Origin of the sequence: Mesorhizobium sp. B2-5-4, from assembly GCF_006441095.1 — a bacterium.
GTDB classification, from domain to species: domain Bacteria; phylum Pseudomonadota; class Alphaproteobacteria; order Rhizobiales; family Rhizobiaceae; genus Mesorhizobium; species Mesorhizobium salmacidum.
The window spans coordinates 1-56,770 of the sequence record NZ_VFUR01000018.1 but is presented as its reverse complement, the minus strand read 5'-3'; the positions used below and the strand labels follow the sequence as shown (position 1 = coordinate 56,770).

Here is a 56,770-nt window from a genome sequence, read left to right as displayed (position 1 = left end):
CCGCTTCAACATGTCGACCAGGTTCTTGGTGTTGCGCAGATTGGCCAGTTCCGGCGTTGCGGTGATGACGACCTCGTCGGCCTTGACCAGCGTGTTCTTGGCCCATCCCGTCCAGACATGGGGAACGTCGAGCACAAGGATCGGCACGCTGCGCTGCGCGGTATCGACAAGCTGCGCGAAGGCATCGGGATCGAAGTCGTAGACGCGTTCCAGCGTCGAGGGCGCCGCGAGTAGCGACAGATGCTCGGCGCATTGGGTCAGCAGCCGGTCGAGATAGACTTCGTCGATACGCTCGGGCGAGAACACGGCCTCGGCGATGCCCTGGGCAGGATCCTGATCGAAATTGATGTTGGCGGTGCCGAAGGCGAGATCGAGGTCAGCGACAACGACCTCGGATTTGAACAGGGAGGACATTGCCCAGGCAACATTGTGGGCGATCGTGGAAGAGCCGACGCCGCCCTTGGCGCCGACGAAGGCGACCGAGCGGCCAAGCGGTTCAGCTTCCGGATCGACGAAGATCGACGACACGACGCTGACGACGTCGGCCATCGACACCGGCGCGATGACATATTCGGAGATGCCGGAACGGATGAGTTCGCGATAGAGGCCAACATCATTGTAGTGACCGATCACCACCACTTTCGAGGATGGATCGCAGTATTCCGAGAGCTGGGCGAGTTGCTCCAGCAGTTGCTTGGGTTCGCTGCGCGATTCCAGCAGGATCAGGTTCGGTGTCGGCGCCGACTGGTAGAACTCGATGGCGGTGGGAACGCCGCCCATATGGACCTTGAGGTGCGCCTTGGTCATGCGGCGGTCCTCGCCGGCGCGCTGGACCGGATTGGCAACGCCCTCCGTCTCGCAGAATGCCTGGATCGAAATACGCGGAACCGGCCGCAACGCCTGCATCGCGGCAACGTCCTGCGGCGAGGTGTCACCGCCCTCCACGGTGGCGTCATAGGCAAGGTTGCTCATGGTCATGCTCTTTCCGTTGCCTGGTCGTGGCGTCGCTTCTTTCCGAGGGCGGCTTAGTAAGTCACTTCCGAGTTGCCGAGTAATTCATCCGAAATGCCCCTGTCTTGGTAGACACCGATGGCTTTGCTGCGATTTGCCGCATCAATAGTGGTAGACTTGCGCGGCCCGAGAAGATCGCCTGGATTGGCCATCTGGGCGGCAAGATTGTTCTGATAGGAGCAGCCGAAATCGGCGTAGTGCTTGTTCTCCGACGTTTCCACCAGGTCGGCGGGCCAACGTCCGCATTTGTCAGTCTGTGCCCTCACCGCGATGTAGGAGACGCGAACCGGGGCTGATGCCTCGCTCGATCCAGCCTGATAGGAGACCACGACGACCCGGTCGCGTTTGATGCCGGCGGCGACCGCGAGCCGGGCGAAATCGCGGCCGGCCGCCGTCGCGGCGACTTCGTTGGCCGATCCGCTTGGAATCTGGATCGTCAATGCCGGAGCGGCACTCTTGTCATAGCCGTCGAGGAAACCCAGGAGCGTGTCGCGCTGCGAGCCGGTCATGCCGCGGTCGCCGGCGCCGACAGGAAGATCGATCTTCTGGTTCTTCTCCGCGATGACGATTGGATGATTGGTGCGATAGTCGTCGGGGATGGCGCCGACGGTAATGCTGTCGCGGTGGGCACAACCGGCCAGCAGAGCCGATACCGCCACCGCCATGATCGGAAGGACCCGCAGGCTTATCCGAGAACGGCCGGAGCGCATCGCCATGGTCCTTGCCTTCAATGCTGACTGAGACATGTCTGCTTTCCCGTTCACTTGTAGATGAAGCCGACAACGCCGTGATAGCGGCCATTGGGCCTGTCGGTCTGCATGGTGCCGTAGACGCGATTGACACGCCCAAGGAACATGCCCGCCCCGTCGCTCGGAGGGTTGAAATTGTCGTCCGGCTTGGCGAGATCGTTGCGTGCCACGGGTTTCACCAGATAGGGCGTGATGATGATGACGAGCTCGGTTTCGTTGCGCACGAAATCCCTGCTGCGGAAGAGCGCGCCGAGCACAGGAATCTTTGTCAGTCCAGGCAAGCCGTTGACGGCCTGCCTGACATCGTCGCGAACCAGGCCGGCGATCATCATGGAGCCGCCCGAGGGCAGTTCGACGGTCGTATCAGCAAGGCGCTTGCGCAGTGACAGGGCATTCATGCCGATACTTTGGTTGTCCGTGGATGCCGAGACGGACCCCTCGGTTGTCGGCTCGGAAACCGAGGTCCTGACTTTCAGGCTTATCCGGCCGGGCGATAAAACCACCGGCTGAAATTCCAATCCGATTCCGTACTCGATCTTATCGACGGAATAGGTCTTCAAGCCGGTCTGGTTGTCTTGCGATACATTCGCGGAGACGTTGGTCACCATGTTGTATTCGCCACCCACCTTGAACGTCGCCTTCTCACCAGATACGGCGGTCAGGGTCGGTTCGGCCAACGTCTTCATGACCCCCGACTGCTCCATGGCGTTTATATATGCCTGGAGTGCGGAGGAGCCGATGCTTAGGCCAGCGTTCGACAACGGCTTTCCGAGACCAGTGAAAGGGTCACTGAGCGCGCCATAGCTGATGCCGTTGCTGCCGCCGCTGCCGACCATATTGACACCGAGCTGCTTCATCACGGAGCGGCTGACTTCGGCCACCGTCACCTTCAGCGTGACCTGATCGTCTCCGATGATCTGCAGCAGATTGACGATTTGGCTGACGCGGCGCTCCTGGTCCGGGTTGTTGATGTCGACACCGCTCTGGGCCGAGCCGCCGGCAGCGGTCTGCGAATATTGTCCCGTCGTTGCTTCACCGCCGGACACAAACATATTTGCCAGCTGTTCGGCGCGCTTAGCATCCAAGGGAGTATCCACGGTGCCGGTCAGAACCACGTTGTCGTTGAGCAGTTCCACCTTGACGGCCGAGGTCGGAATGAAGCGCCTGATATAGTCCTCCAGGCCGGCGACGTCGCGCTCGATGGCCAGGTCCAGGCTGGCGATCTGTTCGCCGTTCGGCCCAAAGACGAAGATGTTGGTTTCGCCGACCGCCTTGCCGAAGAGGTAGATACGCCTTGCGGTGCGGGTCACCGCATCGGCAACGGAGGGATTGGCGACAAGAATGTCGTAGGCATCGCTCGGCAGGTCTATAACCACCGATTTGTTGAGGCCAAGCTTGACGCGCTGGGTGGCTGTCGTGGCCGACACCTTAGTGCTCTTCGCCTCGACGCCCTGCACATTCGCTCCGACGAGCAAAAGGCCGAGTGCCATGGCCACGATTGCCGGCAGTTTAGCGCTTAGCCTCATTTCCTTGCCCCTACTTCGGAGACTTCGCCCGACTTGATCAGCCTCACCGTTCCCCGGCGGCCATTGCCGGAAACGAGATAGTCGGCCTCGTCCACATTCTTTTCCTGGGTGTCCGTGATCGCCCGCAGCGCCAGCGTCAGGCGATCCGCCATCTGTTGGGCGACGGTGATGATCTCGGCCTGTTTGGGTGTCAGCTCCAGCGTGGCGGTCTGGCCCACCCTGGTCTTCTTGCCTTCCTCGTCTTCCTGGATGGTCTGGTCGATTGCCAGGACGCGGATATTCTTCAGGATGGTCTCGGTGCTGAATCCGGCCCCGGTGTTGGCATCGGCCCTGCGGGTCATGATGACGTCGACGAAATCGTTGGGAAGGATGAAGCCGCCGGCCGAAGTGTCCGCCGATATTGTCGTTGCGACCGCCCGCATGCCGGACGGCAGGATGGACGACATGAAGCTTTGTCCCTCGCCGATCAGCTTGGAGCGCCGCACGGGCTCGCCGGCATACATCGGCACACGGGCAATCGACCCTTTCAGCTTCTCCAGGGCATCGGGGGCTGTGGCCTTGGTGATGAAATTCGCGTTGATGCCGTCAGCAGGCCAGGATTGCCAGCCTATGTTGTTCTCGAGCGCGTTGCCCATTGCGACATCGCCCGAGAGCACAAGCACGTCCTGCAGGGCCACCGCGGGGGCCTGGGGGCCAGAATCGACGACGACCTGAGGCGGCGGAGCGACCATGTTTTTCGCGACATAGCCAGCACCGCCCGCCGCGGCCACCGCCACGCTCAGAATAATCAATCGGGATGCTGGCATCTGTCCGAACCCTCGCCCTTGGCAAACCAACCTAGCCAAGCCGGACTTTGCAGCGGCAATCGTCAAAACAAGGTTAATGCAATGCTTACGATCGTGATTAATTTAAGGTTTATATAAATTAGAAAAGATTACGCCGTGAGGCGCGGAAATGCTGGGCCGCCGCTCCGCAAAGCTGGCGTGCAAGGCATATCGGCCGACGAAAATTTAATGAATTCAGCTCGCCAGCCTTGCCAGCGCCCACACCATCAAGGGGGAATCGGGATAGGTCAGCAGGCCACCCAGGCCGAGCGCGATCCCGTAGGGAACACCGGCTGATTCTTCCGCAAAATGACGCAGGAATGGATTGCGTCCGGTGAACATCGCCAGAGGCGATTTCCGGTAAAACAGGATCGCGATTGTCAGAAGGCCGCCGATGATTGTCGAAGCGACAAGATATTCGACGAGGTGGACGTTGAGTCCCATCCACACGGCCGTGGCGGCCAGCAGCTTGGCGTCGCCACCGCCCATGCCACCCAAGGCGAACAGACCGAATGTCACGGCCAGGACAATGGCGCCGGCGGCGAAATGCCAGCCGTAAGCCGCCCATTCCATGCCCGTCAGCGGCGCCACCAGCGCGAAGACGGCGACAAGCAGCACCGGCACGCGATTGGCGATCGTCATCGACAGCATGTCGGAGATCGCTGCAAACAGCATGCAGAACGGAAAGACGACGAAGATCAGGGCTTCAAGCATCGGGGCTATGCCTATTGTCGGATTCCACGGGGCTCAATCTAGGCATGTTCGATTAACGATTGATGAGGCCCGAACGAAAAGACGACTGGTATTGGCAGCGGCATAGAACAAGGGCCGCAACGCGGCGGCCCTTGTTCAGAATGCAGTCCGAGTGTTTAGCAATACGACAGATTAGCTGCCGCTGCCTGCGGTATTCATCGCGGTACCGATAGTGGTAAACTTAGCATTGATTGCATTGCCGAGGGCGCCGGCGCCGGTGATGATGGCGAGCGCGATGAGAGCGGCGATCAGACCATATTCGATAGCGGTCGCGCCGGATTCGTCCTTCACGAAACGTGCGATGAGATTAGACATTCGAGAGCTCCTACTCCACGTGTTACAGCACTTCCGTCAACTTCTGTGATGGTTGATCGGATGCTGGCAATCTAGGGAGAAGCTCTTTCAATCGGCTTAATAAACAGCCTTACCGATTCCTTTCCCGGCTCGAACCGAGTGCGTGGTTAACTCCACACTAAGCGCTGGCAAATATTCCGTTTCGCGGGTCAACGCCGTAAAAGGCAAGGGCTTGGGGAAGCTTGCGAGCCCTGCGCGCATCGGGCCATGCGGTAGCCATGTCGACCGCTACATCCGGCGGCGGCAAGCCGACTTAACCGTTGGTTCACCAATCTCGTTCATGTTCCGTTGAACAGTCCGCTTGCGTGGAGCGCCTTGATGGCCGTGCCGAAATCCTCAATCCTGATTGCCGCGCTTCTTGTCGCCGCCAGCTTGATTACGCCCGCCAGGGCTGGCGCCGACATCGAGGTCACCATGAATCAGGCCAAGATCGTGAAACTGTCGCGCCCCGCCGATACGATCGTCGTGGGCAACCCGGCAATTGCCGACGCTTCCGTCCAGGATGCCTCGACGATCGTGCTCACCGGCAAGGGTTTCGGTGTCACCAATCTCGTCGTTCTCGACCCGGACGGCAGCCCGATCGTCGACGCACAGGTTACCGTGGTCCGCCAGGCAGCCTCGTCGGTTCGCATTTACCGGCGCGCGGATGTCCAGACCATGTCGTGCACACCCTATTGCGAAAGCTCCTACAAGAGCGAGGCGGAGAAATCGTCCGAAGCCGAGATGAACCTCAGCAAATAGGCTGCACGGAGTGCGCCATGGCCCAGGTTACCGCCTGGTTAAAACGCCCGCGCCGACTTTAACGATCATTCAAACCGGACCTCAATTGGTTTGCGCTAGTGGACCTGTCAGCACCGTCCAGGGATGGCAGGAACATCGCATGAGCATGGAATTCAGCTCGACAGGTCAGCACAAGATGGAGCGCACCAGATCTTTCAGGCGCTTCGTGCGCGACCGGCGCGGCAGCACTGCGCTGGAGTTCGCGCTGCTTGCAATGCCGTTCGCACTCCTGGTGTTCGCCATCCTCGAAAGCTGCATCTCGTTTGCCAGCCAGGAGGTGATGGCCAACATCACGGACGATGTCGCACGCCGGCTGCGCACCGGCCAGTTGAGGGCTGCCGACATCGCCGGAGATAGTTTGAAGAACATGATCTGCGACAAGCTGGAAATCATCGTTTCCCAGGATTGTCCCAATCAGTTGAGCGTCGATCTTCGCCAGTACACGGCGTTCGCCGACGCGGCTTTGGCCGGCTTCAGGATTCAGGGCGGTGACATCAAGCTGACGAACAGCGGCGCCGATGTGCCCTTTACCGTCACGGCGGGTGCGGCGGAATCAAAGAACATGCTGCGGGTCTTTTACAAATGGCCGATCATGACCGACCTGATGGCGCAATCGATGGGGGGTAACAAAACCCTGCATTTCGCTTCAGTGACCTGGCAGAACGAGCCGTTCGACAATTGAGACTATCACGCAAGCACCAACAAGAAAAAAGGCAATGAGTATGATGCGTGCGGGGGCACATCTGGGAATTGCAGGGCTCTGGGCCAAATCGGTCAGGTTCTGGTCCAATCGCCGCGGCGTCGCGGCGGTCGAGTTCGCGCTTATCGCGCCTATCCTGCTGGTCATGTATTTCATGACCTTGGAGGCTTCGCAGGCCATCGAGACAAGCAAGAAGGTCAGCCGTGTCGGCAGCATGGTCGCCGACCTCGTGACGCAACAGCCGAGCATCGTCAAGGCGGACCTCGATGCCATCATGAAGATCGGCAGCGTAACCCTTCAACCCTACAACCGTTCCACGCCGAACATCACCATCACGGCCATACAAGTCACCACCGATACACCGCCCAGGGTGAACGTGATGTGGTCGCGCAAGGTGGTCAATGGCGTCTACAGTGTCGCCACCGCCCTGCCCGCGACCACCACGGTTCCGGCAACGCTCAAGGTCGCCGGCACCTTCCTCATCCGCGTCGAGAGCAATCTCAACTATTTGCCGATCATCGGCTGGACGACGGACAGCCAGCAGAAGCTTGGAATGACCCCATCTCTCACAACGGCGATCCCGATGGGCGAAACCTATTATCTGCGCCCCCGCAGGAGCGTCACGATTCCTTGCGGCGACTGCTGAAGACCTTATAGCCGCCCACCAGACACCAGGCGCACGACGGCCTCCGCCGTGGCATAATCTTTTGAAACCACGGGTATAAAGCCGCCGGCATGCTTCGATTCCAGAAGATCGTAGACATCCGGCGTCGTCGATTTGAGGTTTGTGAGGAACACGGTCAGCCGACGCTTGGCTTCCGGATCGAGATCGCTGCGCACCGCATGGGGACCGTATCTCAGCAGACCCGACGTCCACACCACCTGGAGAGCCGACGCCGAAAGGCCTGATGCCTCGAGCCTTGCCTGCGTGCCCCCTGACAGCTGCGGCTGGCCGTCGGCCGCTGCCCTCACCCAGCCGAACATGGCGTCGGTCTCGCCGTCGACGAGCATGGTTTCGGCCGCCGACGCCGAAGGGGCATGGACAAGAAACCGTGCATCTTCGGCGATCTCGACGTGTTCGGCAGCCAACCCCGCCAAGGGCAAAAGAGAACCGCCGACGCTATCCGGCGGCGATATGGCGACCCGGTGGGTCTCCATATCGGCCAAGCCGCGCAGTTTGCCATCCCTGGTCAGCAGTACCGAGCGGATGCCGGCCACACCGTCGGAATCGACCGGAGCCACGAGCGGCTCGATGCATCCGCAGCGTTGCAGCGCCGTGGCGTAGGCGGTCGCCGAATAGATGGCGTATTCGATCCGTGCATTGGCCTGTCCCTCGATCAGTGCCGCATAATCGCGGGCAACGACGAACTCGATCTTCATGCCGAGCGCATTGGTAAAGGCTTGCGTCAACACCGCCAGCCCCGGAACGGTGTTGCCGGCGCCGGGCTCGGCGACGATGCCGATGCGAAATGTGCCTATATCATCGCGCCAGTCTGCCCACGCCGGTCCGCACCAGAACGCGTTCACCGCCACGAAGGCGGTCCATGCGTTGAGCGCAGTCGACAGGACCGTCCCGCCTCTTGTTCCGTCCATGGATCCCTCGTCACAACACCTGATCGTTGTGTGAATCTCGTTGCCAAGACCGCCGGGCACATTGGGGCGACATGGAGTTGACTATCGCGCCAAGCCGTTGCCGTTTGGTTTCCGAATTGCCAAGGCCGCCGCGGAACCCTATGTCTGGGTGTCCACACTGGCAACAAATAACCCGATGGCGCGTGCTTTCCTCTTCGTCCTGGATTCCTTCGGCATCGGCGGCGCGGCCGACGCTGAAAGCTATGGCGATGCCGGCGCCAACACGCTGGCGCACATCGCCGAAGCCTGCGCCGAAGGGCGCGCGGATCGCGAAGGGCTTCGTCAGGGACCGCTGTTCGTCCCCCATATGGCATCGCTGGGACTTGGCAAGGCGGCCGAGACCGCGACAGGACTGGGATTTACGCATTTCGGGACGGACCTGCTCGCCAATGCCTTCCACGGCGCGGCGCAAGAGATTTCGCGCGGCAAGGACACGCCTTCCGGCCATTGGGAGATCGCAGGCCTGCCGGTGCGCTTCGACTGGGGTTATTTCCCGGACACGGTTCCCGCCTTCCCGGCCGACCTGACCGAGGCGATCATCCGCGAGGGCAGGGTGCCCGGCATTCTCGGCAATTGCCATGCGCCGGGTACCGAGATCATCGAGCGGCTCGGCGAGGAACATATCCGCACCGGCAAGCCGATTTGCTACACGTCGGTCGATTCGGTCCTGCAGATCGCCGCGCATGAGGTCCATTTCGGCCTGGAGCGGCTCTATGAATTGTGTCAGGTGGTGCGCCGGCTGGTCGACCCGCTGAGGATCGGACGGGTGATCGCGCGCCCCTTCGTCGGCGAGACATCAGCCACGTTCGAGCGAACCTACAATCGCCACGACTACGCCGTGCCGCCACCCGAGCCGACATTGCTCGACCGGCTGACGGCGCGCGGCAGCCGCGTCGTCGCCGTCGGCAAGATCGGCGACATCTTCGCCCATCGCGGGATCTCGCAAGTCCGCAAGGCCGCGGGCAACATGGCCATGTTCGACCAGGCGCTGGTCGCGATGGACGAGGCCACCGACGGCGACCTCGTCTTCGCCAATTTCGTCGATTTCGATACCGAATTCGGCCATCGCCGCGACGTCGCCGGTTATGCCGCCGCGCTCGAGGCCTTCGACCGGAGACTGCCGGAGGCCTTCGCGAAGCTGAAGCAGGGCGACCTTCTCATCCTGACCGCCGATCACGGCAACGATCCGACCTGGCGCGGCACCGACCATACGCGTGAACGCATTCCGGTCATCGGCACTGGACCCGGCCTCAAAGGCGGCGACATAGGGCTTAGGGCGACATTTGCCGATATCGGCGAGACCGTTGCCGAACATCTCGCGTTGACGCGCGGCCGCAACGGCATATCCTTTTATGCCTCGATTGGCGGCCATGCCTGAATTACCCGAAGTCGAAACGGTCCGGCGCGGTCTGCGGCCGGTCCTGGAAGGTGCCCACCTGGCCGAGGTCCAGATGAGACGGCCCGACCTGCGGTTCCCCTTCCCCGAACGGTTTTCGGAGCGGCTGACCGGCAGGACGATCACGGCGCTTGGACGGCGGGCCAAATATCTGACCATGCATATGCTGGGCGGTCCGGTGCTGATCTGCCATCTCGGCATGTCCGGCTCCTTTCGCATCGAGACCGGCGACGACGACGAGACACCTGGCGTGTTCCACCATGAGCGCTCGAAAAGCGCGGCACACGATCATGTCGTGTTCCATGTCGTTTCCGCGGCCGGCAGGCGGTCACGTGTGATCTTCAACGATCCGCGTCGCTTCGGTTTCATGCTGTTTGCGCAAGAGCCGCCGGAGACGCATCCGATGCTCGCCGGACTGGGCGTCGAACCGACCGGCAATGCACTGGACGGCGTTCTGCTTGCCTCGTTGCTGAAAGGCCGCAGCTCGCCGCTCAAGGCAGCGCTTCTCGACCAGAGGCTGATCGCCGGCTTAGGCAATATATATGTCTCGGAGGCGCTCTGGCGCGCCGGCCTGTCACCGCTACGTGGGGCGGGCACCATCGCCAGGCCAGGCAAGAAGGCCAGGGAACAAAGCGAATGCCTCGCCGGGGCGATCCGCTCGGTCATATCAGATGCCATCGCGGCCGGCGGGTCTTCACTGCGCGACTATATGCACACCGATGGATCGCTGGGTTATTTCCAGCATTCCTTCGCCGTCTACGACCGCGAGGGTGAGCCTTGCCCCAAGCCTGGCTGCGGCGGCCATGTCGAACGTATCGTGCAGAGCGGTCGCTCGACCTTCTATTGCCGGACCTGTCAGACGTGAGCTAGACCGGTGTCGAGCAAAGGAGGAACAGCCATGGCCTATGAGACGATCATCACCGAGAGGCGCGGTAAGGTCGGACTGATCACGCTGAACCGGCCAAAGGCGCTCAACGCATTGAATTCCCAGATTCTCGCCGAACTCGTCGCAGCCGTGAATGTTTTCTGCGCCGATCCTGGCATCGGCGCCATGGTTGTTACCGGCTCCGACAAGGCCTTTGCCGCGGGTGCCGACATCAAGGAGATGCAGGCAATCTCCTATGCGGATGCCTACAGCCAGGACTTCTTCGTCGGCTGGGAAGAGTTCACGCGGGCGCGAAAGCCGATCATAGCGGCGGTGGCCGGCTATGCGCTCGGTGGCGGGTGCGAACTGGCGATGATGTGCGATTTCATCATTGCCGCCGACACGGCCAAATTCGGCCAGCCGGAGATCACGCTCGGTGTCATTCCCGGCATGGGCGGGTCGCAACGCCTGACCCGGTTCGTCGGTAAATCGAAAGCGATGGACATGTGCCTGACCGGACGGATGATGGATGCCGCCGAGGCCGAACGTTCGGGCCTTGTGTCGCGGGTCGTTCCGGCCGGCGAGCTGGTCGAGGAGGCCGTCAAGGCGGCGGCCAAAATCGCCGATTTCTCACTGCCGTCGGTGATGATGGCCAAGGAAGCCGTCAACCGGGCTTATGAGACGACGCTTGCCGAAGGATTGCGCTTCGAACGCCGCCTGTTCCATTCGCTTTTCGCGCTCGAAGACCAGAAGGAAGGCATGGCGGCGTTCGCCGAAAAGCGGAAGCCGAATTTCACCAACCGGTAGGGCGTCGGGGGTCAGCGACCGAAACCCGTGGCATCGGCCAAAAAGAACGCCAGGCGGCGTTGACGCGCCGGAAAAGCTGAACTATAAGCCGCACCAACCGAGGCGGCCCCGTGGCTGCCCGTTTGTTTTTTGCGCCCTGCGGCACGCCGCGTGCGCCGACCAGACCAGAAGAGAGGCATCATGGCCAACACATCCTCGGCCAAAAAGGCAACGCGCAAGATCGCCCGCCGCGCGGCGATCAACAAGAACCGCCGCTCGCGCGTCCGCACCTACGTCCGGCAGGTCGAGGAGGCACTTGCCTCGGGCGACAAGGCCGCAGCACAGGCCGCCTTCAAGGCTGCCGAGCCGGAATTGATGCGCGCCGCGACCAAAGGCGTGATCCACAAGAACACGGCGTCCCGCAAGGTGTCGCGCCTCGCCCAGCGCCTCAAGGTGCTGTCGGCCTGACATCGCCTTCTCAGGACGATCTTCTTCGAACCCGGCCGATCACGCCGGGTTTTTTCGTTTGCCGGCAAGTACTTAAAAAGAATAGCCGGAAACAACTGCAAATGCAGCGTCCACAGTTTGAAATGGTTTGCCGGCACATTCATGCCCGCTGATGATCGGAACGCTTGAAAAGCGTCGACTTTAAAAACCATGTCCATCAGAAATAACCGATACTTTTCAAGTGTTTAGCGACGGTCATCCACAGCTTGTCCACAACGCGCCGAAGGGACGGGAGGACAACTGGCTGTCAAGTGAATTATTTCAGAAAATTTCGCGCCGGTCCGGCTTTTTCATATTCGTCGGAAAAGGGTTTGAATCACAATGGCTTTGTTAAACTACAGCACTGCGGCATGGCGCTCCAACCCGCCCGAGGTAACCAGATTCCTTAAAAATCCGTTAGACGTGGCCTTGCCCTATCCACAGCGATTTCGGTAATGTCCGATCTATCGAAGGAGACGGGCCTCTGGCCCTTAACCCAGCCTGACGCGGCCAGCTTAAATTGGCGGGATTTGCGACGCGGATCAAATCCGCGGACGGGTATGGTTTGCTCTTTTTCGATACGGTAGGGGACTGGCGTAACTAGACATGGCAGGTAGGACGGCGCGCCGGCGCTCTTTCGCCGGACGGTGTTGTATTGCCCTGACATACCCAACGCGGGCTGGCTTCCATGAGCCGGCGCCGGTTCCCTTGGATGGTGGGCGACGTTCATTGCCGGCGGCGGCAACGGGCATCGTAGCGAAGACACGGTCGCTGGAAAAAGGGTGCAGGAGGCGCATCCCCAGCGAAAAACGGGTACAGAAAGGCAAGGAACTCGATCATGCAGAGCGGCATCGAAAGGGAGCTTACGGGCGACCTCCCATTTCCTGGAACTTTGATCGGAGCAAACGAGATGGCGGTCTCCAGCGACGCGGAACAGAAGTTCGACCGGGTCAAGGCCCAGTTGAAGGCGCGCCTGGGAACCGAAGTCTATTCCAGCTGGTTCGGCCGCATGAAGGTCGCGGAAGCTTCCAAGGGCATTGTCCGCATCTCCGTGCCCACCGCGTTCCTGCGCTCGTGGATCAACGGCCACTATCACGATCTCATTTCCGAGCTGTGGAAGCACGAGGATCCCGAGCTTCTCAAGATCGAGATCATCGTGCGCACCGCGACCCGTCAGGGGCGCAGCCAGCCCGAACCGGAATTGGCGCCGGCGCGCAAGATGACGCGGCAGACGCAGACGGCGCTGGCCGCCGGCACGGTCAGCCCAGGCAGGGTGGAGCGGTCTCCCGTGCCGCGTCCGGGTGTGCCGGTCGAGAGCGAGTTCCGCCACAATGTGCTGGGATCACCGCTTGATCCGCGTTACACGTTCGGCTCCTTCATCGAAGGGCCCTCGAACCGCGTCGCCTTCGCCGCCGCCAAGGCCGTGGCGGAATCTCAGTCGAGCGCGGTGCGCTTCAATCCGCTTTTCCTGCATGCCACCGTCGGGCTCGGCAAGACGCACCTCTTGCAAGCCATCGCCGCGGAATCGCTGAAGCAGAACCCGAAGTCGCGCGTCGTCTATCTCACCGCGGAGTATTTCATGTGGCGCTTCGCCACGGCGATCCGCGACAACAACGCATTGACGCTCAAGGAGCAGCTGCGCGACATCGACCTCCTGATCATCGACGACATGCAGTTCCTGCAGGGCAAGTCGATCCAGCATGAATTCTGCCATCTGATCAACATGCTGCTCGACAGCGCCAAGCAGGTCGTCGTCGCGGCCGACCGGCCACCGTCGGAGCTGGAATCGCTCGAGCCGCGGGTCCGTTCGCGCCTCAATGGCGGCGTCGCGCTCGAAATGTCGGCACCCGATTTCGCCATGCGGCTCGGCATGCTCAAACTGCGCCTGGCCACAGCCAGGATCGACGATGCATCGCTCGACATTTCCGAAGAGATCCTCAACCACGTTGCCCGCACCGTGACCGGTAGCGGACGTGAACTGGAAGGCGCCTTCAACCAGCTCTTGTTTCGCCAGTCGTTCGAGCCGCAGATCACCATCGACCGCATCGACGAGATCCTCGGCCATATCTATCGCACGGGCGAGCCGAAGCGGGTCCGCATCGAGGACATCCAGCGCATTGTCGCGCGCCACTACAACGTCTCGAAGACGGAATTGCTGTCCAACCGGCGCACGCGCACCATCGTCAAGCCGCGGCAGGTCGCCATGTACCTGTCGAAGGTGATGACGCCGCGCTCGCTGCCGGAGATCGGGCGGCGTTTCGGCGGCCGCGACCACACGACGGTGCTGCACGCCGTGCGCAAGATCGAGGACCTGTCCGGCAATGACAACACGCTGGCGCAGGAACTGGAATTGCTGAGAAGGCTGATCAACGACCAGGCCTGACCGGCCCAGAACGGCCGGCTTGCAGGGTTGGCCAGCTTTATCCCCAGAAAGCCCGCGTAACCGGCCCGAACCGGTGGCGCGGGCTTGCGCTCACTGGTTTTTTCCTGTCAGTTTGCGTAGATTCTGAAGCCTGTTCAGACCTTTTGCGGGGCGCCGGCAGCCGGAGACCCGTTCATTCATTCAAGCGAGCCTGTTTCGTCATGCGTGTTATCCTGGAACGGTCAAATCTCCTGAAGTCGCTCAACCACGTCCACCGCGTGGTCGAACGGCGCAACACCATACCGATCCTGTCCAACGTGCTGCTCAGCGCCGAAGGCGCCAGTCTCGAAATGAAGGCCACCGACCTCGACCTGGAGGTGACGGAAGCGACGCCCGCCAAGGTCGAGCGCGGCGGCGCGACGACCGTCCCCGCGCACTTGCTCTATGACATCGTGCGCAAGCTTTCAGACGGCGCCGAGGTGATGCTGAAGACGGATGAGGACGGCAACGCCATGACGGTTACGTCGGGCCGCTCCAGCTTCCGCCTGCAGTGCCTGCCGCAATCCGACTTTCCCGAGCTTTCGGCGGGATCCTTCTCGCATATTTTCCGTCTCGATGCGGTGGCGTTGAAGGGCCTGATCGAGAAGACGCAGTTCGCCATCTCCACCGAGGAGACGCGCTACTATCTCAATGGTATCTACCTGCACACGCATGAAGTCGGTGGCAAGCTGAAGCTGCGCTCGGTGGCAACCGACGGCCATCGCCTGGCGCGCGCCGAGATCGACGCCCCGGCGGGTTCGGAGGGCATGCCGGGCATCATCATTCCGCGCAAGACGGTGAGTGAGTTGCAGAAGCTGGTCGATGATCCGGATGTCGCCGTGACCACCGAACTGTCCGACACCAAGATCCGCTTCACCATCGGCAGCGTCGTCCTGACCTCAAAGCTGATCGACGGCACCTTCCCGGACTATCAGCGCGTCATTCCGACCGGCAACGACAAGAAGCTGATCCTCGACCGCCAGAGCTTCGCTGCCGCGGTCGACCGCGTCTCGACCATCTCTTCCGAACGCGGCCGTGCGGTGAAGCTCTCGATCAGCGAAGGCCAGGTGACGCTTGCCGTCAACAATCCGGATTCAGGCAGCGCCACGGAAGAACTGGCTGCAGACTATTCATCCGACCCGATCGAGATCGGCTTCAACGCGAAATATCTGCTCGATGTCGCCGCGCAGCTGACCGGCACGGAAGCCAAATTCATGCTGGCCGATGCCGGTTCGCCAACACTGATCCACGACATGGCCGACGAGACCGCGCTTTACGTGCTGATGCCGATGCGAGTATAGCCGGACCGGCATCGCCTGACGATACGACCGGCGGTGGATATTGGTTGCGGTGACTTCCACAGGCGGATAGCGGTTGCCGGTACAAACCCACATAAGTAAGCTTACGCTTACCAATTTTCGCAACTATGCAAGCCTGGCGATAGATGTTGCTCCTGGCGCCGTGATCTTTTCCGGCGACAATGGTGCCGGCAAGACCAATCTCCTCGAAGCGATCTCTTTTTTGACCCCGGGGCGCGGCTTGCGCCGCGCGCCTTACGCGGATGTGGCACGTGAGGGTGGCGATGGCGGCTTTGCCCTGCATGCCCGGCTCCACGGACCTGACGGCGAGGTCGAGATCGGCACCGGCATTTCCGGAGGCGACACGGCGGAGAGCGGCAGGCGGGTGCGCATAAACGGAGCCGCCGCCCGGGCCGACGACATGCTGGAGTGGCTGCGGGTCGTGTGGCTGACGCCGGCGATGGATTCGTTGTTCACCGGACCGGCCGCGGATCGCCGGCGCTTTCTCGACCGGCTGGTGCTGGCGATCGATCCCGGACACGGCCAGCGTGCGCTCGACTACGAGAAGGCCATGCGGGGCCGTAACCGTTTGCTGACGGAAGGCTCACGCGATGCCGGCTGGTTCGAGGCGATAGAGACGCAGATGGCGGAGACCGGCGTGGCGATCGCCGCGGCGCGCGCCGAAATGGTGCGGCTGCTGGCCGCCATGATCGGCAGGCTGCCCGACACGGGGCCATTTCCGCAGGCCGATATCGGCCTTTCGGGTGACCTGGAGGCCGGGATTGCCAATGCACCAGCGGTCGATGTCGAGGAGCGGTTCCGACGGGCGCTTGCCGATGGCCGTGACCGTGACCGTGCCGCCGGACGCACCCTCGAGGGCCCGCACCGCTCGGACCTCGTGGTCCGGCACCGGCCCAAGGCCATGCCGGCCGAACTTTGCTCGACCGGCGAACAGAAGGCACTGCTGGTCGGTATCGTGCTGTCGCATGCCCGGCTGACCGGCGAAATGTCCGGCCTGACGCCGATCCTTTTGCTCGACGAGATCGCGGCGCACCTCGATGGCGGTCGCCGCGCGGCACTGTTCTCGATCCTGGAGGAACTGAACTGCCAGGCTTTCATGACAGGAACCGATGCGGCGCTGTTTTCCAGCCTGCATGGCCGCGCGCAGTTCCTGACGGTCGACCATGGCACGATTGGGCCAACCGAAGACCCCTGACAAGGTTTTTCGGCCGCTATATGGTCCTGATATGACCACTGCGCTCACCGCCGACGAGATCGAACGTTATGCCCGCCACATCGTGCTGCCGGAGGTCGGCGGCGCGGGCCAGCAGAAGCTCAAGCAGGCGCGGGTCCTGGTGATCGGCGCCGGCGGGCTCGGTGCGCCGGTGCTTGAATATCTCGCCGCGGCCGGCGTCGGCACGCTCGGCGTGATCGACGACGACACAGTTTCGCTCTCCAACCTGCAACGTCAGGTCATCCATGGCACCGATACGATCGGCATGCTGAAAACCCAGAGCGCCGAGGCGGCAATCGCCCGTATCAATCCCAACATATCAACCGAAACGCACACATTCCGGCTGACCGCGGAGAACGCACCTGCCCTCGTGGCCAAGTACGATATCGTCGTCGATGGGTCCGACAATTTCGAGACACGTTATGTGGTGGCCGATGCCTGCGCGGCCGAAGGGAAGCCGCTTGTGCATGCGGCCGTCGGACGTTTCGACGGCTCGGTGACCGTGCTGAAGCCTTTCGAAAACGGCAGCGACGGCAAGCCAAACCCGAGCTATCGGGATCTGTTTCCCGAAGCCCCGCCGCCGGGCCTGGTGCCGTCCTGTGCGGAGGCCGGGGTGCTCGGCGCACTGACGGGGGTCATCGGCACGCTGCAGGCGATGGAGGCAATCAAGCTGGTGACCGGCATAGGCGAGCCGCTCATCGGCCGGCTGCTGCTCTATGATGCGCTGGCCGCGCGTTTCGAGACGATCCGCTACAAGAGACGCTGATCTTGGAACAATCCCGTATTTCGATCACGCAGATCCCGGCCGATTTCGGCCGCTGGGGTGATGTGCTTGCCCTCATCATGCGTGCCTTCGCCTTCATGGACGGCATCATCGACCCGCCGTCGTCGGCTCACCTGCTCACAGTCGATGCGCTACGCGCCAAAGCCCTGCGGGAGACGGGCTTTCTGGCACTCGACGGCAACGATAGAATCATGGGCTGCGTTTTTGCTCTTGAAAGGGCTGACGGTTTTTATGTCGGCAAGCTCGCCGTCGCCCCGGACCGCCAAGGGCAAGGCATTGGCCGGCGGCTGATGCAAGCGGCCGAGGATCTGGCCCGCAGCCGCGGCAAGTCCGCCATCGATCTCGAGACGAGGATCGAGCTCACCGCAAATCATGCCGCCTTTGCCCGGCTCGGCTTTCGCGAGACCGAACGGACGGCGCATGAGGGTTATGACAGGCCGACGTCCATCACCATGCGCAAAACGATCTCATAAACGGCGAGCCTACGCCTGGAGGGTTTTCAGGTTCTGAGCGGCAGCACGCGGTCTGGCGGGCGATGGCCATCGACGAAGGCGCGGATATTGATGATGACCTTCTCGCCCATGTCGATACGGCCCTCGAGCGTGGCCGAGCCCATATGCGGCAGAAGCACGACCTTGTTCCTGGCGGCGAGCTTCAAGAGCTTGCCGTTCAGGGCCGGCTCGTGCTCGTAAACGTCGAGGCCGGCGCCGGCGATCTTGCCGTCCTGGATCAGCTTGACCAGCGCTTCTTCGTCGATGATGTCGCCGCGGGCGGTGTTGACGATGTAGGCGGTGGGCTGCAGCAACGCCAGCCGCCGTGCTGACAGAAGATGGAAGGTCGCCGGCGTCGACGGACAATTGACCGAGATGATGTCCATGCGGGCGAGCATCTGGTCGAGACTCTCCCAATAGGTCGCCTCCAGTCCATCTTCGACCGCCGGCAGCACGCGATGTCGGTTGTGATAGTGGATGGACAAGCCGAAAGCCTTGGCCCGCTTGGCAACGGCGGTGCCGATGCGGCCCATGCCGACAATGCCGAGCCGTTTCCCCCAAATGCGCCGGCCAAGCATCCAGGTCGGCGACCAGCCGGCCCATTTCTTGTCGCCGGTAAGCACGCTGGCGCCTTCCGCCAGCCGGCGCGGTACGGCCAGCATCAGCGCCATCGTCATGTCGGCGGTATCTTCGGTGAGCACATTGGGCGTGTTGGTGACGGTGATGCCCCTCTTGGCCGCCGCCGCCACGTCGATCTTGTCGACGCCATTGCCGAAATTGGCGATCAGCTTGAGGTTGTCGCCGGCCTGGGCGATCAGCGCGGCATCGATCTGGTCGGTCACGGTCGGTACCAGCACGTCGGCTTCCTTGACCGCAGCGACCAGTTCCGGCTGCGTCATCGGCCTGTCCTCGACATTCAGCCTTGCGTCGAACAGTTCGCGCATGCGGGTCTCGACCGGGTCGGGCAGCTTTCGCGTGATGACCACGAGAGGCTTCTTTTTGCCTGGCATTGTTTCCCTCGTTGAGACCTCTTTAACCAAGACCGGCGAAACTGAAAGCTGGTCGCGGTAGCCGATTTACCCATGTAACAAGCGGTGCCGCCGAAGACAAAGAAAAAGGGGTGCCGCAGCCGTCGGGCCGGCGCCGAAAGGAACGAAAGTGTCTGGTTTCGCGTCGCTTCGCCTGGCCCTCAGCGCAGCATTTCTCGGCGCTCTCCTCTATTCTCCGCTTGCCGGCGCGCAGAGCGCGGCCGCCCCAGCCCAGAGCGCCATCACGCTCGGACCGAGCGGGCTGCCGCTGCCGCGATTCGTCAGCCTGAAATCTGGCCGCGTCAACTCGCGCGTCGGCCCCGGCGCCAACTATTCCGTCGACTGGATGTATATGAAGGCTGGCCTGCCGATGGAGATCATCCAGGAGTTCGATACGTGGCGGCGGGTGCGCGACGCCGACGGCTCGGAAGGATGGATCAACCAGTCGCTGCTTTCAGGCCGGCGCACAGCGATCGTCGCGCCCTGGCAGCGCGGCAAGGGCGGCCAGATCAATCTTCTGAAAGGTCCCGACAAGGATGCCAGGGTGGTGGCGATCGTCGAACCCGGCGTGATGGGCATGATCAAGTCCTGCGACGGCCAGTGGTGCGAAATGACGCTCGACGGCCACACCGGCTGGCTTGCCCAGTCGGTCGTCTGGGGCGCTTATCCGGGCGAGCGAGTCAAGGACTGAACGTCTCGCGTTTGCGCCCGATGGGGCCAAGATGGGTGTCCTGAAATCCTGTCGACAGCTTCAAGCCGTAACCCAGTGCACGGTCGATCGCGATATGGGCGATCCAGATCAGTGCGATGGCGCTGCCGACCGCACTGCCGGCGAGATGCCCAGCAAGCAGCAGAAGCACCGGTACGATCAGGGTGTGCAAGGCGTTGTAGGCGATGGCGCCGATGCGCGGGCCACCGAGATAACCCAGCATCGAGAGGTCCGGCGCCAGGATGAGCAACGCTAAGAGCCACCAGGAGACGCCTGTAGCGCCATAGAAGACGACCGCAACCGCCGCCACGACAGCCCATTCGAGCCGGACTATCCAATCGAGGGGCTTCATCCCAGACCGATTATTCGGGCCAGACCGATTATTTGGGCCAGACCGATTATTCGGGCCAGACCGATTATTCGGGCCAGACCGATTATTCGGGCCTGACGGATTGTTCCGGCCCTGGCCCATTATTCCGGCCTCGCCGGTCATTCCGGACGCTTGGGACGCAGCCTCACCACGATATCGACATTGGCGATTTCCATGCCCTCGGGCGGATCCGGCAGGTTGGTGACCGTGACCGGGCCGTTGGCGATGTCGAAAATCCTGTTTTCGCCTTCGATGTAGAAATGGTGGTGGTCGGAGGTATTGGTGTCGAAATAAGTTTTGGAACCTTCGACGGCAAGAATGCGCAGCAGCCCCGCCTGGGTAAACTGGTGAAGCGCGTTGTAGACGGTGGCCAGCGACACCGGCACGCCGGCGGCCTGCGCCTCCTCGTGCAGTTCCTCAGCCGACAAATGGCGGTCGCCCTTGGCGAAAAGCAGGTCGGCCAGCGCAATGCGCTGACGCGTCGGCCTCAGGCCGGCTTCACGTACCCGCTTGTCCACAGCGACATTTTCCTTCCGGCAGCCCCGGTCCATCTGGTCTTCCAAGCTCACAGTCCCGCTTCAAGACACGCCCAGAATGGCAAAAAAATGAATGTCTGCCGAAACCGGACCCCTGTTGACATATATTCTGTCGCCCGAATGCGATCAATAGCGCGCATTGACCCGGGCGGACTGGCGGGTTAAGCGCAAACGCCGGTTTCCGGCCTGAAACAGATTGTGTTAGGACACCAACGACAAGGGCACGCTACCGCCCGGACGATATGGGGACGAAATTGATGGCGGGTTCGAAATCCAGCTACGACTACGAAGAATTGCTGGCCTGCGCCCGCGGCGAGCTGTTCGGAGAGGGCAATGCCCAGCTGCCCTACCCGCCGATGCTGATGTTCGATCGTATCACCGAGGTCAGCGAGACCGGCGGCGCCTTCGATAAGGGTTTCATCCGCGCGGAATTCGATATCAAGCCCGACCTGTGGTTCTTTGCCTGTCATTTCATAGGCAATCCGATCATGCCTGGGTGTCTCGGCCTGGACGCCCTGTGGCAATTGACGGGTTTTTACCTCGGCTGGCTTGGCGAACCCGGCAGGGGAATGGCGCTGTCGACCGGAGAGGTCAAGTTCAAGGGCATGGTCACGCCATCGGTCAAGAAGGTCGAGTATGGCGTGGATTTCAAGCGTGTGATGCGCGGCCGGCTGGTGCTCGGCATCGCTGATGGCTGGATGAAGGCGGATGGCGAGCCCATATATGGGGCGACGGACCTGAAGGTCGGCCTGTCAAAGCAGTCGGCGGTCGCTTGACCGCAGCCCTGGCTCGCCCATTGGCCAGCATCCCTGGAAGGAGTTGCGAATGAGACGTGTCGTAGTCACAGGCCTCGGCATCGTGTCGTCGATCGGCAACAATGCCAACGAGGTGCAGACCTCGCTGCATGATGCCAGATCCGGCATCAGCTTTTCCGATTCCTTTGCCGAGCATGGCTTCCGCTGCCAGGTCTGGGGCGCGCCGACGCTCGACCCTTCCGCCATGATCGACCGCCGCGCGATGCGCTTCCTGAGCCAGGGCGCGGCCTGGAATCACGTCGCCATGGACCAGGCGATCGCGGATGCCGGTCTCGGCGAGAGCGACATCACCAATGAGCGCACCGGCATCGTCATGGGTTCGGGCGGCCCCTCCACCCGCACCATTGTCGAGGCGGCCGAAACCACGCTCAAGAACGGCAGCCCCAAGCGCATCGGTCCCTTCGCGGTGCCGAAGGCGATGTCGTCGACCGCGTCGGCGACGCTGGCCACGTGGTTCAAAATCCATGGCGTCAACTATTCGATCTCCTCGGCCTGCTCGACCTCGGCGCATTGCATCGGCAATGGTTACGAGCTGATCCAGTGGGGCAAGCAGGACATGGTCTTTGCCGGCGGCCACGAGGATCTCGACTGGACGATGTCGGACCTGTTCGACGCCATGGGCGCCATGTCATCGAAATTCAACGACAGGGCCTCGACCGCATCGCGCGCCTATGACGCCAATCGCGACGGCTTCGTCATTGCCGGCGGTGCCGGCGTGCTGGTGCTGGAAGAGTTGGAACATGCCAAGGCGCGCGGCGCCAAGATCTACGCAGAGATCGTCGGCTATGGCGCGACCTCGGACGGTTTCGACATGGTCGCGCCCTCGGGCGAAGGCGCGGTCCGCTGCATGCGCCAGGCGCTGGCGACGGTTTCCACGCCGGTCGACTACATCAACACCCACGGCACCTCGACGCCGGTCGGGGATTCCAAGGAAATGGGCGCGATCCGTGAAGTGTTCGGCGAGAAGATGCCGTTCATCACGTCGACGAAGTCGCTGACCGGCCATTCGCTGGGCGCGGCAGGCGTGCAGGAATCCATTTATTCGATCCTGATGATGCAAGGCGGCTTCATCGGCGAAAGCGCCCATATCGAGACGCTCGATCCGGAATTCGAGGGCATGCCGATCGTGCGCAAGCGCATCGACAACGCAGGGATCGACACCGTTCTGTCGAATTCCTTCGGTTTCGGCGGCACCAACGCAACGCTCGTTTTCCAGCGCTATTCCGCATAAGGCCAAGTTTTTTTATATAAGGATTTGCCGGCCATGGACGGATTGATGAAGGGCAAGCGTGGGCTTGTCATGGGTGTGGCCAACGATCATTCGATTGCTTGGGGCATCGCCCGGAAATTGTCCGAACATGGGGCGGAACTCGCCTTCACCTATCAGGGCGAGGCTTTCGGCCGCCGGGTCAAGCCGCTCGCCGACAAGCTCGGCGCTTCGCTGGTCGTTCCCTGCGACGTCGAGGACAGCGCTTCGGTCGCCGCCACGTTCGAGACGCTCGGCAAGGCGTGGGGCGGACTGGACTTCGTCGTCCATGCCATCGGCTTTTCAGACAAGAACGAATTGAAAGGCCTCTATGCCGACACCAGCCGGGACAATTTCGTCCGCACCATGGTGATCTCCTGCTATTCCTTCACCGAAGTGGCGCGCAACGCCGCGCCGCTGATGACTGCCGGCGGCTCGATGATCACGCTGACTTATGCCGGCTCGGTCCGCGTCATGCCGAACTACAATGTCATGGGGGTCGCCAAGGCTGGGCTCGAGGCCAGCGTGCGCTACCTCGCCAACGACTACGGCCCACGCGGCATCCGGGTCAACGGCATCTCGGCCGGTCCGGTGCGCACACTGGCCGGCGCCGGCATTTCTGACGCGCGCCACATGTTCTCCTACCAGCAGCGCAACTCGCCGTTGCGCCGGACGGTGACGATCGACGAGGTCGGCGGCTCCTCGCTCTATCTCCTGTCCGACCTTGCGTCCGGTGTCACCGGCGAGATCCACTATGTCGATTCCGGCTATCATATCGTCTCGATGCCGACACTCGATGAGTTGAAGCAGACGGATGGCGGGCGTGACTGAAGCGTCCCCAAGTGGGGTCCTTTGCCAGTAAAGAAAATAATCCTCTCCAGTAAAATTGGATTCATTCGCGGAAACTCATTTTAAGAGGATTTCCGCTATAGAGCTCCCCATCTGGGGACCTTCTCATGCCTGGCATCAGCAACCCGAAGCGAACACCCGTGTTCCGACTGCTCACGATAGCAAGTTCGGGCATTGGCAGTTTCGTCCTCGGCATCTGGGGCCTGAAGCACGGCCTCGGCGACGGGTTTGCCGGCATATCGGCTGATATGATGGTCTCGGTGATGGCCGCGCTTTGCGCGCTGGCGGCATCGGTGGCGGCAATGTCCTTCTTCGCCGGCATCGATGAATCGGCCGATTTTGTCTTCAACGAAACCCATTTCGACAAGCTGACCGGACTGCTGGCGCGCTCGGCCATGGTCGGCAAGATCGCCGAGGCGGCATGCGCGACAAGCCGCACCGGGGAACCGGTGTTCCTGATCGACATCGACATTGACCGGTTCAAGCAGATCAACGACGCTATCGGCTACACCCAGGGCGATGAACTGATCCGCGCCTTCACCAGGCGGCTGCACGACTGCGTGCCCGCGCGCGCCCTAATCGGCCGCATCGGGGCCGGCGAGTTCGCGGTGCTGCTCCCGGACCATCTGATCCGGGGAACCCTGGAAAGCATGGTCGAGAGGCTCATCGACGAGATGATGGAGCCGTATGAACTCGGCAGTCATCAGCAATCGGTGAGCCTGTCGGTCGGCATCGTGGCGATGCCCAAGGACGGTATCGATCCGGTCCTTATCCTGCGGCGCTCCAACCTGGCGCTGCAGAATGCGCGTGCCAGAGGGGTTGGCAACTGGTCGGTCTTCGACAGCGAGATGGGACGCGTGGCCGACCATCGCCAATGGGTCGAATCCGAGCTGCATAGCGCCTTTGAACGCGGCGATTTCGACCTGCACTATCAGCCGCAGCTCGACCTCCCGACCGGCCGCATCGTCGGCTACGAGGCATTGATCCGCTGGAAGCATCCCGAACGCGGCATGATCCCGCCGATGGAGTTCATCCAGATCGCCGAGGAGACCGGCATGATCAACCCGATCGGCGAATGGGTTCTGCGCAAGGCCTGCAGCGATGCCCGCCATCTGCCTGACGACTGTTTCGTCGCCGTCAACATCTCGCCGGTCCAGTTCATGACCAAGGACTTCGTCGGCATTGTGCGCGACACGATGCGGGCCACCGGCATCAAGCCGTCACGGCTGGAACTGGAAGTCACCGAGACGGCGATGATGCAGGACCGCGACCGCGCGGCCATCATCTTGAAAGAACTTGCCGAGATGGGAATCTCGGTCGCCGTCGATGATTTCGGCACCGGCTATTCCAATCTCAGCTATCTGATCGACTTCTCATTCGGCAAGCTGAAGATCGATCGTTCCTTCGTCAGCCGCATCGATACGGATGCCAGCTCCGGCGCGGTCGTGTCGACCATTGTCGGGCTGTCGCGGGCGCTCGGCGTCAGCATCATCGCCGAAGGCGTCGAGACCGAAAGCCAGGCGACGCTGCTGCGGGCCGCCGGCTGCGAGGTGGTGCAAGGCTACCTGTTCGGCCGGCCAGCACCGCTCAAGATCAGCGTTGGCGACGGGCATGTCGCCGACGACATGAGGCGCGTCGCCAACCTGCATTGATAACCCCCCGCTCCGCATTACCTGCGCGCGGCAAACACCTTGAACATGCCGTCGCGGGCAAGCTCCGCATGACTGGCAAAGGCGGCCGACAGCACCGGCTCGTAAGGAAGCTGCCGGTTGGCGACCATGAACAGGCGTCCACCGGGCTTCAGGGCCTTGGCTGCCGCGCGGATCATGCCGGCACCAATCTCCGGCTCCGCCGCACGGCTGCGATGGAAGGGCGGGTTCATCGCGATGACGTCGTAACGGCGCTCGACAGGCTCGGCGAGCAGATCCATCCAGAAGAAGCCCTGCGCCACGGTGTTGCCGAGATTGCCCCTGGCCGCCTCCAGCGCATCGAAATCGGCCTCGTAAAGATCGAGGGCCGACAAGCCCGGCGAGCGGGCAGCCATCTCCGCCGCCACGTAGCCCCAGCCGGCGCAGAAATCAGCCGCACTGCCACGCAGATCGCCGGGCAAGTTCTCGACCAGCAGTTTCGAACCGGCATCGACGCGATCGAAGGAGAACATGCCGGGTGCGGTGTGGAACCGCTCGCCAACCAGCAAGGCGGGATTGGCAGCGCGTAGCGCGGCGGCGGCTTGCGTGTCGGCCGGGCGGCGCAGCCAGAAGGCAATGCCGTGATATTTCGGCATGTGGCCATCAAGCGGCGCGAGATCGCCGACGCGCTTGCGCAGGCTGGCGATGCCATCCTCCTTGCCGCCGGCAATGACAATCAATCCACCCTCGTCCACGCGCTCGAAAGCCTCGGCGATGCGCAGTTCGTTCTGACCGCGATGGCGGCCGGCGAGCACGAGCGCGGCATCAAAACGGTCGCCGGTCGATTGCGGCGTGACCGTGAAGCCCGCCGCCTGCAACGCACGGAAATACGGCCGGAAGCCCTGTACGAGATGCATCGTAGCCTCGAAAGCCGGCGGCAAGCGCAGGCCAGGTTCGGCGCCAATGAAGAGGATGTGCTCGCCCTTGCGCGGTGGGGAAAGAGCCTCGGTATTGAACGGATGAAAAAGCGTCTTCAGCGCTTCAGCGGACATAGCCGTGCTCCATAAACAAAAACGGGCGCGACCTAAGCCGCGCCCGCCTCATTTGCCGTCAGATCGCTCAGGCGGCGTCTTCTTCGCCTTCTGTCTTCTTCTCGCGCGCGATTTCCTTGCCGGTGGCCTGGTCGACGACTTTCATCGACAGGCGGACCTTGCCGCGCTCGTCGAAGCCCATCAGCTTGACCCAGACCTTGTCGCCTTCCTTGACGACGTCCGAGGTCTTGGCGACCCGGTCGTTGGCAAGCTGCGAGATGTGGACGAGGCCGTCACGCGGACCGAAGAAGTTGACGAAGGCGCCGAAGTCGGCGGTCTTGACGACCGTGCCTTCGTAGATTTCGCCGACTTCCGGTTCGGCAACGATGGTGTGAATCCACTTCTTCGCCGCCTCGATCTCCTTGGCATTCGAGGAAGCGATCTTGACCGTGCCGTCGTCCTCGATGTTGATCTTGGCGCCGGTCTTCTCGACGATCTCGCGGATGACCTTGCCGCCCGAACCGATGACGTCGCGGATCTTGTCGGTCGGGATGTGCATGACCTCGATGCGCGGCGCGAACTCGCCGAGTTCGGGGCGGGCGCCGGTCAGAGCATGGGCCATCTCGCCGAGGATATGCAGGCGGCCGTCCTTGGCCTGGCCGAGGGCGATCTTCATGATCTCTTCGGTGATGCCATCGATCTTGATGTCCATCTGCAGCGAGGTGATGCCGCCTTCGGTGCCGGCAACCTTGAAGTCCATGTCGCCGAGATGATCCTCATCGCCAAGGATGTCGGAGAGCACGGCGAAGCGCTCGCCTTCCTTGATCAGGCCCATGGCGATGCCGGCAACCGGCTTGGCCAGCGGCACGCCGGCATCCATCAGCGCCAGCGAGGTACCGCAGACGGTAGCCATCGACGACGAACCATTAGACTCGGTGATCTCCGAGACGACGCGCAGCGTGTAGGGGAACTGGTCAGCGCTCGGCAGCATCGGACGGATGGCGCGCCAGGCGAGCTTGCCGTGACCGATTTCGCGGCGGCCGGGCGACCCCATGCGGCCGGTCTCACCGACTGAGTAGGGAGGGAAGTTGTAGTGAAGGAGGAACTTCTCCTTGTACATGCCGGTCAAGGAATCGACATACTGCTCGTCCTCGCCGGTGCCGAGCGTGGCAACGACCAGCGCCTGGGTCTCGCCGCGGGTGAACAGCGCCGAGCCGTGGGTGCGCGGCAGGACGCCGACTTCGGAGACGATCTTGCGCACGGTCTTGAGGTCGCGGCCATCGATGCGCGAGCCGGTGTCGAGAATGTTCCAGCGCACGACCTTGGCCTGGAGCTCCTTAAACACCGAGCCAATCTGTTCGGAGGTGTACTTGGCGTCTTCGCCTTCGGCGGGGGCAAACGCTGCCTTGACCTTCGTCTTGACGGCGTCGACGGCGGCATAACGCTTCTGCTTGTCGACGTTCTTGTAGGCATCGCTGAGCTCGTCGCCGACGATCTTCAGCATCGCGGCCTCAAGCGCGGAATAATCCGGCGCGGTGAAGTCGCGCGGCTCCTTGGCGGCAACTTCGGCCAGCTTGATGATAGCGTCGATGACCGGCTGGAAACCCTTGTGGCCGAACATGACGGCGCCCAGCATCAGCTCTTCGCCAAGTTCCCTGGCTTCCGACTCGACCATCAGCACGGCGTCGGCGGTGCCGGCGACAACGAGGTCGAGCTTGGATTCCTGCATCTCGTCGACATGCGGGTTCAGCACATATTCGCCGTTGATGTAACCGACGCGGGCGCCGCCGACCGGGCCCATGAACGGAACGCCGGAGAGCGTCAGAGCGGCCGAGGTGGCAACAATCGACAGGATGTCCGGATCGTTTTCGAGGTCATGCTGGACGACGGTGACGACGATCTGGGTGTCGTTCTTGTAGCCGGCGGCGAAGAGCGGGCGGATCGGGCGGTCGATGAGTCGGGAAACCAGCGTTTCCTTTTCGCTCGGACGGCCTTCGCGCTTGAAATAGCCGCCCGGGATCTTGCCGGCGGCATAGGTCTTTTCCTGGTAGTTGACGGTCAGCGGAAAGAAGTCGAGGCCGGGCTTCGGCTCCTTCATCGAAACGACGGTGGCGAGAACCTTGGTCTCGCCGTAGGTGGCGAGCACCGCGCCGTCAGCCTGGCGCGCGATCTTGCCGGTTTCCAGGATGAGCGGACGGCCGCCCCATTCGATTTCTACTTTGTGGTGATTGAACATGTCTTGTCCTTAATAAGCGGAAAGGGGCGCGCCGTTTCACGGTGCGCGGATGCCCTTTCCCTGGCTTCCTTTCTCGGGCAGCCACGGGCAAGACAACGGGAAGCTCGGATGATTTAAGCGCGACGAGCGCGCACGAGCGTCCTGCAATCCTGCCCCATGACCGTCCATGGGCGGTTTCGAGTGGCCCTCTGCACGCTCGAAACCGGGTCTGGCCAGCCGATACGACTGGCAGAATGCGTGACCGGCGGACTTCCCTGGGAAAGTCCGCCGGTCAATTCGTCAACGGCGCAGACCGAGCTTCTCGATCAGTGTCTGATAGCGCGTGTCGTCCTTACGCTTGAGATAATCAAGCAGGCTGCGGCGCTGGGACACGAGAGCGAGCAGACCACGGCGGGAATGGTTATCCTTCTTGTGGTCCTTGAAATGGTCGGTCAGGTTCTTGATGCGCTCGGAAAGGATGGCTACCTGGACTTCCGGAGAACCGGTATCGCCCTTGGCGGTTGCGAATTCACCCATCAATTCCTGTTTGCGCTCGGCAGTAATCGACATCGTGTTTTTCCTTATTTGTTTGAGGAAACGGGTCGCCCACAGCCGGGATGTCGTCCAGCAGGGGCCGTGCATGCAAGGCGTCAAGGCGCTATGCTGCGGCGCATATAGTGCAATTTCCCGAAAAACACCAGCCCAATTCACAAGCCGGCTTTTGACGCTCAGATGGCAGGTTTAATCCCAGTCAAAGCCATTTCTTCCATTTGAAGAATGCAATCAGCCCGACAGCGACGGCAGCCATGAACAGCAGCGACAACGGATATCCGTAGTACGCCTTCAGCTCCGGCATGTTCCATGGCGAGCTCGCGGGGTCGAAATTCATGCCCCAGATGCCAACCAGGAAGGTGAGTGGCATGAAGATGACCGAGACGATGGTGAGATAGGAGATGACGTCGTTGGTGCGGGCCTGGCTCAGCGACAGGTGCATTTCGATCAGGCCGGTCAGCATGTCGCGCTGGGTCTCGACCAGTTCAATCAGCCTGAGCGAATGGTCGAGCGTGTCGTTGAGGAAGACCTTGGTCTCGGCTCCGACATAGGCCACGTCGTTACGGATCAGGGTGGCCAGCGCATCGCGCATGGGCCACAGCACGCCTTTCAGGACGTTGGCATCGCGCCGCAATTCGTGCAACTGCCGCATTTGGTGCTTGTGCGTCGAATGCAACATCTGGTCCTCGATGCTGTCGACAAGGTCGCCGGCAGCCTCGATCGGCGGAAAATAGCTGTCGACGATGGCGTCGATCAGCGCGTAGGCGAGATAGTCGGCGCCGCGTGTGCGCAACCGGTTGGGCGCCGAACTCTCGATGCGCTTGCGCACCGGATTAAACGGATCGCCCTCGCGTTCCTGGAAGGTGACGACGAAGTTCTCGCCGAGGAAGAGAGCGATCTGTTCGTAGCGATGCGACGTGACATCGTCGATCATGCGCATGACGACGAAGGCGTGATCCTCGAAGAAGTCGACTTTCGGCCGCTGGCCGGTATTGACGACATCCTCCAGCGCCAGCGGATGCAGGCTGAAGATGCGGCCGATCTCCTCGATCAACTGGATGTTGGCGAGGCCGGTGCAGTCAAGCCAGATGACCGGCCATTTCCGGCAATTGGACCCGACATCGTCGATGCTGGCATTGTCGATCGTCTTGAACTTCTGCGGCGAGATCAGGGTCAGCCGCAATTCGGAGCGCCGCGCCGCTGGATCGGCGATCAATGTGCCCGGCGAGGCGCCGACAGGCGGCCGTCTCGTCTTCACCGGCGCGCGCTTCTTGACCGTGTCAGCCTTTGCCATGGAGCCCCCTGCCGCGATGTCGCACCGACATTAGATGTGTGGCATCACCCGGCAAAGACCCGCTTGGGCTTGAACATGCCTTGCTCGATGGCGCCGATGGCGACCAGCTTGCCACGTGACGTCGCGCAGGCCTCTTCCGCCTCCACTGGTGCGTCACGGCCACGGATGATGACCGGATTGCCGAGGCGGATCTTTGTCGCCGCGTCATCGCTGATGGCGATCTGCGGCAGACAGTCGAGCGCCGCTGACGTGTCGACGAGAAGCCCGTCAATGGCGCCGAAGTCGATCGGCACTTCCACCGCGCCAGCAGAATCTGCTTCTGGGTCCGATTTGTCCTCGCCTTGCGCGCCGAAGCGGGCGGCCTCGAGTTCGGCGATGGTGACGAAGTCCTCCGGCGTGAACGGCTCAACCTCGACCCGGCGCAGCTCGCTGATATGGCCGAAGCAGCCGAGGTCGCGGCCCATGTCGCGGGCCAGCGAACGCACATACGTGCCCTTGCCGCATTCGACTTCGAAAATCGTCTGGTCCGGCTTATGCTCGACAATATCGAGCCGGCCGATCTCGATCTCGCGCGCGGGTATGTCGACCGTCCCGCCTTCGCGGGCGAGGTCGTAGGCGCGCTCGCCCGCAATCTTGATGGCCGAGAATTGCGGCGGCGTCTGCATGATGACGCCGGTGTATTTCGGCAGCAGCGCCCGCACCTCGGCTTCCGCCGGACGCAGCTCGGAGCTCTTCGTCACCGGCCCTTCAAGATCGTCGGTGGAGCGCTCATCGCCCCAGGCAACGGTGAAACGATAGACCTTGGCGCCGTCCTGCACGTAGGGCACGGTCTTGGTGGCTTCGCCTAGCGCGATCGGCAGCATGCCGGAGGCAAGAGGGTCGAGCGTGCCGGCATGGCCGGCCTTTTCGGCCTGGAACAGCCATTTGATCTTGGACACGGCCTCGGTCGAGCCCATACCGACCGGCTTGTCCAGGACCACCCAGCCGGAGACCGGCCGGCCCTTTTTCTTGCCGCGACGCGCCATTATTCTTCTTCCTTATTGTCGTCGCTATCCAGATCGCGCGCCACTTCGGGCGATTTCAGCAGATCGTTGATCCTGGCGAAATTGTCGAAGGACGTATCCAGCCGGAAGCGGAATTCCGGCATGTACTTCATCTGCCTGAGCGCGCCGGAGACGCGGCCGCGCACGAACTTGGCATGCTTGTTCAGCGCCTCGATCACCGCGTCGGCGTCCTTGGCGCCGAGCGGAGAAACAAAGGCGGTGGCGATCTTGAGATCGGGCGACATGCGCACTTCGGAGACCGAAACAACCGAGTTTTCAATCAACGGGTCGATGATCTCGCCACGCTGCAGAGTTTCGGAGAGCGCATGGCGCACCTGCTCGCCGACGCGCAGCATGCGCTGGGATGGACTTGATGTCGTGGAACGGGGCATTTTTCTCAATCCTGAAAGCGTGAGGCGCGGGATGGGACCGTGCCTCATGTCTCAAACGGTCATTCTCAATAGCACTGAGGCGGCGGTCTTTCGACCACCGCCCGGTATCGACGAGCCACTCGAACTCAGAGTGTGCGGGTCACCATCTCGACGCGGAAGCACTCGATGACGTCGCCGACGCGCATGTCCTCGTAGTTCTGGAAGGCCATACCGCACTCCTGGCCGCCAGGGACTTCCGAAACCTCGTCCTTGAAGCGCTTCAGGGTCTTCAGCGTGCCTTCGTGGATGACGACGTTGTCGCGGATCAGGCGTACGCCCGCGCCACGTTCGACCTTGCCTTCGGTGACACGGCAGCCGGCGATCTTGCCGACCTTGGTGATGTCGAAGATTTCGAGGATCTCGGCATTACCGATGAAGGTCTCGCGACGCTCCGGCGACAACAGGCCCGACAGAGCCGCTTTCACATCATCCACCAGGTTGTAGATGATCGAGTAGTAGCGGATCTCGATGCCCGCGGCCGCGGCCGCGGCACGCGCCTGCACATTGGCGCGCACGTTGAAGCCGATGATCGCCGCGCCCGATGTTTCCGCCAGCGAGACGTCGCTTTCGGTGATGGCGCCGGCGCCGGAATGAACGATGCGCGCACGCACTTCATCGGTGCCGAGCTTGTCCAGGGCAGCATTGATCGCTTCGATCGAACCCTGCACGTCGCCCTTGATGACCAGCGGGAATTCCTTCAACCCGCTCGTCTGCAGCTGCGACATCATCTGTTCGAGCGAGCCGCGCTGGCCGGCATGCCTGGCCACCGCCTTCTCGCGCGCCAGACGCTGGCGATATTCGGTGATCTCGCGGGCACGGGCTTCGTTGTTGACCACGGCGAAGCGGTCGCCGGCCTGCGGGGTTCCCTGAAGGCCGAGCACCTCGACCGGCATTGCCGGCGGCGCTTCCTTGATCTGATCGCCGCGATCGTTGACCAGCGCGCGCACGCGACCCCATTCGTTGCCGGCGACAAGGATGTCGCCCGGCATCAAGGTGCCGGTCTGCACCAGCACGGTGGCGACGGGACCACGGCCCTTGTCGAGCTGCGCTTCGATGACGACACCCTCGGCGGTGCGGTCGGGGTTGGCCTTGAGGTCGAGGATTTCGGCCTGCAGCAGGATCGCTTCGAGCAACTTGTCGAGATTGGTGCCCTTGGTCGCCGACACCTCGACGTCCAGCACTTCACCGCCCATCGATTCGACGAAGACTTCATGACGCAAGAGTTCCGAGCGCACTTTCTGCGGATCGGCATCATGCTTGTCGATCTTGTTGATCGCCACGATGATCGGAACGCCGGCAGCCTTGGCATGGCTGATCGATTCGATCGTCTGCGGCATGACGCTGTCGTCGGCCGCCACCACCAGGATGGCGATGTCGGTGGCCTGGGCGCCACGGGCGCGCATCGCCGTGAAAGCGGCGTGGCCGGGCGTGTCGATGAAGGTGATCTTCTGACCGTTCTTCTCGACCTGATAGGCGCCGATATGCTGGGTGATGCCGCCGGCTTCGCCGGAAACGACATTGGCGTTGCGGATCGCATCGAGCAGCGACGTCTTGCCGTGGTCGACGTGGCCCATGATGGTGACGACCGGCGGACGCGACACGAGGTCTTCCGGACGATCGGCGATGTTGAACAGGCCTTCCTCGATATCGGACTCGGCGACGCGGCGGACCGTGTGGCCGAATTCGGTAGCCACCAGCTCGGCCGTATCGGCGTCGATGACGTCGCCCGGCTTCAGAATCTGGCCCTGCTTCATGAAGTACTTGACGAGGTCGACAGCACGCTCGGACATGCGCTGCGCCAATTCCTGGATGGTGATGGTTTCGGGCAGGATCACTTCGCGCATGACCTTCTCGCGCGGCTCATTGTGCATCGCGCGCTTGAATTTTTCCTGGCGGCGACGCATCGACGACAACGAACGGGCCCGCGCGTCCTCGTCGGACAACGCGGAATTCAGTGTCAGCTTGCCACGGCGGCGATCTTCCTCGCTCTTGGTGGGTTTGGCCGGGCGTGCCACTTCGGGCGTGACCAGGCGGCGCACCGGTGCACCGGCGGTCGCCCGCTTCGGCTTGGCCCCTTCCTCCTCGTCGGCGGTCGCCAACTCAGCGGCTTGCGGTGCGCGGCGGCGTGCTTCTTCCTCGGCGCGACGGCGCGATTCGGCCTCGGTCTGCAACCGGGCCTCTTCCTCGGCCTGGCGGCGTGCGGAGTCCTCGCGTTCGCGCTTGCGGCGCTCTTCGTCCTCGGCGCGGCGCTTGGCCTCGTCGGCTGCGCGCTGACGGTCTTCGACCTCGCGGACCTTCGAGCCCTCGAGCGCCCTGCGGCGCGCTTCCATTTCGCTGCGCGACAGTTCGTTCAGCACCATGCCGCTGCGCTCGACCGGAGGCGGCGGCGGCGGCGGTGCCTTGGGCGCTTCCTGCACGACAGGTGCCGCCACGACTGCCGGCTTCGGCGTGAAGACGGGCGCAGACGCAGGCGGAGCCGCAGCCGGCTCCGGCTTGTCGCCGGGCAGCGAGAACTTGCGCTTCTTGGTCTCGACCACGACCGACTTGGTACGGCCGTGCGAGAAGTTCTGGCGCACAGTGCCCTGTTCCATGCCGGGGCGCTTCAGCGTCAAGGTCTTCTTCGGTGTAACACTCAACGTCTTGTCGTCGCCCGATTTCGTATCGCTCATTCCATATCCTCTGCGGCATCATCTTCGTCAGCAACGGCCGCAAGCATTGCAAGATCGTCCGGGGTTCCGCCCCGATATCGGTCGAGCGCAACCATGCGCTTCTGGACCGCCTTACCCGCGTCTCCCGCGAGGACGGCAGCATGTATCACATTTGTACCCCCCAATGCCAAGCTCAACTCGGCCTCGGAGAAAAGTTTGTAGGCAAGGATGGAAGGGCCGCCGATATGGACGGTCGCCCGCCGCGCCTGACTGATCTTGCGTACGCCATCGTCGGACGCTTCGGTGGCGTGGAGCACGAAAAGCGCCAGCCCACCGCGCACCGCGCTCTCGACTTTGGTAGCACCGAGCGAAATCGCGCCTGCCTTGCGGGCAAGGCCCAGCATGCCCAGAGCGGATCTGGAGAGCAACCCGTCGACCATGCCACCGAGATCGGGCGGCACGACCACCTGTGCCTTAAAGGCGCGGGCAAAAAGGTTCTTGGCCGCCGCCTGCTCGATATGTAGGCGGTCGGCACTCACCCAGCAACCACGGCCGGGTAGATTTCTCTTGATATCGGGAACGACGGCCGAATCCGGGCCGACGACGAACCGGATCAGTTCATCCGGTTCGGCCTGTTTTCGGGTGACGATGCAGGTGCGATCGTTCATCTCGTCCAAGGGCGGGTTGTGTGCGATGCGGTTTCACCTCACGCACCAACGGCTTCGTCAGCCGTTTCTTCTTCGGCCGCAAGCTCGTCTTCGGTGATCCAGCCGGCCTTGAGGCGAGCGGCCAGAACCATCTGCTCGGCATCGGCGCGCGAAACGCCGTGATTGGCCAGCACGCCGGGATAGACCTTGGTCTCGCCGTCCTTGCGTTCCTTCCAGCCGGTGAGGTCGTCGGCGGCATAGCCGGCGAAATCCTCGATCGTCTTCACGCCGTCCTCGCCGAGCGTCACCATCATGGCGGTGGTGACGCCAGGGATTTCGCGCAGATCATCCGAAACGCCCAGCGCCTTGCGCTTCTCGTCGTGCTCGGCCTCAATCTTCTCCAGATACTCGCGGGCGCGGGTCTGGATTTCAGAGGCGGTATCCTCATCGAAACCGTCGATCGAGGCGATCTCGCCGGCATCGACATAGGCGACTTCCTCGACGCTGGTGAAGCCCTCGGAAGCCAGCACCTGGCCGACCATCTCGTCGACATCGAGCGCTTCCATGAACAGCGCCGAGCGCTCGACGAATTCCTTCTGACGGCGCTCGGATTCCTCGGCCTCGGTCAGGATGTCGATGTCCCAGCCGGTGAGCTGCGAGGCAAGGCGCACGTTCTGGCCGCGGCGGCCGATGGCCAGCGACAGCTGATCGTCGGGAACCACTACTTCGATGCGCTCCGCATCCTCGTCGAGCACGACTTTGGCGACTTCCGCCGGCTGCAATGCGTTGACGATGAAGGAGGCGGCCGAAGGCGACCACGGAATGATGTCGATCTTCTCGCCCTGCAATTCGCCAACGACGGCTTGGACGCGGCTGCCGCGCATACCGACGCAGGCGCCGACCGGGTCGATCGAGCTATCACGCGAGATGACGGCGATCTTGGCGCGCGAGCCCGGGTCGCGGGCGACCGACTTGATTTCGATGATGCCGTCATAGATCTCCGGCACTTCCATGGTGAAGAGCTTGGCCATGAACTGCGGATGGGTGCGCGACAGGAAGATCTGCGGGCCGCGCTGCTCGCGGCGCACGTCGTAGACATAGGCACGGACGCGATCGCCGTATTTGTAGTTTTCGCGTGGGATCAGCTCGTCGCGGCGGATGATCGCCTCGCCACGGCCGAGATCGACGATGACGTTGCCGTACTCGACGCGCTTGACGGTGCCGTTGACGATCTCACCGATACGGTCCTTGTACTCATCATACTGGCGGTCGCGTTCGGCCTCGCGCACCTTCTGCACGATGACCTGCTTGGCCGACTGGGCGGCGATACGGCCGAAATCCATTGGCGGCAGCTGTTCGGCGATGAAATCGCCGAGCTGGGCATCGGGATTACGCTCACGGGCCGAGGAAATGGCGATCTGGGTGGCGTAGTCGTCCACTTTCTCGACCACCTCCATCAGCCGCTGCAGCTTCATCTCGCCGGTGTTCGGGTTGATGTCGGCGCGGATGTTGGTCTCCTGGCCATAACGCGAGCGTGCCGCCTTCTGGATCGCATCGGCCATGGCGGCGATGACGATCGACTTGTCGATCGACTTTTCACGCGCGACCGCATCGGCAATCTGCAGCAGTTCAAGTCTGTTGGCGCTTACAACCATGTTCTTTCTCCCGAGCCTGTTCGCCGGACCTTTGCGCCCGGCAGCTCAATCAAATTTCCTGTTCGTGTTCTTCCGTGGCGTCCGGTTCCGCACCCTCGGACACATCGTCGTCCGGTTCACCGCGGCGTCTCTTGGCTTCCTTGCGCGCCCTGTTGTCCTTCGACAACGCTTCGCGAATGAGGTCGTCGGTCAGGATCAGCCGGACATCGGCAATGGTGTCATAGGGCACGCGCACCGTCGGCTCCTCACCATAGGCCGCCTTGTCGCGCTCGATCAGCACGTCGTTCTCACCGGCCTCGGCGATCTTGCCCTTGAAACGCTTGCGGTCAGCGACGACGACCGATGTCTCCATCTTCACCAGATGACCGGTCCAGGTCACGAAATCCGATTTGCGCACCAAGGGCCGGTCGATGCCGGGCGAGGAAACTTCGAGATGATATGCCTTTTCGATCGGATCATCGACGTCGAGCGCCGGCGACACCGCGCGGCTGACCTCTTCGCAATCCTCGACGGTCATGGTGCCGTCCTCACGCTCGGCCATGATCTGCAGCGTCAGCCCGTTCTGGCCGGACAGATGCACGCGCACGAGGCGAAAACCGATGCCGCGCAGCACCGGCTGGACGATCACCGCAATGCGCGCATCGATGCCGCTTTCGCGGATGATGCGGTCGTCACCTTCGCTTGCCGTTGCAGTCATCAATTGCCTGTTGTTCGTTTCGAACCTATCGGCAGGTAATAAAAAAGAGCGGGACCGGGTGGACCCACTCTTCGTCATCCCGACCAAGAATTTGAGGTCGATATAAACGATCCGGGCTGGTGTTTCAAGCCCGCAGTGCCGGCCTGTCGTAAGCACATGAGTTGTCCGGATTAGGTAGCACATGAGTTGTCCGGTTTTCATCCCCAGCCAATGGAGCTGGGAATGGCACGGACAGCATGGCTACAGGGCCGGAGAATGCAGAAGTTCGGGATGTATTGAGCCGCTGGGATCGCGGCGATTTATCGATGATCCCGGCTCCCGGCAGTTGCCGCAGCCGTTGCCGGTCGGGCGGGCTTACGTCCTGATGAAGGTAAGATAGGCCGGCCGGCGACCCTCGCGAATGGCCTTGGCCTCGTAGCGCGTGCCGGGCCAGCCCTCGTAGGAGCGATGCCAGTCCGCCGCCTCATCCGCCTGCCATGCGAAGGCGCCATGCGCCCGGCAATGCAGCAAGGTCCAGTTCACATAAGTGTCGATATCCGACGCAAAGCGGAATTTCGAGCCCGGCTTCAGGACGCGCGCGAAACGGTCGAGATTGACCGGGCTGACGAAACGCCGCTTCCAGTGCTTCTTCTTCGGCCAGGGATCGGGATAGAGAAGGTCGATGCCGTCGAGCGAGGCCGGCGGCAGCCAGTCAAGCAACTGGGTGGCGTCGTCGTCGTAGACCCTGAGATTGGCCAGCGGCGCTGCCCGCACCGCCATCATCATCTTGGCCATGCCGTTGACGAAGGGTTCTACGCCGATGAAGCCGATCGTCGGCGCCTCGGTCGCGCGGTGCAGAAGATGTTCACCGCCACCAAAGCCGATCTCGAGCCGAACCTCCGAAACCTCAGTTTTGAACAAGGTTCGCAATTCCGACGGCGCTTCAGCCGTCAGATCGAGCCGGTAGGCGCCGAGGCCGCTTTCCAGGGTCGCCGCCTGCTGCGGACGAACGGGCTTGCCGCGCCGACGGCCGAAGAAGGCTTCGGTCGTACGGCTTGGCCTGTCTTGCTGGCTCATCTGGGTCGCGTGGTCTGTCGTGGCGATCAGGCCGCGACAGCATCCTTGAGCGCCTTGGCGAGATCTGTCTTTTCCCAGGAGAAAGATCCGTCACGGCCGGCCTTGCGGCCGAAATGGCCATAAGACGACGTCTTGGCGTAGATCGGCTTGTTGAGATCGAGATGACGGCGAATGCCTGACGGCGACAGGTCCATCACGGTGCGCAGCGCGTCCTCGAGCTTTGCCTCATCGACCTTGCCGGTGCCGTGCAGGTCGACATAGACCGACAGCGGCTGGGCGACGCCGATGGCATAGGAAAGCTGGATGGTGCAGCGGTCGGCGAGCTTCGCCGCCACGACGTTCTTGGCCAGGTAGCGCGCCGCATAGGCGGCCGACCGGTCGACCTTGGTGGTGTCCTTGCCGGAGAAGGCGCCGCCGCCATGAGGAGCCGCGCCGCCATAGGTGTCGACGATGATCTTGCGGCCGGTCAGGCCGGCATCGCCGTCCGGACCGCCAATGACGAACTTGCCGGTCGGGTTGATGTACCACATGCAGTCGTCAGCGATCTTGAGGTCACCCAATGCCTCGCGGATATAGGGTTCCACGACCTTGCGGACCTTCTTGGAATCCCAGCTCGAATCGAGATGCTGGGTCGACAGCACGATCTGTGTCGCCTCCGCGGCCTTGCCGTCGACATAGCGGACTGTGACCTGGCTCTTGGCGTCCGGCCCGAGCTTGCCAGCCTCGCCGTTGTTTTCGTGACGGGCGGCGGCCAGAAGCTCAAGGATCTTGTGGCTGTAGTAGATCGGCGCCGGCATCAGGTCCGGCGTCTCGCGGCAGGCATAGCCGAACATGATGCCCTGGTCGCCGGCACCTTCCTCGCCCTGACGGTCGGCGGCGTTGTCCACGCCCTGGCCGATATCAGGCGACTGGCCATGCAGCAGGACCTCGATCTTGGCCGTCTTCCAGTGGAAGCCGGCCTGCTCGTAGCCGATCTCGCGGATCGCCTTGCGGGCGACGGATTTGAACTTCGCCGGATTGACGACCGGATGGCCCGCGGCGTCCTTGAGGACGTTGCCGGCCTTGTCCTTCTTCAAGAGTGTCTCGGGAACGCGCACCTCGCCGGCGATGACGACACGGTTGGTGGTCGCTAGCGTCTCGCAGGCAACACGGACTTTCCACGGGTCCATGCCGGTCTTCTTGGCTTCACGATAGACCAGATCGACAATTTCGTCGGAGATCCTATCACAGACTTTGTCGGGATGGCCCTCGGCAACGGATTCCGAGGTAAAGAAGTAGTTCTGCCGCGTCACGGGTGTCCCCTCTTGAAAAACGATCGGCAGGCTGCCGATTTTGGCGCGCCACGTGTTAGCGGGGCAAAGCGCTGCTCGTCAAGCGTTGCCGCGGGTCTGGCCTGAATGTCGGAAGCGATATCTTGTGCCACCGGCGGTGCACGCCGCCGGTGCGAAGCGCATCGCCGATCAGTCGAGATCGCCCTCGGCGAGCGATTTCACCAGATCTATGATCCTGCGGCGTACCTTGACGTCGGCGATCTTGACAAAGGCCCGGTTGAGCTGAAGCCCTTCGGGACTGCCGCAGAATTCGACGGCGAACGCCATCGAGCTATCCTCGGCAAAGCCACGGTTGGCCGTCAACTCCTGCCCCGGCGCATCCTCGAAAAAGAAGGCGACGGGCACACCGAGTATCGAGGCTATCGCCTGCAGACGGCTGGCACCGACGCGATTGGTGCCCTTTTCATATTTCTGGATTTGCTGAAACGTGATGCCGAGATTCTCGCCCAGCTTTTCCTGGCTCATTCCGAGCATATTGCGGCGAAGCCGAACCCGACTTCCAACGTGAATATCGATGGGATTGGGTTTCTTCTTGTTTTCTTCTGTCATTTTTTCCTCGCCGAATTTTTTCGGCTTTGTGTTTTTTTCCTGCCCAAACAAAGCCGGAGGCGACTGCCCCAACAGAACGATCCACCGGCTTCGAGAAATTTTCAGGCCGTACAGTATGAGTTTCTAATGTGCCAACTGTCAATTCACCCGTAGCTTTTGCCTTACGTTCAACAGCAGCCCTACCAGCGCAAACAGCAACATGATCAGCATTGCGTTAATGCGCCGCTGGTTGGGCGAAATCACCGTCTGTTCGGAAACAGGCACCTTCACATCGATGACCCCGCGCGCGTCGATCGCCAGCGCATCGACGACGCGGCCATGCGTGTCGACAACGGCCGAGATGCCGTTGTTGGCAGCACGCAACAAGGGCAATCCGTTCTCCACCGCGCGAATCTGGGCCTGCCTGAAATGCTGATACGGTCCCGGCGTGTCGCCGAACCACGCATCATTGGTAACGTTCACAATAAACTGCGATGACGTTGCGTCAACTGCCACCAGATCGGGAAAGATCACCTCATAACAGATAAATGGCAGGGCACGAATGCCGCCCGGCAGCGCGATGGGATGGCGCTCGTTGCCGGCCGTGAACGTCAGCGGCCCGGCGACGAGCTGTTCGATGCCGAAACGGCCGAGCAGGTCGGCAAAAGGCAGGTACTCACCGAACGGCACAAGATGGACCTTGTCCACGGCATCGGCGATTTCGCCCTTGTCGTTGATCGCCACAACGGAGTTGTAGTAGCGGCTCTCGGCGCTGGCGGCCGAGCCGCCCTCTTCACGCACGACGCCGGCGATCAGCATCTGGCCGTCGCCCAGCATGTCGCCCAGCGCCGTCAAGGCATCGGGGCGCTCGGTGAAAAGGAACGGCACCGAGGTTTCCGGCCAGAGAATCAGTTGCGGTTTTTCGTGACCTGGGTCCGGAGCCTTGGCGGACAGGCCCAGCAAGGTGGCGAAGATGCGGTCGCGCACCGAGGCGTCCCACTTTTCCGACAGGTCGACGGCCGGCTGGACGATGCGGACATCGAGACTGCGCGTCGCCGGCTTTTCGGGGGCCGTGAGCCTGACATAGCCAAAGCCTACATGGAGTGCGGCGAGTATGACAAACAGCGTGGCGCCCAGCCGAAGATGCCGGCGCGTCGCCAGCAGCGCCGGCAGTGCGAAAAGGAAGACCGCGAGCGCGTTCATGCCGGTCATGCCGGTTACCGAGACGCTCTGCATCAAAATAGGTACCGGCATCGCCGCGTAACCGACGGCATTCCAGGGAAAACCGGTGAACAGGAAGCGGCGCAGCCACTCCGCCAGCGCAAAACCGAAGGCAAGGGCGGCGATACGGCCGATATCGCTGCTCCACAGGAGCCGGGCGACCATCGTTGCGAAGCCATAGAAGAATGCGAGCGCGAAAGGAATGCCGACCACAGCGAAGGGAAGCGCCCAGGCAAAGTCGTCGGCCTCGACCAGCAGCGCCGAGCCGATCCACCAGAGGCCGGCGAGGAAATAGCCGAAGCCGAACCACCAGCCGACGGCGAAGGCCGGCCGCAGGCGGCGCAACAGGCTGCCGGAGGCTTCGCCAGTCGCGCCGTCGAGCAGCCAGACCAGCACCGGAAACGAAATGAAACAGGCGGCGAAGAAATCGTAGGGCGCCTGGCCCAGCACCGCCAGCGCTCCGGCGAAAAAGGCCACCAGCGCGCGGCGCCAGCCCCAGAGCAGAATTATCCGACCGGCAAGGCGCACCATGAATACTTCCGAGTCGCGAGAATCAGGACGCAAGATTTATCAGGCCGCGGCCTGCAATCCAAACGCCGGCGCCACCACCCGGCTGCGCTCTACCGGTGCCAGCCTTCGATGCGCAAGCCACCCAACCGCTCGGCCTCTTCACGGGAAACAGAACGGATTGATTGCGTAAACGTCCAGATATGGCTTTCAGGATCGCGCGCCCGATACTGGCGTTCGCCGTAAAACTGGTCCGCCGGCTCCTGGATTATGGCAGCACCGGCCGCGCGGGCCTGCTCGCAATGTGCATCCAGGCCGTCTTTCAGCCTGATATAGACCGACTGCGTGTTCTTGCCGCCGACCGATGCGGGGCTCGCGACGTGATCGGCCCATTCGGAATCGACGATGATGTAGCCATCCCCGAACCGCATCTCGGCATGGACCAGTTTTCCATCGGCATCGCTGACCACCATGCTGCGCTCGAACCCGAAGGCCGCTTCGAGCCAATCCAGCGCCGCACGCGGGTCGCGGTAGAATACGCCAGAACCGAGGACCGGATGCTTGAACGGATCCTCGACCGTCATGGCGCGGAGCTTTTCAGGCCTGTTCGGTGCGCGCCGTGGCGCGCCGGCGGCGCTCGCCCTTCTGGCTCTGCACGATGCGGACACGCTTGACGCGGCGCGGATCGGCGTCAAGCACATGGAACTCGAAGCCGGGAATGGCCTGCACCACCTCGCCGCGCGCCGGTACGCGGCCGAGCGTGTTGAAGATCATGCCGCCAATGGTGTCGACATATTCGCCATGTTCACCCGCGGCGAAATCCTCGCCGATCATCTTGGCGACCTCGTCGATCTCGGCCTTGCCGTCGACGATGAACACGCCGTCACCGGTCTGGGTGATCATCGGCTCGTCATCGTCGTGCTCGTCCTCGATGTCGCCGACCACCATCTCGACGATGTCCTCGAGCGAGACGAGGCCGTCCGTGCCGCCATATTCATCGATGACCAGGGCCATTTGCGTGCGCGTCGTCTGCATGCGGCCCATCAGGTCGGAAGCAAGCATCGACGGCGGCACGAACAGGACCTGGCGGATCAGGTTGAGCTCCCCGATGGTGCGCGCGAGGTCGACCTGGGCAAGATCGAGAACCGTGGCGACGGGCGTTTTGCGGGTCGTGCGGCCCTTCCTGACGCGCGCAATCTTGGTGATATGGGCCAGCACGTCGCGGATATGGACCATGCCGCGCGGGTCGTCCAGCGTCTCGGAATAGACCGGCATGCGGGAATGGCCGGATTGCTCGAACATGCCAAGCAAGTCACCAAGCGTCGTGGCGATCTCGACCGCCTCGATATCGGCGCGCGGCACCATGACGTCCTCGACGCGCACTTCGCGCAGGCGCAGGATGTTGTTGAGCATGGCACGTTCGCCAGGCGAGAAGGATTCGACATCGCTTGTCGTTTCGGCGAGCGCGCCGGCGATCTCCTCGCGCAAGCTGGTGCCATTGCGTTGCCGGAACAGGCCCAGCACGCGGTTGAACAGGGAAGGACCGGCAGGCGACGGGCCGGTGGCGGCGCTGCCGGTGTTGGCAACACCAGCGGTAACGGTACTGGGACTTGATCCCTCTTCCGACGTATCGGAAGCCTTGATCGCACTGCCGGCATCGGGGCGGGCGGCAGTCTCTGGTTTGTCGTTCATCGTCGTCCGGTCAATTGATCTTTTTAGTTACGCGTAGGGATCGCGAATGGCAAGCCTTGCAAGCGCGGCGCGCTCGACGGCTTCCATCTCCTCGGCCTCGGCGTCAGTCTCGTGATCATGACCCATGAGATGCAGCAGGCCATGGATGACGAGATGGCAGATATGGTTCTCCAGCGGCTTGTCTTCCAGTGCCGCCTCGCGCGCCACGGTTTCGGCGGCAAGCACGATGTCGCCGAGCATCGGCGGCAGCGGACCACCTTTCACATGCGGAAAAGCCGGGAAAGACAAGACGTTGGTGGGCTTGTCCTTGCCGCGCCAGTCCGCATTCAAGGCACGGACATGGGCATCGTCGGAAAAAACAATGCTGAGTTCGGAACGACCCGTCACACCGGTCTCGGCGAAAGCGGCGTCAACCGCGCGATCGACCAGCCGCGTCAGGCTTGCTTCATCGGGCCAGTTGCCCGCTTCAACCGATATATCGATCTCGACGGGAACCGGCAAGCTCCCGCCGCCGGGTGTGCTGTCCTCAGGCATGAGGCCGCATCGTCACATCAATTCTCGGCGCCAAGGCCACGAGCCAGCTTGGTGTCCCGGTCATAGGCCCTGACGATTTCGGCCACCAGCGGATGGCGAACGACGTCGACGTCGTTGAAGCGCACGGTTACCGCGCCTGCCACACCGTCGAGCACACGCAAGGCTTCGACCAGGCCTGATTTGGTGCTCGGGGGAAGATCGATCTGGGTGGGATCGCCGGTGACGATCATGCGCGAGTTCTCGCCGAGACGGGTGAGAAACATCTTCATCTGCATCGGCGTGGTGTTCTGCGCCTCGTCGAGAATGACGGCGGCGTGCGCCAGCGTACGGCCGCGCATGAAGGCAAGCGGCGCGATTTCGATCACTTCGGCGGCAATCGCACGCTCGACCTTGTCGGCCGGCATCATGTCGTAGAGCGCGTCATAGAGCGGGCGCAGATACGGATCGACCTTCTCCTTCATGTCACCCGGCAGGAAGCCCAGCCGTTCGCCGGCCTCGACGGCCGGTCGCGACAAAATGATGCGTTCAACCATGCCGCGCTCGAGCAGCATCGCCGCATGCGCCACCGCCAGATAGGTCTTGCCGGTGCCGGCCGGACCGATGCCGAACACCAGTTCGGACCGCTCCAGCGCCCGCATATAGGCATCCTGGTTCAGCGAGCGGGCATAGATGGTCTTCTTGCGGGTAGCGATCTGGGCGGCGGAGACCTTGCCCTTGCGCTCCAATGTCGGCAGCGTGAGCTGATCATCGGCGGCGACAGCCATGCGCACGGCGCCGTCGACATCGGACTGGCCGATATCGACGCCCTTCTGCAGGATGCCGTAGAGATTGTCCAAGGCGCGGCGCGCCTGTTCGGCGGCAGAAGCGGACCCCTTGATGGTCAACTGGTTGCCGCGCGAGCGGATGTCGACGCCGAGCTTCTGCTCCAACCGGGCGAGGTTCTCGTCGAACTGGCCGTAAAGGGCGCTGGCAAGCTTGTTGTTGTCGAAAGTCAGAACGATGTGCGCCATGTCAGAAGCCCCGGATGCCGGTACCGGGGGCAGATTCTTCAGCTCCGCTGCGCTCAACCGTCTCTCCTCATCTGCCGAGACCCTCAGGCCAATTCGGCGAACAGGCTGTTGTAGCCCGTCTTCGTGATTCGCACCTTGATAATGTCACCGATTTCGCCGGCCATTTCATCAACAATAACCGGCTGCAGCCAAGGCGAGCGACCAACCTTCTGGCCGGCCTGGCGGCCGGGCTTCTCGATCAATGTATCTATGGTGCTGCCGACCAAACTCAAGCCGAAATCCTGCTGTTGTTTCAACAGCAGTGCCTGCAGGCGCTGCAGGCGCTCATCCTTGACCGCTTCCGGCACGTGGTCGGGCATGTCGGCGCCCGGCGTGCCGGGGCGCGGCGAATATTTGAACGAGAAGGCCGAGGCGTAGTTCACCTGGCGCACCAGTTCCATCGTCGCCTCGAAATCGGTTTCCGTTTCGCCGGGGAAACCGACGATGAAGTCGCCCGACAGCGCGATATCGGGACGCGCGGCACGGATGCGGTCGAGCAGCGCCAGATAGTCGTTCGCCGTATGCCTGCGGTTCATCGTCTTCAGAATGCGATCCGAGCCGGATTGCACCGGCAGATGCAGATAGGGCATCAGCGACGGCAGGTCCCGGTGCGCCGCGATCAATTCGTCGTCCATGTCGCGCGGATGGCTGGTGGTATAGCGCAGCCGCGCCAGGCCGGGGATTTCAGACAACCTGAACAGCAGGCGGCCGAGACCCCATTCCTGACCGTTCTCGCCCTCGCCATGCCAGGCGTTGACGTTCTGGCCGAGCAGCGTCACCTCGCGCACCCCGGCCTCGGCCAGGCGCTCGGCCTCCGCGACGATCTGCGCCACCGGCCGCGACACTTCCGAGCCTCTCGTATAGGGCACGACGCAGAAGGTGCAGAACTTGTCGCAGCCTTCCTGGACGGTGAGGAAGGCGGTGACGCCGCGCTTGATCACCTCGGCACGCTTGGGCTGCGGCAGATGCTCGAATTTGTCCTCGATGGCGTATTCGGTCTCGACGATCTTCTCGCCGCCGCGCACTCTCGCCAGCACGTCGGGCAGACGGTGATAGGTCTGCGGCCCGATGACCAGGTCGACGGCCGGCGACCGGCGGATGATCTCGGCGCCCTCGGCCTGCGCCACGCAGCCAGCGACGCCGATCAGCATCTCGCGGCCGGCGCTGGTGCGCTCGGCCTTCATGTCACGGATGCGGCCAAGTTCCGAATAGACCTTTTCGGCGGCTTTTTCCCTGATATGGCAGGTGTTGAGCAGCACCAGATCGGCCTCGCCGATGGCATCGGTCGCGGTATAGCCGTCGGCGACCAGCGCATCGGTCATGCGCTGTGAATCATAGACGTTCATCTGGCAGCCATAGGTCTTGATGAAGACCTTCTTCGCTGCCGTGTTGCGCACCGCCGGCTGTCCGGCCACGGTGCCGATGTCGTCGCTTTCAGTCGTGTTCAAGTCCATCCGGCGGCTTCTAACGCCTTTCCGTGACAAAAAACAGACGATTCTGGCATGCGTCAGCTGGCGCATGCCGGCGGCTAACGGCTCGGGAGCGGATCGGCGAGGGCCGCCTGCATCATCTCGCGCACCCGGCCTTCCATCAGCTTGGCCGTTTCTTTGCGGTTGGAACCCTTGGCAAAGGCGATCGGTTCGCCAAAATGCACCTCCACGTCGAGCGCGCCCTCGGCCATCAGCACCTTGAGATGCGGCATCAGGTCTTCGTCGCCGATCCAGGCGGCGATCGGGCGGTGGCGGCGGCCGAGTGGCACGCCGTGCAGCCGCGTGTAGGCGATCGCCACGGGCTGGATGAACACTTCCTGCGCGGCACCTTCCGAGATCGCCATCGAGGCGGCGCCGAACAGCGTGCTCTTGAAGGGCAGGACGACATTGCCGTCACCGGTCGACCCCTCCGCGAACAGCACCATGGCATCGCCCTTGGCCATGCGGTTGGCGATCTCGCTGGCCTGGTCGCCCGAGGAGCGCTTGCGCTCGCGCTCGATGAAGACGGTGCGCTGCAGCTTCGACAGCATGCCGATCAGCGGCCAGCCTTCCATGTCGGCCCTGGCGATGAACTTCACATCGGCAAAAGAGCCCAGCACCATGATGTCGGTCCAGGAAATGTGATTGGAAGCCACCAGCAAGGGCCGCTTGGCCGACAGCGTTCCCCTGACATGAATGCGCATGCCGAGCGCCCGGATGATCAGCCGGTGCCAGATCTTGAGGACGAAGGCTTCCGGCCACCAGCCCGTCTTCATCGACAGTATCTGCAGCGGCACGAGAACCAGCGACCCGGCGACGACAAGGCCCAGCGCCAGGAAAATCCTGATTTTTCCGATCATATGTCCTGGCCCTACCCGATCCCTCGCTAGCGAAGATCGCGGCGCATGACAAGCGCGCCGGTCGGCCCGCGATCAGGCGACTTGTAGTAATCCGGGCGCTTGCCGACTTCCCGAAAACCCAGCCGACGATAGAGGGCGATCGCGGCGGCATTGGTCTCATCGACCTCGAGGAACAGGGCTTCGGCACGCTGCGAATGCAGTTCGCGCAGCACCGCGTCCATCAACTGCCAGCCCAGGCCCTGGCGGCGATGCGATCGCGCCACCGCGACGGTCAGGATTTCACCCTCGCCCGCGGCCAGCCGGGCGAGGACGAAGCCAACAGGCGGCTTGTCGCCCTGCCCGGTTTCGCGCGCGGCATAGCCAAAGACGGTGTCCTGTTCGAGCAAGGCAGCGAACTCGCCGTCGGTCCATGGGCGGACAAAGTCCTCGCGGTGCAGCACCGAGACAGCGGGGCTGTCGGTGACCCTGAGCGGCTCGAGCGCGTAGTCCCGGCGACGCGATTGGAGAAAGGGTATACGCATCAATTCTCGTTTTCTCGCCTAACCATGATCTCTGGACAAACAGGGCCGTTTGTCCGCGAAAACCGGCTTCCACTTTTCGGGATCATGGTCTTTGCCTCGAAAGTATAAATCCGGCCTGTGGCTTGGCATCGGCACCGCGCAGATAAAGCGGCTTCGGCCTTTCGCCCTGTCCCTTTGCGGCAGCCAGCCGGGCGTAGGTGAGGATGTCGGCGGTTGCTGTCCGAGGCCCGATGTCGAAGGTGCGGCCGATCAGCGTCGCTGCCGTACCGGCGAGCACCGCGGAATGCTCCGATGCCATGGCTACCGCGTTCGCAAGCGTGGTCACCGCCGGGCCGTAAGTCAACACTGACATTTCATCATAGAGCGCGGCATGGATTTCCTCGCGTCCGGCATCGAGCGCCGCCAGCACGGCACGGCCTGGAAATGCGGTGGCCGCCTCGGCGGCCAGCGCCTCGAGCGTCGTCACCCCGATTGCCGGCACCTTGAGCGCCAGCGCCAGGCCGCGCGCGGTCGACACACCGACGCGCAGGCCGGTGAAGGAGCCGGGGCCAACGGAAACGGCAATGGCGCCAAGGCCGGCGTAGTCGGTCGCACCGGCCTTCAACGCTTCGGCGATGACGGCCATCAGGTGCTCGGCATGGCCTTTGCCCAGATCGAGCACCGAACGGCCGAGCTCCCGCCCGACCGCCGCGTCGTAGACGCAGGCGGCGCAGAGGCTGGCGGCACAGTCGATGGCGAGAACTTTCATGAAACGACCGGTTCGAGAAACAATTCCCTGTGCCCGCCATAGCGCGCAACCGCAAGGGTATAGTGCACAATTTGTTAAGCGGCTTCGGTTTGGCCTAGCAGAAGAGCTTATGCCGCCTGCTCTATGCGCAGCACGTGGTTGTCCCAGACATAGGCCGGTTCCGACCGCGTGCCACCATTGCCCTCGATGATCTCGCCGGCGCCGGTGGTGGCCATGAAGCCGGCCCGGTCGGGCGCCACGCCGCAGACCTCGACCAGCGCGCTGGAGGAGACGACCCGGCCCCTGCCCGCATCGATCACGACCAGCGAATTACCTTCCGGCGAGGAGACGGCGACGGTACCGGCAACAGGATTGGCGGCGACCGAGCCGATATAGTTGCGGAAACCTGACAGCACGTCCTGCGGCATGTCGAGCAGCCGCAACTCCTTGCCCCGCGCCGCCCGTCCAACCAGAAGCGGACGATCGGTGCCGGGGCCTCGGTACTGACAACCGAACCAGACGGCGCCGGTCTGGTCGGTATCCATGTGGCGGATCGACAATTGGTGCAATGCAGCCGGCAATTCATGCTTTTCGATCAGGTCGCCGGTGACGCGGTCGACCAGCACATAGGAGGGTTTCATGGTGGCAATGTTAAGCTCGGCGCGGCCATAGTCGGGATGGGTCTCGATGCCGCCATTGGCGACCGCGATCGTCTTGCCGTCGCCCAGCAGCAGAAGTTCGTGCGGCCCCATGCCGTAGGTCGGGAATTCGCCGATGCGACTGAATTTCGCCCGCGCATCGTAGACGCCGACCACGCCGGCCGCGTTGTCGAAATCGTTCTCGGTGGCGTAGAGCAGAGCGCCGTCGGGCGAGAACACGCCGTGACCGAAGAAGTGCCGGCCGGTGATGCTGGCGATGGTTTGCGGAGCGTCGCGCCCCGTGTGATCGAAAACGACGGCGAAGGTGCCGGGCTGGCGGGCGAAGACCACCGAACGCTTCGATATGGGATCGAAGGTGACGTCATGGCCGCGATCGGGCAAGTCGATCGCATGCAGAAGCTTGCCGGCCTCGGACAGGACGGCAGCGCCAAAACTGCCGTCGCGCTTGACGAAGGCGGTGGCGAAGACCGCGTCAGCAGCAAGCGTGTTTGCCCAGACGGAGGGCGTCACGGCGGCGGCGAAGCCGATGCCGGCGGCCCTCAAGAAATCGCGGCGGTCGATGAGCAATCTCTTCATGCTCAGTCCCCATCCAGCGACGAGAAGCCGGCGGTCAGGCCGAATTCGGCGGTCAGCCTGGTGCCGATCAAGGTCGACAGGCTGGAGGTGATCAGGGCGAAATGCTCGAGTTTTTCACGCAGCGCCGGATCGGCGAGCGCCTTGTCGATCGGGCCCTGGACGGCCTTGGCGGTCGCCACGCCGTTGACCAGTTGGATGTGGATCGATTCCGCCACCCAATGCGCATCCGGCGGCAGCGCGTCGCCAAGCTTCGACAGCTGGAACAGCGCATCGACGCCGGCCAGATTTCCAGCCAGCGCATTGGCGGTGTTTTGCGAACGCCAGTAGATCGCCTGTTTTGGCCTGTCGGCATCGGGTCTAGCGCCCAGAAAACCCTTCAGGCGCACATCGCGGACCATTTCCAGCTCGTTGATGAAGACGCCGACCAGTTCGGTGACCGCCTCGTTGCCATCGCGATAGAGCGCATTTTGCGGCCCCGGATTGGCCCAGAGTGCGGCGAAACCGTCCGGTTTGTTCCAGGCCGCGCTGACGTCGGCGGCGATGATTTCGATATTGCCGGCAACGGCCGCACCATAGGCGCAGCGATAGGGTTCGTCCTTGCCCGTCAAGACATCGGCGCCGTCGCCGTAAAGCACCAATTCCAGCGCGCCGAGCCCCTGCATGGCAACGCTCTTGCCGGCGAGCTGGACAGGGTCGGTGGCGGCTGGATCCTCGTCCGACAACGCCGCCTGAACCTGTTTCAGACCGATGCTCTTGCGGTCCGGCCAGAACAGCATGCGCTCCAGCCTGTTGTTCTCCTTGATCGGCCCAAAACCGATGATCTCGGCCGATGACCAGGCATGAATGGTGGCCGAAAATTCGGCCCGCGCCGCATCAAGCTCCCCTTGCGACGGCGCCTCGCAGAGCTTGTGCATCGCTTTCACGAGGGCTTCCGTATGCTGGTGCAGGTCCTCATAGGCCGGTCGGATAAAGCCGTCGATCGCACGCTGGATGACGTCAGAGGCTTTCACCGCGGCCGATGCGGGCAAGGCCCCCAGCAGGGCCAATGGGAGAACGAGGACCAGCGCGAAACGCTTCGGCATCAAAGTGACTCCAGGAATTTGACCAATGCATCGCGCTCGATGGCGCCGATGGCGGCAAAGCGGTCGCGCGCCTTCTGCGCCTCGCCACCATGCCACAGGATAGCCTCGACCAAAGAGCGCGCACGGCCATCGTGCAGATAGAAGGAATTGCCGTTGACCGTTTCGGTGAGGCCGATACCCCATAGCGGCGGGGTGCGCCACTCATTGCCGGTCGCCTCGCCCACGGTCTGGCCATCGGCAAGATCCGGCCCCATGTCGTGCAGCAGGAAATCGGAATAAGGCCAGATCAACTGGAACGCCTGCGCCTTGTCAGGCGCATCGCGACGGGTGACGAATTTCGGCGTGTGACAGGCGACGCAGCCGATTTCGTAAAAGACCTTCTTGCCGGCGAGCACATCAGGCGAAGCGAGGCCGCGCCGCGCCGGCACAGCCAGGTTCTGTGAATAGAAGGTGACGAGATCCATTACCGGCGCCGGCGCCTCGGCCGGGCCGAGGCGCGCCTGCACGCCGTTGGGCATTGCGAGGCATTTTTCCTGCGCGGCGGTGCAATCACCCCAGTGTTTCGGCTCTTCCGGCGTCGAGATGCCGATATCGCCGGCAAAGGCATCCGCGGCCTGCTGGCGGATCGACGCCGCCTGCGCCTTCCAGCCGAAACGGCCAAGCGTCAGCTCGCCGCTTAGGTCATCACGCACGATGTTCGGCTTGCCGGAGATGCCATCGCCGTCCCTGTCGTCCGGGTCGGCATGGGCCACAATGTCGGCCGGCGCAATCTGTTCGATCAGGCCAAGGCCAATCATCGGCGGCGTCAGGCGCGGCGACAGCGTGGTGCGCGGATCGAGCGGCCCATAGGCAAGATCGTCGACCGCGTAGGTGGGTTTGCGCAGGGAAATGACGGTGCCGTCCGTCAGTTCCACCTTACGTTCCTTATAGCCGACTCGCATCCTGCCTTCACCCTTGAGGCCAGGGACGGCCAATTCCTGCAACTGCGTGCCATAGACCGGGTCCGGGAGATTGAGCAGCCTGTGGTCGGCGAGCGCCGCCTTCTCTTCCGCGCTGCTTGCGTCACGCGCCAGCCGCAGGAACATCGAGGTGGTGCCGGCATCGCCTTGCGGCGGTCGGCCGCGGCCATCCTTCAGATGGCAGTTCTGGCAGGCGCGTTCGTTGAACAGGGGCCCAAGCCCATCCGAGGCCTGCGTCGAAGACGGCGACGACACCCAGTTCTTGCGGAAAAGCGCGTTGCCGAGCTTGAAGGTGCCTTCTTCCTCGAAGCTGATGTTGGCTGAGGATTGCGAGAAGGAATCACGGCTGACGTCCTTCCGCGAGGTGCCGGCGCCACCTTGCATCAGTTCGAAAGGCTCGGGTTTGGAGAAATCCGTGGTCGGCCTGCTGACGGCGGTGACGCGCGCCTGATCCTTGGCATTGAGATCGGTGCGCGTGGTGGCGAGGCCGGCCGGTTGAAGGTCGCCGCCGATCGCGGAGGATGTCAGCGCCAGCACGAGAACAAGGCCACGCCGACCAGCCGGTATGGCTGGCGTTTTCCGAAGGCGCAGCGGACCCTTGGCCCGCCGCAAGCGGCGCAGGACGTCTAAGAGGCGCCGCATTCCCGCATATCCTTAGTCCGCCTCGTCCGCCGATGCGGCGTTGAGCTGGCCGTACTTCTCCTCGCCGATCGAGGCCAGGAGGTCGAGCTGCGTCTCGAGGAAGTCGATGTGGCCTTCCTCGTCGGTCAGCAGTTCCTCGAACAGTTTCATCGATACGTAGTCGCCCGCTTCATCGCAGATTTCGCGCGAGCGCTTGTAGGCAGTGCGCGCGTCATATTCACCGGCAAGATCGGATTCGAGCACTTCCTTGACGTTCTGGCCGATGCGCAGCGGCGCCACGGACTGCAGGTTGGGATGGCCTTCAAGGAAGATGATGCGGGCCACGAGCTTGTCGGCGTGGTGCATCTCCTCGATCGATTCCGCACGCTCCTTCTTGGCCAGCTTGGCGTATCCCCAATCCTCGAGCAGACGGAAATGCACCCAATATTGGTTGACGGCGCCGAGTTCCAGAAAAAGAGCCTCGTTAAGCCGCTCGATGACCTGTGGTTCGCCTTTCATGGGTTCTGCTCCCGTATTGAACGCGCAGGCCTCTGACGCGATCCAGATGTGAAACGATGTCCACGCCGCTCGCCTGCGAGCGGGCGTGGTAGTTCTCGGTGACCCGAATGATCGTTTCGACCACATTTGGGAAGCAGCCGCAACACCGACCCCGTTTGTGCATGGCGTGATAGACTTTTGCCGGCACGATGAGTTGCCAGGGATCCTGATCCAGCAGGCCGATGATCGTCTGCTCGATCTCCTTCTCGGTGATGATGTTGCAATGGCAGATCAGCATTTCGTCGCTCTGGCTGACGGCGCCGGTGCGGCGCCGTTTGGCTTGGGGTAGGCCTACTTGAACACCTTGTCGGGTGCGTCGAGGCTGTCGGAACCTTCGAAGGCAATGGCGTTCAACTTCAATGAACCGACCGCGCGCTCGATCGACTTGGTCTGGTCGATCAACGCGTCGATCGCCGCCTGAACGGTGGCATTGCCCGCCGTATTGCCTTCGGCGATCTGCTGGTCATAGGCCTCGCCGGCCTCGGCGCGCGCCTTGATCGCTTCCATCCTGGCGACGGCGACATCGAGTTTATCAGTCAATTCCTTGTCGATCGCCGGATCGGCGACCTTGACCATATCGGACACCGAGGGACCTGAAACGACGGTGCCATCAAGCCTGGTATAGCTGGCATGGTAAGCGGCGCGGATGCCGACGGCATCATAGAGATGGGAATTGTAGGTGTTGTCGGAGAAGCAGTCATGCTCCTCTTCCGGGTCATGCAGCAGCAGGCCGAGCTTCATGCGTTCACCCGCCAGTTCGCCGTAGGAGAGCGAGCCCATGCCCGTGAAGATGACCGAGATGGCGGTGTTCGGCTCGCCATCGAGCAGGTTCTTGCGCGCGGCGCCGTCTTCCTTCCAGTCGTCGACCATCTTCTGCAGGTCGGAGACCAGGAGGCCAGCCGTCGACTTCAGGTACTCTGCGCGGCGGTCGCAATTGCCGCCGGTGCAGTTCTTGAGATCATAGTCGGTGTAGGGGCGCTCGCCGGCGCCCGGGCCGGTGCCGTGCAGGTCCTGACCCCAGAGCAGGAATTCGATCGCGTGATAGCCGGTGGCGACATTGGCTTCGACGCCGCCGGCCTGTTGCAGCGTGCCGGACAGGAATTCCGGCGAAAGCTTCGACGCATCGACCTTCTTGCCGTTGATCTCGATCTCCTTGTTGGCGATCACATTGGCGGTATAGAGAGAATTCGCATCGGACTCGGTGCCGTAGCTCTTGGCGACATAGTCGATCAAGCCTTCGTCCAGTGGCCAGGAATTCACCTCACCTTCCCAGTCATCGACAATCTTGTTGCCGAAGCGGTAGACCTCGGTCTGCTGGTAGGGCACGCGCGCCGCCTTCCAGGCGTCGCGGGCAGCATGGAGCGTTTCCGCCGACGGGTTGGCAAGCAGTGCGTCAACCGCCTTGTCGAGCGCCTGCGCCGTGGTCAGCGAGTCCTCATATTTGGCAAGCCCGATATCCGCGTAAGTCTTGATGACCGCCTTCGCGTCGGTTTCCGCCCTGGCAGGCAGCACGAATACCGCTGCCGTCAGCAGTGCCGTGGCGCCGATCGCCGCCAGCCTGCCGCCATATCGTGCTGTCATTATCGCTCTCCAGTTCCTCGGAAATTTTCTAAGCGGCGCGCACGCCAACCCACGCCAGGCCACATTCATGCCATTGGGCGCAAGACATGCCGCGTGATCACGCGGCTCGGGGAAGAAAGACACCAAAATGCCTCCAATCGAACGGGTTCAAGGCCCAGACATCAAAGGGATGCGCCAATGCGCGAGCTTCCTTAAAGCTTCGAGTCCGATGAAAGTCAATGGGAATTGCTGGAAAACCCAATTGAAACAATTGTTTAGAATTATTCTAAACTGCAACAGTCAACTTTGTGCGCCCGTTGCGCCGGCATTGCACCGAACTGTACGATTGACAGTCGCCGTCCCGGGTGCGACCCGCAAACCCTCTCTTGCGGCGGCGCCAGACAATTGCCACTTGGCAAGACGTCCTAGGATCGAGCGGGATCGGAATGCGATGAAGAACGGCGTGGTCATTGTCGGTGCGGGTCACGCGGGCGTGCAGGCGGCCGCCAGTCTGCGCGAGGATGGCTATGACGGGCCGGTGATCCTGGTCGGCGACGAGAACGAACTGCCCTACCACAAGCCGCCGCTGTCGAAGACCTTCATCAAGGATGCCGGAGCCAAGCCTCAACCGCTTCGGGGCGAGACGTTCTACACCGGCAGCGCCATTGACTACCGGCCGGGGATGCGGATCGAGCGCATCGATGCCGGCCGCCATAGTCTCGACATTGCCGGCGGCGGCGTACTTGCCTTCGACCATCTGATCCTGGCGACCGGATCGCGCCCGCGCGCCCTGCCGCTGCCCGGCGCGGATCTGTCCGGTGTGGTGTCGCTGCGCTCGCTGGCCGATGCGCGGCTGATCCGGGAGTTGAGCGCGCGGAGCGAAGACGTCGTTATCCTCGGCGGCGGCTTCATCGGGCTGGAGATCGCCGCGACGCTGCGGGCGGCCGGCCGCACCGTGACGGTCGTCGAAGCCGTCGACCGGCTGCTCGGCCGCGCCGTGGCGCCGATGGTGGCGAGCCATGTCCGGCAAAGGCTGGAAGCGACAGGCGTGCGCATCCTCACCGGAACCTCGATTTCAAGGCTCGAAGGCGAAAACGGCCATGTCACGACCGCGATCACCTCGTCAGGCGAAAGGCTGCCGGCGCGCATGGTCGTGGTCGGCATCGGCGCGGTGCCGAATGTCGAACTGGCGCAAGCCGCGGGCCTTGCTGTCGCCAACGGCATCCGCGTCGATCACCAGATGCGCAGCTCGGCGCCGGAGATTCTGGCCATCGGCGATGCCGCCTCCTACCGGCACTGGTTCACCGGCGGTGAGGTGCGGCTGGAATCGGTGCAGAACGCCACCGACCAGGCGCGGCTTGCCGCCCGGACAATTACCGATCACACCGACGCCTACTCGGCGGTGCCATGGTTCTGGTCCGACATCGGGGACATGAAGCTGCAGATGGTCGGCCTGACCGCCGGCGGCGACAGCCATGTCGTGCTGGGCGACCTGCCCGACAACAAATTCTCGATCTACCACTATGCCGGCGACCGGCTGCTCGGCATCGAATCCGTCAACCGCCCCGGCGACCACATGCTTGGCCGCAAGATGCTCGGCGTCGGTTTTTCGCCGACACCGCAAATGGTGGCAGTGGGTCCCGAGGGGTTGAAGGCGGCTCTGGCTGCCTTTCAGCAGAATGAGCCGGCAAGAGCTGCGGGATAGCCGCCCTCCCCTTGTGGGCCTGTTGCGCAATTCTGGCATTGTGATTCACTTCGATTATTGCTCGGAGGGATTTGCGATGGCGGTGAAGCGG

General features: G+C 62.7%; 56 protein-coding genes (1 of these 56 cut by a window edge). 18 read left to right on the top strand and 38 right to left on the bottom strand.

Annotated features, from left to right (window positions below):
• From FJ492_RS21490 to FJ492_RS21465, 6 genes are all read right to left on the bottom strand, one after another.
• Positions 1-978: the 5' portion of a CpaE family protein gene (locus FJ492_RS21490; protein WP_140507616.1), read on the bottom strand. Its footprint begins 312 nt before the window's first position; 978 of the gene's 1,290 nt are visible here — the first part of the coding sequence; its start codon is at positions 976-978; the stop codon falls past the left edge of the window.
• 47 nt (positions 979-1,025) lie between these two features.
• The gene (locus FJ492_RS21485; RefSeq protein WP_140716130.1) at positions 1,026-1,757 is read right to left on the bottom strand and encodes a CpaD family pilus assembly protein; all 732 of its coding nucleotides are present in this window, start codon (positions 1,755-1,757) and stop codon (positions 1,026-1,028) included.
• 14 nt (positions 1,758-1,771) lie between these two features.
• Positions 1,772-3,286 (bottom strand): type II and III secretion system protein family protein, encoded by a 1,515-nt coding sequence (locus tag FJ492_RS21480; protein WP_140507619.1) that lies wholly within the window; start codon positions 3,284-3,286, stop codon positions 1,772-1,774.
• Positions 3,283-4,092 carry a Flp pilus assembly protein CpaB gene (gene cpaB, locus FJ492_RS21475; RefSeq protein WP_140507621.1) on the bottom strand — a complete coding sequence of 270 codons (810 nt, stop codon included), beginning with the start codon at positions 4,090-4,092 and terminating at the stop codon, positions 3,283-3,285. The genes FJ492_RS21480 and cpaB overlap by 4 nt, the downstream gene beginning before the upstream one ends.
• A 213-nt stretch (positions 4,093-4,305) precedes the next feature.
• On the bottom strand, positions 4,306-4,824 hold the full coding sequence (locus tag FJ492_RS21470) for a prepilin peptidase (RefSeq protein WP_140507623.1): 519 nt from the start codon (positions 4,822-4,824) through the stop codon (positions 4,306-4,308).
• Positions 4,825-4,995: 171 nt separating this feature from the next.
• Positions 4,996-5,178, bottom strand: coding sequence for a Flp family type IVb pilin (locus FJ492_RS21465; RefSeq protein WP_140507625.1), 183 nt, complete (start codon positions 5,176-5,178; stop codon positions 4,996-4,998).
• A 357-nt stretch (positions 5,179-5,535) separates the two neighbouring features.
• Between FJ492_RS21465 and FJ492_RS21460 the strand changes: the two genes are divergently transcribed.
• The 3 genes from FJ492_RS21460 to FJ492_RS21450 all read left to right on the top strand — a co-directional run bounded on the left by FJ492_RS21460 (position 5,536) and on the right by FJ492_RS21450 (position 7,343).
• Positions 5,536-5,958, top strand: a complete 423-nt coding sequence (locus FJ492_RS21460) for a pilus assembly protein N-terminal domain-containing protein (RefSeq protein ID WP_027142008.1) — start codon at positions 5,536-5,538, stop codon at positions 5,956-5,958.
• A 139-nt stretch (positions 5,959-6,097) separates the two neighbouring features.
• Positions 6,098-6,679 carry a TadE/TadG family type IV pilus assembly protein gene (locus tag FJ492_RS21455; protein WP_027142009.1) on the top strand — a complete coding sequence of 194 codons (582 nt, stop codon included), beginning with the start codon at positions 6,098-6,100 and terminating at the stop codon, positions 6,677-6,679.
• A gap of 40 nt (positions 6,680-6,719) precedes the next feature.
• The gene (locus FJ492_RS21450) at positions 6,720-7,343 is read left to right on the top strand and encodes a TadE/TadG family type IV pilus assembly protein (protein WP_140772187.1); all 624 of its coding nucleotides are present in this window, start codon (positions 6,720-6,722) and stop codon (positions 7,341-7,343) included.
• Between the two features lie 5 nt (positions 7,344-7,348).
• On the opposite strand, the gene FJ492_RS21445 is transcribed toward FJ492_RS21450, so the two are convergent.
• The gene (locus tag FJ492_RS21445) at positions 7,349-8,290 is read right to left on the bottom strand and encodes a phosphate/phosphite/phosphonate ABC transporter substrate-binding protein (protein WP_140772146.1); all 942 of its coding nucleotides are present in this window, start codon (positions 8,288-8,290) and stop codon (positions 7,349-7,351) included.
• A gap of 175 nt (positions 8,291-8,465) precedes the next feature.
• Between FJ492_RS21445 and FJ492_RS21440 the strand changes: the two genes are divergently transcribed.
• The 9 genes from FJ492_RS21440 to FJ492_RS21400 all read left to right on the top strand — a co-directional run bounded on the left by FJ492_RS21440 (position 8,466) and on the right by FJ492_RS21400 (position 18,052).
• A complete protein-coding gene (locus tag FJ492_RS21440) occupies positions 8,466-9,707 on the top strand; it encodes a phosphopentomutase (protein ID WP_140772144.1) in 1,242 nt (413 codons plus the stop codon).
• Positions 9,700-10,590, top strand: a complete 891-nt coding sequence (gene mutM / locus FJ492_RS21435; protein WP_140772142.1) for a bifunctional DNA-formamidopyrimidine glycosylase/DNA-(apurinic or apyrimidinic site) lyase — start codon at positions 9,700-9,702, stop codon at positions 10,588-10,590. The genes FJ492_RS21440 and mutM overlap by 8 nt, the downstream gene beginning before the upstream one ends.
• Before the next feature lie 33 nt (positions 10,591-10,623).
• Positions 10,624-11,397: an enoyl-CoA hydratase gene (locus FJ492_RS21430; protein ID WP_140716122.1), complete on the top strand. Its 774-nt coding sequence runs from the start codon at positions 10,624-10,626 to the stop codon at positions 11,395-11,397.
• A gap of 180 nt (positions 11,398-11,577) precedes the next feature.
• Positions 11,578-11,844, top strand: coding sequence for a 30S ribosomal protein S20 (rpsT, locus tag FJ492_RS21425; protein ID WP_027026587.1), 267 nt, complete (start codon positions 11,578-11,580; stop codon positions 11,842-11,844).
• Positions 11,845-12,700: 856 nt separating this feature from the next.
• Positions 12,701-14,245, top strand: coding sequence for a chromosomal replication initiator protein DnaA (dnaA, locus tag FJ492_RS21420; protein ID WP_027142015.1), 1,545 nt, complete (start codon positions 12,701-12,703; stop codon positions 14,243-14,245).
• 200 nt (positions 14,246-14,445) lie between these two features.
• Positions 14,446-15,564, top strand: coding sequence for a DNA polymerase III subunit beta (gene dnaN / locus FJ492_RS21415; RefSeq protein WP_027142016.1), 1,119 nt, complete (start codon positions 14,446-14,448; stop codon positions 15,562-15,564).
• A 73-nt stretch (positions 15,565-15,637) separates the two neighbouring features.
• Positions 15,638-16,777 (top strand): DNA replication/repair protein RecF, encoded by a 1,140-nt coding sequence (gene recF / locus FJ492_RS21410; protein WP_140772140.1) that lies wholly within the window; start codon positions 15,638-15,640, stop codon positions 16,775-16,777.
• A 31-nt stretch (positions 16,778-16,808) separates the two neighbouring features.
• Complete coding sequence (locus tag FJ492_RS21405; protein WP_140772138.1) at positions 16,809-17,561, top strand: molybdopterin-synthase adenylyltransferase MoeB; 753 nt, start codon at positions 16,809-16,811, stop codon at positions 17,559-17,561.
• A gap of 2 nt (positions 17,562-17,563) precedes the next feature.
• A complete protein-coding gene (locus FJ492_RS21400; protein WP_181166716.1) occupies positions 17,564-18,052 on the top strand; it encodes a GNAT family N-acetyltransferase in 489 nt (162 codons plus the stop codon).
• A gap of 26 nt (positions 18,053-18,078) precedes the next feature.
• Here the strand turns inward: FJ492_RS21400 and FJ492_RS21395 are convergent, their stop codons facing one another.
• A complete protein-coding gene (locus FJ492_RS21395; protein ID WP_027142020.1) occupies positions 18,079-19,080 on the bottom strand; it encodes a D-glycerate dehydrogenase in 1,002 nt (333 codons plus the stop codon).
• A gap of 148 nt (positions 19,081-19,228) precedes the next feature.
• On the opposite strand from FJ492_RS21395, the gene FJ492_RS21390 reads away from it, so the two are divergent.
• Positions 19,229-19,789, top strand: a complete 561-nt coding sequence (locus FJ492_RS21390; protein WP_140772134.1) for an SH3 domain-containing protein — start codon at positions 19,229-19,231, stop codon at positions 19,787-19,789.
• Here the strand turns inward: FJ492_RS21390 and FJ492_RS21385 are convergent.
• Together FJ492_RS21385 and irrA are read right to left on the bottom strand one after the other, a co-directional pair.
• Positions 19,779-20,159 (bottom strand): DUF4260 family protein, encoded by a 381-nt coding sequence (locus FJ492_RS21385; protein WP_027142022.1) that lies wholly within the window; start codon positions 20,157-20,159, stop codon positions 19,779-19,781. The two genes, FJ492_RS21390 and FJ492_RS21385, sit on opposite strands and share 11 nt — an antisense overlap.
• A 137-nt stretch (positions 20,160-20,296) precedes the next feature.
• Positions 20,297-20,728, bottom strand: coding sequence for an iron response transcriptional regulator IrrA (gene irrA / locus FJ492_RS21380; RefSeq protein ID WP_027142023.1), 432 nt, complete (start codon positions 20,726-20,728; stop codon positions 20,297-20,299).
• Positions 20,729-20,970: 242 nt separating this feature from the next.
• Here irrA and fabA point away from each other — a divergent pair, with 242 nt between their 5' ends.
• The 4 genes from fabA to FJ492_RS21360 all read left to right on the top strand — a co-directional run bounded on the left by fabA (position 20,971) and on the right by FJ492_RS21360 (position 25,275).
• A complete protein-coding gene (gene fabA, locus FJ492_RS21375) occupies positions 20,971-21,489 on the top strand; it encodes a 3-hydroxyacyl-[acyl-carrier-protein] dehydratase FabA (RefSeq protein ID WP_140772132.1) in 519 nt (172 codons plus the stop codon).
• A gap of 49 nt (positions 21,490-21,538) precedes the next feature.
• On the top strand, positions 21,539-22,759 hold the full coding sequence (gene fabB, locus FJ492_RS21370) for a beta-ketoacyl-ACP synthase I (protein WP_027142025.1): 1,221 nt from the start codon (positions 21,539-21,541) through the stop codon (positions 22,757-22,759).
• Between the two features lie 33 nt (positions 22,760-22,792).
• Entirely contained in the window at positions 22,793-23,605 is an 813-nt protein-coding gene (gene fabI, locus FJ492_RS21365; RefSeq protein ID WP_027142026.1) for an enoyl-ACP reductase FabI, read from the top strand.
• Positions 23,606-23,730: 125 nt separating this feature from the next.
• Complete coding sequence (locus FJ492_RS21360; RefSeq protein WP_140746525.1) at positions 23,731-25,275, top strand: bifunctional diguanylate cyclase/phosphodiesterase; 1,545 nt, start codon at positions 23,731-23,733, stop codon at positions 25,273-25,275.
• A gap of 17 nt (positions 25,276-25,292) precedes the next feature.
• On the opposite strand, the gene FJ492_RS21355 is transcribed toward FJ492_RS21360, so the two are convergent.
• The 28 genes from FJ492_RS21355 to FJ492_RS21220 form a co-directional block, all read right to left on the bottom strand.
• A complete protein-coding gene (locus tag FJ492_RS21355; RefSeq protein ID WP_140772130.1) occupies positions 25,293-26,303 on the bottom strand; it encodes a class I SAM-dependent methyltransferase in 1,011 nt (336 codons plus the stop codon).
• A gap of 67 nt (positions 26,304-26,370) precedes the next feature.
• Positions 26,371-28,518: a polyribonucleotide nucleotidyltransferase gene (pnp, locus tag FJ492_RS21350; protein ID WP_140772127.1), complete on the bottom strand. Its 2,148-nt coding sequence runs from the start codon at positions 28,516-28,518 to the stop codon at positions 26,371-26,373.
• Between the two features lie 279 nt (positions 28,519-28,797).
• Positions 28,798-29,067 carry a 30S ribosomal protein S15 gene (gene rpsO, locus FJ492_RS21345; protein WP_027142030.1) on the bottom strand — a complete coding sequence of 90 codons (270 nt, stop codon included), beginning with the start codon at positions 29,065-29,067 and terminating at the stop codon, positions 28,798-28,800.
• A gap of 181 nt (positions 29,068-29,248) precedes the next feature.
• The gene (corA, locus tag FJ492_RS21340; RefSeq protein WP_140772125.1) at positions 29,249-30,343 is read right to left on the bottom strand and encodes a magnesium/cobalt transporter CorA; all 1,095 of its coding nucleotides are present in this window, start codon (positions 30,341-30,343) and stop codon (positions 29,249-29,251) included.
• A gap of 44 nt (positions 30,344-30,387) precedes the next feature.
• A complete protein-coding gene (truB, locus tag FJ492_RS21335) occupies positions 30,388-31,368 on the bottom strand; it encodes a tRNA pseudouridine(55) synthase TruB (protein WP_140507651.1) in 981 nt (326 codons plus the stop codon).
• Positions 31,368-31,778 (bottom strand): 30S ribosome-binding factor RbfA, encoded by a 411-nt coding sequence (rbfA, locus tag FJ492_RS21330; protein WP_027142034.1) that lies wholly within the window; start codon positions 31,776-31,778, stop codon positions 31,368-31,370. Before rbfA ends, truB begins: the two co-directional genes overlap by 1 nt.
• A gap of 125 nt (positions 31,779-31,903) precedes the next feature.
• Positions 31,904-34,486: a translation initiation factor IF-2 gene (infB, locus tag FJ492_RS21325; RefSeq protein WP_140716104.1), complete on the bottom strand. Its 2,583-nt coding sequence runs from the start codon at positions 34,484-34,486 to the stop codon at positions 31,904-31,906.
• Entirely contained in the window at positions 34,483-35,133 is a 651-nt protein-coding gene (locus tag FJ492_RS21320) for an RNA-binding protein (RefSeq protein WP_140772123.1), read from the bottom strand. The genes infB and FJ492_RS21320 overlap by 4 nt, the downstream gene beginning before the upstream one ends.
• A gap of 38 nt (positions 35,134-35,171) precedes the next feature.
• On the bottom strand, positions 35,172-36,767 hold the full coding sequence (gene nusA / locus FJ492_RS21315) for a transcription termination factor NusA (protein ID WP_027142036.1): 1,596 nt from the start codon (positions 36,765-36,767) through the stop codon (positions 35,172-35,174).
• Positions 36,768-36,816: 49 nt separating this feature from the next.
• The gene (gene rimP, locus FJ492_RS21310; RefSeq protein ID WP_140716100.1) at positions 36,817-37,464 is read right to left on the bottom strand and encodes a ribosome maturation factor RimP; all 648 of its coding nucleotides are present in this window, start codon (positions 37,462-37,464) and stop codon (positions 36,817-36,819) included.
• A 354-nt stretch (positions 37,465-37,818) separates the two neighbouring features.
• On the bottom strand, positions 37,819-38,520 hold the full coding sequence (locus FJ492_RS21305; RefSeq protein WP_140772121.1) for a tRNA (guanosine(46)-N(7))-methyltransferase TrmB: 702 nt from the start codon (positions 38,518-38,520) through the stop codon (positions 37,819-37,821).
• Between the two features lie 26 nt (positions 38,521-38,546).
• Positions 38,547-39,812, bottom strand: a complete 1,266-nt coding sequence (gene metK, locus FJ492_RS21300) for a methionine adenosyltransferase (RefSeq protein ID WP_140507658.1) — start codon at positions 39,810-39,812, stop codon at positions 38,547-38,549.
• 168 nt (positions 39,813-39,980) lie between these two features.
• Positions 39,981-40,400, bottom strand: a complete 420-nt coding sequence (locus FJ492_RS21295; RefSeq protein ID WP_027142040.1) for a helix-turn-helix transcriptional regulator — start codon at positions 40,398-40,400, stop codon at positions 39,981-39,983.
• 138 nt (positions 40,401-40,538) lie between these two features.
• The gene (gene lnt, locus FJ492_RS21290; protein WP_140772118.1) at positions 40,539-42,131 is read right to left on the bottom strand and encodes an apolipoprotein N-acyltransferase; all 1,593 of its coding nucleotides are present in this window, start codon (positions 42,129-42,131) and stop codon (positions 40,539-40,541) included.
• A gap of 89 nt (positions 42,132-42,220) precedes the next feature.
• On the bottom strand, positions 42,221-42,691 hold the full coding sequence (locus FJ492_RS21285; protein WP_140772116.1) for a VOC family protein: 471 nt from the start codon (positions 42,689-42,691) through the stop codon (positions 42,221-42,223).
• Positions 42,692-42,704: 13 nt separating this feature from the next.
• Positions 42,705-43,799: a hemolysin family protein gene (locus FJ492_RS21280; RefSeq protein ID WP_140716096.1), complete on the bottom strand. Its 1,095-nt coding sequence runs from the start codon at positions 43,797-43,799 to the stop codon at positions 42,705-42,707.
• A gap of 27 nt (positions 43,800-43,826) precedes the next feature.
• On the bottom strand, positions 43,827-44,333 hold the full coding sequence (ybeY, locus tag FJ492_RS21275; RefSeq protein ID WP_140772114.1) for an rRNA maturation RNase YbeY: 507 nt from the start codon (positions 44,331-44,333) through the stop codon (positions 43,827-43,829).
• Between the two features lie 17 nt (positions 44,334-44,350).
• The gene (locus FJ492_RS21270) at positions 44,351-45,343 is read right to left on the bottom strand and encodes a PhoH family protein (protein ID WP_027142045.1); all 993 of its coding nucleotides are present in this window, start codon (positions 45,341-45,343) and stop codon (positions 44,351-44,353) included.
• Between the two features lie 83 nt (positions 45,344-45,426).
• Complete coding sequence (gene miaB / locus FJ492_RS21265; RefSeq protein ID WP_140772112.1) at positions 45,427-46,836, bottom strand: tRNA (N6-isopentenyl adenosine(37)-C2)-methylthiotransferase MiaB; 1,410 nt, start codon at positions 46,834-46,836, stop codon at positions 45,427-45,429.
• 74 nt (positions 46,837-46,910) lie between these two features.
• Positions 46,911-47,711, bottom strand: coding sequence for a 1-acyl-sn-glycerol-3-phosphate acyltransferase (locus FJ492_RS21260; protein ID WP_140507671.1), 801 nt, complete (start codon positions 47,709-47,711; stop codon positions 46,911-46,913).
• A 26-nt stretch (positions 47,712-47,737) separates the two neighbouring features.
• Entirely contained in the window at positions 47,738-48,232 is a 495-nt protein-coding gene (gene rimI, locus FJ492_RS21255) for a ribosomal protein S18-alanine N-acetyltransferase (protein WP_027142048.1), read from the bottom strand.
• Positions 48,233-48,314: 82 nt separating this feature from the next.
• The gene (tsaB, locus tag FJ492_RS21250; protein WP_140772110.1) at positions 48,315-48,980 is read right to left on the bottom strand and encodes a tRNA (adenosine(37)-N6)-threonylcarbamoyltransferase complex dimerization subunit type 1 TsaB; all 666 of its coding nucleotides are present in this window, start codon (positions 48,978-48,980) and stop codon (positions 48,315-48,317) included.
• Between the two features lie 107 nt (positions 48,981-49,087).
• A complete protein-coding gene (locus tag FJ492_RS21245; protein WP_140507675.1) occupies positions 49,088-50,194 on the bottom strand; it encodes a DUF1513 domain-containing protein in 1,107 nt (368 codons plus the stop codon).
• A 2-nt stretch (positions 50,195-50,196) separates the two neighbouring features.
• A complete protein-coding gene (locus tag FJ492_RS21240) occupies positions 50,197-51,276 on the bottom strand; it encodes an imelysin family protein (protein ID WP_140772108.1) in 1,080 nt (359 codons plus the stop codon).
• Entirely contained in the window at positions 51,276-52,877 is a 1,602-nt protein-coding gene (locus FJ492_RS21235; RefSeq protein WP_140772106.1) for a di-heme oxidoredictase family protein, read from the bottom strand. The genes FJ492_RS21240 and FJ492_RS21235 overlap by 1 nt, the downstream gene beginning before the upstream one ends.
• Before the next feature lie 12 nt (positions 52,878-52,889).
• Positions 52,890-53,375: a bacterioferritin gene (bfr, locus tag FJ492_RS21230; RefSeq protein WP_027142053.1), complete on the bottom strand. Its 486-nt coding sequence runs from the start codon at positions 53,373-53,375 to the stop codon at positions 52,890-52,892.
• Entirely contained in the window at positions 53,341-53,652 is a 312-nt protein-coding gene (locus FJ492_RS21225; protein ID WP_140507681.1) for a (2Fe-2S)-binding protein, read from the bottom strand. Before FJ492_RS21225 ends, bfr begins: the two co-directional genes overlap by 35 nt.
• 53 nt (positions 53,653-53,705) lie before the next feature.
• Complete coding sequence (locus FJ492_RS21220) at positions 53,706-54,995, bottom strand: imelysin family protein (protein WP_140772104.1); 1,290 nt, start codon at positions 54,993-54,995, stop codon at positions 53,706-53,708.
• 430 nt (positions 54,996-55,425) lie between these two features.
• Here FJ492_RS21220 and FJ492_RS21215 point away from each other — a divergent pair, with 430 nt between their 5' ends.
• On the top strand, positions 55,426-56,679 hold the full coding sequence (locus FJ492_RS21215; protein ID WP_140772102.1) for an FAD-dependent oxidoreductase: 1,254 nt from the start codon (positions 55,426-55,428) through the stop codon (positions 56,677-56,679).
• Positions 56,680-56,770 lie beyond the last annotated feature (91 nt).

Coding starts and splice junctions, on each gene's coding strand:
- mutM (WP_140772142.1), top strand. CDS start 9,700: ATGCCTGAATTACCCGAAGTCGAAACGGTCCGGCGCGGTCTGCGGCCG.
- FJ492_RS21385 (WP_027142022.1), bottom strand. CDS start 20,159: ATGAAGCCCCTCGATTGGATAGTCCGGCTCGAATGGGCTGTCGTGGCG.
- corA (WP_140772125.1), bottom strand. CDS start 30,343: ATGGCAAAGGCTGACACGGTCAAGAAGCGCGCGCCGGTGAAGACGAGA.
- FJ492_RS21220 (WP_140772104.1), bottom strand. CDS start 54,995: ATGACAGCACGATATGGCGGCAGGCTGGCGGCGATCGGCGCCACGGCA.
- rimP (WP_140716100.1), bottom strand. CDS start 37,464: ATGACTGCAACGGCAAGCGAAGGTGACGACCGCATCATCCGCGAAAGC.
- cpaB (WP_140507621.1), bottom strand. CDS start 4,092: ATGCCAGCATCCCGATTGATTATTCTGAGCGTGGCGGTGGCCGCGGCG.
- FJ492_RS21355 (WP_140772130.1), bottom strand. CDS start 26,303: ATGTCCGCTGAAGCGCTGAAGACGCTTTTTCATCCGTTCAATACCGAG.
- FJ492_RS21430 (WP_140716122.1), top strand. CDS start 10,624: ATGGCCTATGAGACGATCATCACCGAGAGGCGCGGTAAGGTCGGACTG.
- tsaB (WP_140772110.1), bottom strand. CDS start 48,980: ATGAAAGTTCTCGCCATCGACTGTGCCGCCAGCCTCTGCGCCGCCTGC.
- lnt (WP_140772118.1), bottom strand. CDS start 42,131: ATGGTGCGCCTTGCCGGTCGGATAATTCTGCTCTGGGGCTGGCGCCGC.
- infB (WP_140716104.1), bottom strand. CDS start 34,486: ATGAGCGATACGAAATCGGGCGACGACAAGACGTTGAGTGTTACACCG.
- bfr (WP_027142053.1), bottom strand. CDS start 53,375: ATGAAAGGCGAACCACAGGTCATCGAGCGGCTTAACGAGGCTCTTTTT.
- FJ492_RS21485 (WP_140716130.1), bottom strand. CDS start 1,757: ATGTCTCAGTCAGCATTGAAGGCAAGGACCATGGCGATGCGCTCCGGC.
- FJ492_RS21260 (WP_140507671.1), bottom strand. CDS start 47,711: ATGATCGGAAAAATCAGGATTTTCCTGGCGCTGGGCCTTGTCGTCGCC.
- FJ492_RS21295 (WP_027142040.1), bottom strand. CDS start 40,400: ATGACAGAAGAAAACAAGAAGAAACCCAATCCCATCGATATTCACGTT.
- FJ492_RS21240 (WP_140772108.1), bottom strand. CDS start 51,276: ATGCCGAAGCGTTTCGCGCTGGTCCTCGTTCTCCCATTGGCCCTGCTG.
- irrA (WP_027142023.1), bottom strand. CDS start 20,728: ATGGACCGGGGCTGCCGGAAGGAAAATGTCGCTGTGGACAAGCGGGTA.
- FJ492_RS21360 (WP_140746525.1), top strand. CDS start 23,731: ATGCCTGGCATCAGCAACCCGAAGCGAACACCCGTGTTCCGACTGCTC.
- FJ492_RS21395 (WP_027142020.1), bottom strand. CDS start 19,080: ATGCCAGGCAAAAAGAAGCCTCTCGTGGTCATCACGCGAAAGCTGCCC.
- nusA (WP_027142036.1), bottom strand. CDS start 36,767: ATGGTTGTAAGCGCCAACAGACTTGAACTGCTGCAGATTGCCGATGCG.
- miaB (WP_140772112.1), bottom strand. CDS start 46,836: ATGGACTTGAACACGACTGAAAGCGACGACATCGGCACCGTGGCCGGA.
- FJ492_RS21470 (WP_140507623.1), bottom strand. CDS start 4,824: ATGCTTGAAGCCCTGATCTTCGTCGTCTTTCCGTTCTGCATGCTGTTT.
- FJ492_RS21270 (WP_027142045.1), bottom strand. CDS start 45,343: ATGGCGCACATCGTTCTGACTTTCGACAACAACAAGCTTGCCAGCGCC.
- fabB (WP_027142025.1), top strand. CDS start 21,539: ATGAGACGTGTCGTAGTCACAGGCCTCGGCATCGTGTCGTCGATCGGC.
- FJ492_RS21440 (WP_140772144.1), top strand. CDS start 8,466: ATGGCGCGTGCTTTCCTCTTCGTCCTGGATTCCTTCGGCATCGGCGGC.
- FJ492_RS21235 (WP_140772106.1), bottom strand. CDS start 52,877: ATGCGGCGCCTCTTAGACGTCCTGCGCCGCTTGCGGCGGGCCAAGGGT.
- FJ492_RS21320 (WP_140772123.1), bottom strand. CDS start 35,133: ATGAACGATCGCACCTGCATCGTCACCCGAAAACAGGCCGAACCGGAT.
- FJ492_RS21455 (WP_027142009.1), top strand. CDS start 6,098: ATGAGCATGGAATTCAGCTCGACAGGTCAGCACAAGATGGAGCGCACC.
- FJ492_RS21280 (WP_140716096.1), bottom strand. CDS start 43,799: ATGAACGACAAACCAGAGACTGCCGCCCGCCCCGATGCCGGCAGTGCG.
- FJ492_RS21405 (WP_140772138.1), top strand. CDS start 16,809: ATGACCACTGCGCTCACCGCCGACGAGATCGAACGTTATGCCCGCCAC.
- FJ492_RS21480 (WP_140507619.1), bottom strand. CDS start 3,286: ATGAGGCTAAGCGCTAAACTGCCGGCAATCGTGGCCATGGCACTCGGC.
- dnaA (WP_027142015.1), top strand. CDS start 12,701: ATGCAGAGCGGCATCGAAAGGGAGCTTACGGGCGACCTCCCATTTCCT.
- rimI (WP_027142048.1), bottom strand. CDS start 48,232: ATGCGTATACCCTTTCTCCAATCGCGTCGCCGGGACTACGCGCTCGAG.
- FJ492_RS21285 (WP_140772116.1), bottom strand. CDS start 42,691: ATGACGGTCGAGGATCCGTTCAAGCATCCGGTCCTCGGTTCTGGCGTA.
- FJ492_RS21450 (WP_140772187.1), top strand. CDS start 6,720: ATGATGCGTGCGGGGGCACATCTGGGAATTGCAGGGCTCTGGGCCAAA.
- rbfA (WP_027142034.1), bottom strand. CDS start 31,778: ATGCCCCGTTCCACGACATCAAGTCCATCCCAGCGCATGCTGCGCGTC.
- rpsT (WP_027026587.1), top strand. CDS start 11,578: ATGGCCAACACATCCTCGGCCAAAAAGGCAACGCGCAAGATCGCCCGC.
- dnaN (WP_027142016.1), top strand. CDS start 14,446: ATGCGTGTTATCCTGGAACGGTCAAATCTCCTGAAGTCGCTCAACCAC.
- pnp (WP_140772127.1), bottom strand. CDS start 28,518: ATGTTCAATCACCACAAAGTAGAAATCGAATGGGGCGGCCGTCCGCTC.
- FJ492_RS21460 (WP_027142008.1), top strand. CDS start 5,536: ATGGCCGTGCCGAAATCCTCAATCCTGATTGCCGCGCTTCTTGTCGCC.
- FJ492_RS21215 (WP_140772102.1), top strand. CDS start 55,426: ATGAAGAACGGCGTGGTCATTGTCGGTGCGGGTCACGCGGGCGTGCAG.
- rpsO (WP_027142030.1), bottom strand. CDS start 29,067: ATGTCGATTACTGCCGAGCGCAAACAGGAATTGATGGGTGAATTCGCA.
- FJ492_RS21245 (WP_140507675.1), bottom strand. CDS start 50,194: ATGAAGAGATTGCTCATCGACCGCCGCGATTTCTTGAGGGCCGCCGGC.
- ybeY (WP_140772114.1), bottom strand. CDS start 44,333: ATGCCTGAGGACAGCACACCCGGCGGCGGGAGCTTGCCGGTTCCCGTC.
- FJ492_RS21225 (WP_140507681.1), bottom strand. CDS start 53,652: ATGCTGATCTGCCATTGCAACATCATCACCGAGAAGGAGATCGAGCAG.
- FJ492_RS21445 (WP_140772146.1), bottom strand. CDS start 8,290: ATGGACGGAACAAGAGGCGGGACGGTCCTGTCGACTGCGCTCAACGCA.
- FJ492_RS21465 (WP_140507625.1), bottom strand. CDS start 5,178: ATGTCTAATCTCATCGCACGTTTCGTGAAGGACGAATCCGGCGCGACC.
- fabA (WP_140772132.1), top strand. CDS start 20,971: ATGGCGGGTTCGAAATCCAGCTACGACTACGAAGAATTGCTGGCCTGC.
- FJ492_RS21305 (WP_140772121.1), bottom strand. CDS start 38,520: ATGAGCCAGCAAGACAGGCCAAGCCGTACGACCGAAGCCTTCTTCGGC.
- fabI (WP_027142026.1), top strand. CDS start 22,793: ATGGACGGATTGATGAAGGGCAAGCGTGGGCTTGTCATGGGTGTGGCC.
- truB (WP_140507651.1), bottom strand. CDS start 31,368: ATGGCGCGTCGCGGCAAGAAAAAGGGCCGGCCGGTCTCCGGCTGGGTG.